Consider the following 57,671-nt stretch of genomic DNA (forward strand, 5'->3'; position numbering starts at 1 on the left):
CTATACCCCAAAACTTGGAACAAAGGGTCGCTTTAGAACCGTACCCTCTGACACCGTGTTCAAATCGATTCGCCATGCGATTGAATTTCACATTGAGCACGGGGAACAGATCATCAAGGGCTTTTGCCGGATTGCATTGGAATGCCAAAAACGGGACGTTGCTCCATCCACCCTGTCAGAGAGTGAAGTGAAAAGCATTGTTGGGCCTTACTTGGTAAACTTGGGCGTTTCGCAGTTGTCTTTGAGCTCCCGAATCATCGACACCAAGACGCTACGCGAGTCCATCAAGGGAGATAAGGCCGAATACTTCACCAAGCTGCGCAACAATGTAGGCCTTTACGACCTGCTTGCAACTTATGTAGGCGGAATTCAGTTGACGGTCGGCGTACTTATGGCCAGGCGCGTTAGCGAGCTTTATACGCTCAAAGCCAACAACTGCTTAAGCGAATGTGGCGACTGGCTGTACTTCGGCAATGCCAAGAGCAGCAAGCACCTGTTCGGCCATCGTCGCTCCGAAGCAAGACCGATCGAACCGATCGCCGGGGACATGATCAAGAACCTTATCAAAATGCAAAAGATCCTTTTGCGCATTGGGTACATCAAGTCTTACAAAACCCTTTTCGCACTTCCCCACATGCGTGGTCAGCGGGGCCTGATTGACACGGGTAATACGGCATACAACCGTAACCTGGATATCTTTTGCGATTATTTCGAAACGCCGCTTAACGAACTTGGCCAGCGCTGGTACCTGCGTCAGCACCAGATGCGTCGCTTCTTCGCGATGCTGTTCTTCTATTGTGGAAGCTTTTCCAACATCGATACGCTCAGGTGGATGCTAGGGCATACCAATATCAAGCATGTCTACAACTACATAACCGAGAGTACGGACGGTGCAATTCTCGCATCGGCTGCTGCGCAGCATGCAGCTGAAAACATCCACATCGGCAATACTGAAAACTTCAAAGAACTTGTTGAGCTGATCAAAGAGCATTATCAGACTGAAAACTATACTCTTATTGCTGCCGCTGAACTCGAAGATTACATCAGTGATCTGATGAGTGAAGGGATGATTGAAATCGAACCCGAATTCTTCTCCGATGCCGACGGCACCCACATGAAGATCGTCTCTCGCCTTAAGCACAAGGAGGCAGCATGACCGACAAGAAGCCTTCTCGCTCTGAAAGCGCCAGAGCGGGAGCTGTGGCGCTACAGCGCCTGCTAAGCCAAATCATCACCACCCCTCATGCATTTGCCAACGACGAGGCGGTAATTGCGGCCCTCAATACCCAAGGTGGCCTCGCGAACCTGGATCGAGAGGTGAAGGCAGATGGCGGAGATACGCTCTATACCTTTCCCACGAGCCTTAACACCCTCAAAAAATACAGTGAGGAAGTATTGACCGGTGGGTTCAATACACTGAATGCGCTTCGTGTGAAAGCCATAGAGTCCATCGAGCGCCATGAGCGAAAGAAAACCAAAAGCAACAAGCGCACCAGAGATGGGCTCAAGCTGAGGGTAGCTGACCACGAGCAAGAGCTTGATATGCTTCGTCAGACCAATTTCTTACTCCTTCGAGCGCTTCAGGAGTCGATGGGGCAGATCAAAAACATCAGCGTTGCGAATGAACCTTTAACTCGGGAAAAATGGGCATCTGATGCTATTGCAACACTCTTGGCCATCACAAGTCTGTGTATCCCCCCTTTCAACCTCACCGACATCCCGGCACAGCAAAAAAATACAACCTCGACGGTGACCGACATCAATGACTACCGCAAGTGAGTACTCAGATCGTACTTCCCAAAAGCTTTATACGCTTTTAGGTGAGCACAAAACGTTCGGCAGCTTCTCGGTTGATCGAATCCTGATGCGCGACGCCACGAACATCCCGTTTATGAGTTGGCCTAATGGCTCGCCATGCATTATTGGGAATCTGTTTATGCTCACTCTGTTTAACAGAAAGGGGCGTGGCGGAGGACGCGGCTTGTCTCGCTCAGGCGAAGGCGGTGGGACAATGGGGGACTATGCCGCCAAGCTTAGTCAGTTACTTCGTCTCTGCCACCGAGATGGTCGCGACCCAGTGATGATGAACGATGGCAATTTCGCGGACTATATCGATGAATTGCGAAAAGAAATTTCTCCTAAAAACCCGTCAGTCAATAAGCGTACCGAGGATTCAATTACTGAGATAGGGCGGGTATGGCTGGATTTTCTGGGGTTTGTAGGCCGCATCAATGGTTATGACGACTTCGTATCTCCTGAAGGTCGAATTCGCGCCGAGATGAAAACCTTCGAATTTGTTGACAGTTCTGGAAACAAATCTCGACGCAGTTACCTTGTTCACCATTCCTTCGGGCCACCATCGCGTCGCAAATCAAGAAACCCCATTACCACCGAGCAGATCATACTGCTAAAAGAAACATCAAGAAAATCAAACGAAACGAATTTCGTCAAGGCCAGGCGCTCATTATTAATTGACCTGCTTACAGACACTGGCGCGCGTCGCTCAGAGATTGCCAATCTCACTATCGACGACGTAAAGAAAGCCAAGGCAATGGAGAAGCCGACCTTATCAATGACCACATTGAAGAGAGGCGAACCGGTAATCAGACAAATACCTGTCACTCCTACACTGCTTCACCTTCTGGATACGTTCATTGAAAAGCAACGTAGAAATCTCATGAAGAAGATCTATAAGGGCGGAAAGGATCATCGTTTCTTTTTTGTATCGGAAACCACCGGAAGACCGCTATCTAGCAAAACGCTTTACAATGAAATATTAAAACTTAAAAGCCTATCCGGCATTGAGTCGCAGATTTGTCCTCACATGTTTCGCCACCGTTTTATCACCGAATACTTTCTTGACTTTATCAGACAGCATCACATCGACAATGTTGATGATTTCCGTCGAAACCTTTTGAACACAGAGATTTTCAAGACGGAAGTTATTCAGTGGACAGGGCACCTCAATCCCACATCCATCAATACATACCTGCACTTAGCTTTGAAGGCACTCGGTGATTATTCGGCTACGGTGACATCCATTCACATGAAGCGCGCCGTGGATGGATATTTCATGCGTGAAAAGGAACTGCGTCAGCGCCTAAAGGAGGGTATGGCTATTGAGGAATATCTGGTTGAGCTCGACCTGCTGCAATCGCTGTACGAAGAGGATCTCGCCGTCGCCGAGTCCAGAGAGAGCCCCCCTACATCCGCGAGTGTCTAGTGCATGGTTGGGTTGTAGTCGCCATGATGCCGTGAGACTGCGACGAAGCTTTGGCTGATGCATCCGGCATCAACTCATTGGCCGCTTGCCCTAGACGACCTCACTGAAACCTTGGATAGCTGACAGCTCGCCCATGCCACGTACACGGCCCCCTAACCTTCGGGTGGATGCGGATCGTTGCCGTACGAGTCCCAAGCAGGATTCTATTATCCTTACCGTGAATCAGAACTTCATCTTCTGGTTTTGAGCGATGGCACGCGCAGCCTCTGCGTTCTCCTGTTGTGTTCGGTGGTGCGAGGTGTCTTTGGCGTTAGCTTCGCCACGCACCGCCAAACCGTCTTCTCGCTCTGCTACATGCTGATTTTTGCCTTTACTTGCCATGCGACAGCTCATCGTTGAGAATTTATGTTGAGACTAGCAGGTGAAGCAAAAACACAGCATATGGCGTTATTTTTGCCAAAAAAAAATACATCATGTAGTGCTGACACAAGAGGCACTGGCCATCTTCGGCTATATGTCGGTTCCAGCCATCGTCGCGCGCTTGCTCAGCCTGACAGCATCGCCAAATCACCATCCATAAGGGCAGTTTCTACTTTGGGCATATCCTCTGCCAAGGCCTCGTCCCAGGGGTCGTACACAACCCCACGGATCGAGTGATACACAAGGCTATTGCGCACGTACTCAATACGAGGCGCATCGGATGACTTGGCACCTCTGATACCCACTCCCCCCTTGAACCGCCACTTCATCGATTCTGCAGCACACGCCACGTGCGAGAACAGCACAATATTGGTTCCCGATTCCTTCTGCACCGATTTGAAGATCACACCATCAATCCTTGGATCGCGGTGAGTCGCCAAGTACTCGGCGATGACCTGTGTTGTCAGATAATCTCTCTCCAGACCGGGGAGAACGGGACGCGTGATCTCGCCGTGCAGGTACCTGAGGAATTCCCTTCGACCGGCTTTTGCAAAGTACTTGGGATCGAAGAAGCTTGGCTCAGGCCCCAGATCCGCCATCTCAAACCGCCCGAAGTCCAGCAGCCTAACCTCCCTGTTCAACCTGAATTCGCCGCTCACGACAGTGCCACCCACAGGAGGGCGCAACTCCGCTATGCAGGTCAGACGTTCGAAAGCCCCATAAAACGCAGGGACACCAGTTGGGTTCATTCTTCCCTCACCCGCCTTGTCCTTCGGGGGCGCCGCAAGGTTACGCGCGGGGTTGGCCGTGATTTCACCGACACTTTCGGGCGTAATGCAGATGCGGGCACGGTAAATCGGAGGTGAATTTTCAGGCTTCAGATTCCGCACAACGGCGTGTTCGTCCGATGAGGCGGAGTACTCATCCAGACCTTCGAATAGCCAGTCCAGGAAAGCCTTTGCACTTTCGTTGAAGAAACGATTCCCGTGCTTCATCCCCTCCTGGAATTCGCCCCATTGGTGGCCAATATCATTCGGTCTGAACGGCAACCTGGAGTAGTTCATGTCATCGCTGTAAGAAGACAGCTCCCTGCATACCGCCCCGACGACAGGTTCGATATCGTCACACCCAAATACTTCGCTGACCCAGATGTCGATGCTCTCACCTTTCTGGTACTGCTCGGCGCCGTTGCCGCTCCAGCGAAAATCGACTTCACCTTCGTAGATGTAAAGCTGAAGGATCTTCTCCACACGGGTGACGATCTCAGTAAGCGGTATGCACTTGCGCTTCGAGGCACAAAGGCTGCAGGAGGTGGAGGTTCCTTTACGCTGGATCTGCCCGCCCAAGAACGGATCAATCACGCACTTGAAGCACACGTTTTTTACAGCCATGGCGATCTCATTATCCTTTAGCATAATGCTGGCGAAGTACAGGCATGTGGAAGCTGGGCATGATCGCTGATGATCATTCATAGACCAACACCTTGTTCGCCGCTCAATTGCGTGACTGATTGATTATCACCGCAAAGCCGACGGCGGAGGCTGCCCCATGAACATCGAAGGACAGGAGATCAAATGAGCTCGATCAAGGAATATTTCTTTGAGGTACAGCAGGAAAACTGCATCGAATGGATTCGCCAGCAGTACGGGATTGAGATCGATCCCGACGAGGATGAAGAGCATTGGGCGGAACTGGCCGGCGAGTACTCGGCCATGCTTGAGGCCGGAGAAGCTGAGTTTGAATGGCTAAATCGGCATTCGCATAGCGAGTTCTTCCATGAGTTTTCTGCTGAGCTGGCGACAGCTTCTAGTATGTTGACGCTTGGTAGCAGCCAGCATGCCGACACCCTGAGTAAGCTCGTCTACGCGCATGTCGTCACCCTGATGGAGGCGTTGATCAGCTCAGTCGTACGCAAGCTTATTGTGAGCGAGCAGATACTTCTGATGAACCTGGTAGCCGGATACAAGAAATTGAGCGGTATAACAGTCACCCTCAAGCAGATTGCTGAGGAACCTAAGGTCGTAGAAGTCATCGTCCTGAAAGCTCTATCCGAGTTGAGCTTCCACAACGTAGCGACGATCAATCAAGTACTACACGCCATGTTCGGCGAGCACATGAAAGGCCTTGGACTGAATGAAATCGGTCGCATCTGCAGCAAGCGTCACGACATCGTTCACCGCAACGGCAAGACTGTCGAAGACCAGCCCATCGAGTTAACCTCGCAGGAAGTGCAACAAGCGATCCGCACCATTAGTGAGTTTGCTGAAGATCTCAAAAGCCGGATCTACAACGCGTTCACTGCGAAAGATGCCGCTGAGTTTTAGTAGACCGGAGCCGGCTCAGCGGCGCGCGAGCCGTGGTGTGAGTAACAGTTAGGAGCTTGCAAGGTGCGTAGAGAATCCGGGGCGATTCATAGTGACCTAAAAGTATATGCAAATCGGACATCACATTTGGCTCGGTTTGGTTGCACTGGGAGCCTTGAGAGAGTACAGAGAGGAATCGAAAAATTATGGCTCAGCAATAATTATTCCTGAGCCATAATTTCGAATAAAGCCAATCGTGTGTAAAACACAGCCCAGAACAGATCGATGCGCGTCGTGAGGCTTTGACTCATCATTTCCCTGTGTATTCCCAATTCGAATCGGTTGGGACATTTGCCTGGCGCATCCCCACCCTACCTCAATTCCGCACCCATCACTTTTTCGTTAGCTCTGGTGGAGCATCGAAAAAGGCCTTGGCTTACTCGCCCTGGCTAAGGGTCGGCATGTGTAGTTAACCCTTTGGTAGCTGACCGTTCAGGTTCATCGAACTCAAGGCACAGCGTGCTAGCCAACACACGAGTTGTCTCCCCAATACTGAAGTTTTTCGCGAAGCCTCCAAGCATCTGCTTTGGATGCGATACCAGGCGGAATTGATACCCACGTCTTCCAGGTAAGGAACATATTTTGTCCGACAAGAGCTCGTCGAAACTTTTATCATGATGCAATATTGCCAGCATGCGACGTGAAAGATACTCTTAACAGATCAGTGTTATGCACGCGCGGCTTACAGGGACATTAGATTCATGATTACAGTTACGGAAAAACTAATTGGGAACATCGAGTTCTCCATTCGTGCAAATGCTGCACCATTTATTACATATATAATAGGCAATAACGGAACCGGCAAAAGCCGTCTACTGTCAAGAATCTGCGAAATATACGAAAATGACGAAAGTACTCGTATAAAGTCAATTCTATGTGTGAGTAATGGAATCAGCGATCGTTTCAGATTTACAAATGGGAACAAACGGCGATACCTAGGGGCCCGAGGCGTTGGCAATGCTATTTTTAGAAGCTCCCTTGATCGAGAGATCGCAAAATTCCTAGTTCATGGTATTAGGCCAGGGAAAATGGCGTTCTTGAACAAACTCTCAAATGCGCTTGGATTTCAATTTAAGCTAACCTTCCCACGTAATAAAAAATCGCCTGTAACTGCTGCAACGCTCGCAGACATGATTGACCAAAGAAAAATAAAAAATGTACCTCTAAACAAACTGATTAGTACGGAAGGCAGAATTTGGCTCGCAAAAATAGCTCGAGAAGGGATCGCAATAGAAAAAATAACGATCGAACAAGCAAGGGAGCTGACCATATTCCTCGACCTAAACCCTGAAGTCAGAATTACAGTATCAAACCAAGACTACTCCATATCCTTCAGCGAATTAAGCTCAGGAGAGCAAAACAGAATAGCCACCGCCTTAAAAATTATTGCACACGCCGAAAACAACACGTTAGTATTGATTGACGAGCCTGAAATAAGCCTCCATCTAAAATGGCAAATGGAGTTTCATGATTTTATATCCGGCATTATGTCCGCATATGAAAACTATCATGTTCTGATTGCGACACACTCTCCTGTAATCGTATCTCAAGCAGCAAAAGACACAACATCCGATGCGATCGTTGTATTAGAGTCACTTGATAACAAAACAATGAACTCGGACGCGCAGCTTGACCAAATGGATTTCCGCTCAAGAAACTCAAACGAAATTAAAAGTTTCGACGGACTAACGCTAGACTTGTTCGACATAGCCACCTACAACACGCCCACAATAGATTTTCGAATAGCAGATGCGATTTTGGGTGCCTCCGAGCATGGAAAACCAATAAAACCTGAAGTTGATAACCTTTTGGCTTTGCTCACTAAAGAAGGAGTGACAGAGAGCAAGAAGGCGACCATTAGAGAAGCTATAACGCTCATCAAACAACACTTCGGAAATAATAAACAATGATGACTCTAGCGGATAACCGCGCCAAAGCTGTACTTACTAGACTACTGCAGTTAGTAACAGATAAAAAAATAAGTGCCGTTGAAGCATGGGATTGCTTTTCAAATCCAAAAGAATCTTACAAATTCAAAAAACTCACTATAAAGATTCAAGAAAAGCAAGTTTACAGCATCAATTCTTTACGAGAGAATATTCAAAAAACACTTAGATACCAAATAAATAAACGATGCGCTTATTGCAAGCGCGTGATGGGTCAGCACGGCATGTCTTGGCATATCGAGCACATTTACGGAAAAACCAAGTTCCCAGAACGCATGTTCTTACTCTCCAACCTAACTTATGCCTGCATAGACTGCAACATGGTGAAAAACAATACAGTCGATCGCAAAAACCCGTTTGTATTTGATATTATTAATCCTAACGCCAAAAACTTTAAATATGGCGATCACATGAAATTCTTACAGCTGTCAACCGAAAGCATACATTTACTTAAGTATGCCCCATGCTCTGCCGAGGGCACAAACACTTATAACAAACTTAAGCTTAGTACCATTGAGCACCTAGAGGTTCTGAGCAGTCTTAACGAATCCGTTCGGCATATGAACGATCGTATTGATGAGCGGCTTGGAGAGCTACTTTTTGAAGGAGCTCATCCTGAGGTTGCGGATTTTTTGCATTCGCTAAAATCAAATATTGCTAAAAATTGAATATCACCACGAGCCATGCAATTTTATACACAAGCACCCGTATTACCTTCCCGCCCGCCATGCTTCGGGGCGTTATTGGACGCCGTGTAAAAACTTATGGCACAAGGCTCTTAAAGCGTAAGTAAGATCTAAGTTTTTTCTGAAATTTACTCCCATTCATCCAGTGAAATCATTATCACGCTTGTACCATACCCATCGCTGAAAATCGGTCTACGAATCGTGATTACCTTCTCGAGCAACTCATCAAAATTGTTCGTTTCTCGAGTAGCCGCCCAGAGTTCTTCAGTTACCATGCGGTCATGTCTTCACAGACCTAGAGATCAAATATTCAATCTTGGGCAGAGCCGAGGCGCTCGCCAGACCGAAGCAACTCAAGAAAGCTACGTCGCCCGTCCCCACGTTTGAAGCTACCAATGAGGTAATTTCCTTCTTGCGTCTCAAGAAGCCAAAAACGTCCTTCTTTCCATACCCTCTGAATTTTCTCCGTCCGAATGATTCCGCCATTGGCTGTTCGGTACGCGTCGTATTGCTGAAGGTGATCGAAAAACACACCAAGACACCTGTTCTCAATGATCACCGCATCGCTGATAAAGGCCGTGATGGCTACTGTGTATTTTCGAAAACTCGCCTGTACAAGACGACTCAGTTGAAAGTCGCTGAGATACTTACTATGAAATTCGACTTCGATGAGTTCAGGCATCCGGCCAAAGCTCCAAAATGACTCAAAATGACTCAAAATGTATTTGCGGCACCAATTGCTTAACCTGCTCTCATGGAAAAAGCGGCACCCACACTGGCTTCTTTCCTTAGGCCTGTTCCCCAAAGGAGGTAGACCGTACTTTTAGTTTCAAACATGCAGCTTTCCGTGAATGATTTCCCGAAGTTGCTGCGCACCCACATAGTCGGCTGGAAACGGCCCTTGCTGTCCAGGACTATCTCATGAGCGAAAAGCGTCGCGGGAAGGAGGCCGAGCATCGTCAGCTTGGCTTTCTCAGTAGGTGTCACTGTGAGGTCGATCAGGATCCACTGCTTTACCACGCAGAATGCTTTTCCTGGGAATGTCTTTGCTGCCAATGCAATCAGCTCATCTTGGGTGCCTTGCCAGCCAGCCACCTCCTTCCCTGCGCCGTAAAGGAGCTGGGAAATCTCTTCTAACGTAACCATGTGAATTCTCAAAATCGATTTAGGTTTAGATCGCACAAATGAGGTTCATCCCAGCGCTAGAACGAAGGGAAAACTAAGATTGCTGAGGTTTATTGCTAAATCTCCACTCATCAAATCTTGAGCAAAAAATCCTGATCGAAACCAGTCTCTTCAGTTGGGTATCCGCGAGGATTCGACACAACTCGGCATCCTCGTTTAACGAAATCCGCAGCGATGTGGGTATGTCCATAGATCCAAAGATCGGCCTTCTCCAAAAGCTCAGGCCAATTGTTTGCGTACGCAGCAATGAGGTGAGCAGGGAAATCCTCACTCACGTGTTCCAACGCGGGGGCATGGTGTGTGACGACAATAGTTTTACCAGCGAAGGGCTTGTCCAATTCACCATTAAGCCAGGCGTACGCCGCCTGTGATTTAGTGATCAAGTCATCAGGACGCAAACGTCGGAAACTTACATCGGTTCTGATCACGGTGAAATCATTCATCCAGTCCCAAGCAATACGTTTTGCGGCAACGACATCACCCGTCGATGAGTAATCTGTCCACGCCGTTGTGACCAAAAACCGGGTTTGATTTAGGATCAGCGTTTCGTTCTCGAGTACGTGCACATGAGGCGCTGCCGCGTCCCTCATTTTTTGAAGTGTGTGATCAATGTGGCCGCCGTAAAACTCGTGATTGCCACACACGTAGATCACAGGGCACCTGAAAACCTCGTTCGCCCATTTCACGCCGCGCGTTTTGATATCAATGTCGCCGGCGAGGATGACAACGTCCGCGTCGGTTTTTGCGGGCTCGAACGGAGCGAAACCGAGGTGCAGATCTGAATAGATTTGGATCTTCATGGATTAACCTGCTACCGCTGTAGTGGCAGAGCGATTCGGGGTCTGACAGTTGGTGCAATGGAAATGCTTCCCAGCGGCAGTCATCGCGTCGTAGATCGTTCGGATGTTTCTGAGCAAGCCTGCGTCGATCTCGCCGGGTGAGCTGCTGTAAATTGCTCCGCTATCGACTTTATGAAGCAGTACGCACTCACCTTTTCTGTCACAGCCGACGATCACACTGATCAGCTTTTCCATCCGTTCTAAAGAGCTCCCATTAATGCAAGCGGGTGTCACAACCTGAACCGCCTCAATCGTTTGCTCCCGGCTACGCTGCGAGATTAAGTGGGCCAACATAGAGGGGTCTGTAGGCATCAATTTTTTGAATCGAACCCCTGCTCCTTCACAAATGCGAAAGCGAACGTGATACCAAAAATCTTCCGAGTTTCGCTCGACCATCCGCCAAGCCGTGCGGCCAGGCCCAGGGAAGCCTGGTAAGCCGACCATACAAGACTCATCTGAAATAAACATGGTGCAGGTTTCCTGGTTTTGCGATGCGCCGAATCGACCGACGTTGGCAGAGATCTAGCCCAAACATTTTGGCAATACATAGCTATTGTTTGTATGAGGAAGCGGCTCCGGCTGAGAGTCTACGAGTCGTGTCCAGATCCGTTTGCCTCGAAACATTGAGACAGGTCTACGTCCTGCAGCGGGATCGCGCTGCTGAAACCAAAACCCGTTAAGGCAAAGTCCCATCTAAGTGAATATATAGATTTGTATGGGCCCACGCAATCGCGGCATACCGTCCTGCTTTGAGGGGAGTCAGGATGTTGCTTCGCAACGCGTATGCGGCAGTATTACAGTTGGTGAGGACTCGGCTGGGTCTGACGCAGCACGACGTTGCTATGACAGTAGCGCCATCGCACGTAAGCCAGCTTGAGGCCGTCAAAACGTCACCGACCCTTGAGGTCAGCCAAGAGCTTGCACAAGCGCTGCATCTGCATCCTGTTTCTCTGCTAACACTCGTCCACGCCGCCAATGACCAGACAACCGCTAGAGATATTCTTCTATTAGCCATGGAGGAATTGGATGCTATCGAGCTGCTCGATGCCTCACTCCCTACTCAGCCCGAGAAGCTGCCTCATCCGCAGACCGTGGCAGCAGAGAAAAAATGGGAAGCAGTCCAGGAACTTAAAAAGGAGGGACGCAGCCAAGCTGAGGTGATAGCGATTTTGGGACTGCCAAAATCAACAGTTGGACGGCTTTGGCACAAGGATATTTCGTAGAGACAACTTACTAACAGAGATGCCGCTGCGAGAGTCGACATGCCACTGACTCAAGACTGGGCGTCTGATATACCAAATGACCTGCGCTAGGCATTCAGCTGCGTGAAGAAATCAATCGCGCATCGCTTTTTCGAACGTATAGGCGTGATACGAGCAGAGACCTCCATTTTCCTGATCATCCTGCCCTAACGCTTCGTCACACATCGAACACTCGGTGTAATCAAGCTCAGCTGCGCACCATAGGCATGCCTGCTCATAGATCACAAAGGTTCCATGATCACATTGATAGCAGTTTTCGACGCAGGGCTCCTCTCCATCGCGAGGATCGTAGTCATGGGCCTTGTTAAGCGCTTCGACCATCAACGGGCCAATTAGCCCCCCGTGGCCGCACGCAAGACACGCATATCGGAAACGATCGTCGTTGTGCTCTACCAGCTCTCCCAAATCCAATGAGTCTTGCGAAGGCATTAGCAATGAGGAGGCACACTCCTCGCACTGGCACTCATCAAGCCAAGGCTCCATCCCCTTTGGAACCCCTGCATCATTCCAAGCCAATTTGCATTGCCTGCTCGTATCCACAAAGAATTTGTGATGCAGCAACATGATTTGCCAGGCCTCGGCCAGAATTTCAGCGGGTGGCTCCTGCAACTGGGTTTGAATGAAGTCTCGAAGCACAGGGAACAGCTCAGCCACGAAATCCGCGACCTCACCCAATGTATTGGCAGGGTGCAGATGCTCCAAGTGATTACGACATTTCTGCAGCTTGTTGATGACGTCCCAGTCAACCTCGATATCAAACGCTTCAAAGCGTTTTTGGATCGTTGCTACATCAATGGTTGTGGGCTTGAACTTGCCCACAGGTAGCCATTCGACCCCGCGCGCTCCATCGCTTTGGGGCAGAACCTCAGGAGGCATGAAAATTAGGGTAGCAGCGTCAGCGGGATCATCGACGCAAGTGGCGATCTTGTACTTGAAAAGCAAAAGTACACCCGCGAATAGATTCCGTATCGCAGAGAGGGCTCGCGCGGGATCCCCCCCTTCGTCTGGTTGACGTAGACACCGTTCGAAATCCTCGACGCCCAATCGAATTGACGTCAAAGCATTTTCACGAAGTTTTTCTGCATCAAGTTCGGGGATTAAACGCTGTTGAGCCAATTGGTAATGCTCCTGATCTGATCTGCGCTATTGGCATAATTGGGCCAACGCTAGTTCAGCTATGCGAAGGTTATCCACTCTTAACCGGTGTAGCATTTCGCATCACCTGACGCTCTTTAATCTGAGCATTTATTCAATGCGCAGGTCAGGTACCTCTAGGTTTTGCCCGGGCTGTGGCCTCTGCTATTAAGGGATCATCAGGCCAATAATGCTTTGGATATCTCCCCTTAAGGTCTTTCTTCACTTCGCTATAGGTCGTACGCCAGAAACTTGCTAAATCCTGGGTGACCTGCACCGGTCGACGTGCCGGTGACAGTAAGTGCAGCTTGAGCACTTGCTTGCCGTTAGCTATATGCGGGGTATCGGACAGACCGAACAGCTCCTGCAGCCTGACCGCCAAAACTGGTGGCTGCTCGCTATAATCGATCCGGATGTTCGAGCCGGAAGGCACAGTGATCGCCTGCGGTGCTTGGGAGTCCAGTTGCTGTGGAAGCGGCCAAGGTAGGAGATTGCGCAAAATCACGGGCAAGTCGAGTTGCCCGAAATGGCTCAGGCGGGTGACCTTCGCAACGTAAGGAGTAAGCCACTCTTCTAAGGTCGCTATGAGCATCTGATCACTAAGATCAGGCCATTCACTCTCCCCCCCTCCATCGAGATCCAATCTTCGCAGAAGCCCAACACGCGCCTGCCACTGTCGTAGCTCCGTAGTCCAAGGCAATAGCTCCAGCCCTTTACGTCGAACGTAACTTACCAAAGCTCGGGCACGGCTTTCGTCATCGAAGTTAGACAAGGGTGACGTCGAGAGTACAAGTTCTCCTACCTTGAGCTGCCGCTCAGCCCGAAGCATTCCCTCACGCTCATCCCAATCAAGTTCATCCACCTGACTCACCTGCTCACGCAGAACAGTGTTGAACAAGCCAGGATCGAGCTCAACCGCCAGATAGATACGCTCTTCACGCTGTCCTTGACGACTCCCCAGATCAGCGATCACGAGCCAGTCATGCTTCATGAGCGCATCCGGCTCAGTGAACAGCGCAGCCCGGCCATTGGCGAGTCGGTAACCTGCACCAACAGCCTGCCGTCGCTGTGCAACACGGTCGGGATAGGCCAATGCTAGCAAGCACCCAACCCACTTTGGATGATCGCAATCCAGTACAGCTTCCGTAACAGTCCCACGTAGAAAGGAACGGTATTGTTTGGCGAGCTGCCGTGACCGTTGTGCACCACTTTGCTCACCTCGCTGTGCACGCTGCTCACCTGACAAAATCGCCAATCGGCTATGCAGGTCTGCCCCTCCTCCACGCTGAATATCGCGCTCCCCCAGCAATGCAGCGATGTCGCAGGCAAGATTTGCCAAGCCCAGCGCATAACCACGCAGGAGTAGATGAGCAATGCGAGGATGGGCGGGTAATTCCGCCATGGCCTGTCCGTGCTTTGTCAGTTGATCGTCTCGTTGCAGCGCACCCAGTCGACGCAACAAATCACACGCTTGAGAAAAAGCAGCAGAGGGTGGTACGTCGAGCCATTTAAGCTGAGTCGGCTGAACGCCCCAACGTGCAAGCTGAAGCGCCAAACCCGCAAGGTCAGCCTGCTGAATCTCTGGAGTGCTGAAGCCAGCCAGTTGTTCATGTTGAGCTTCAGACCATAATCGATAGCAGACACCAGGTTCCAGACGCCCTGCTCGACCTGCACGCTGAGTGGCACTGGCTTTTGAGATTCGCTGAGTGTCGAGCCTAGTCATGCCGCTACGGGGGTCAAAGCGAGGTACTCGCTCAAGGCCTGCATCGATTACCACGCACACGCCGTTTATAGTGATACTCGTTTCCGCGATGTTGGTGGCCAGCACCACCTTCCGCGCCCCAGGAGGTGCAGAATCAATAGCGGCGCGTTGTGCATTCAGATCAAGTTCGCCATGCAATGGACAAAGCAGGATGTCTTGGCGTTGTTGCAGATGGTCTTGCAGTCCCTGATAAACGCGACGGATCTCTGCTTGGCCTGGCAGGAAGATTAGGACACTCCCCTCTTGCTCGTCCAAAGCATCCAGGCAAGTCGCAATGACGCGAGGTTCGATAAAATCGCCCGGTTGCTGCGGCTTGCCCCAGATGGTTGTGACGGGGTACATCCGCCCCTCACTGGTCACGATGGGCGCATCATTCAGCAGTTGAGAAAGCCGCTCCCCTTCCAAGGTAGCGGACATCAGCAGTACCTTCAAAGGCAAATCATCACGAAAAAGCTCTCGGCCATTGAGCGCCAGTGCCAAGGCCAAATCGGCATCAAGATTACGAAGATGGAATTCGTCGAAAATGATGAGCCCCACACCTTCTAAGGACGGATCTTCTTGCAGCCTACGAGCAAGAATCCCTTCGGTTACGACCTCAATACGAGTTTTCGAACTTACCTTACTCTCAAGCCGAATACGGTAGCCAACCGTCTCCCCTACCCGCTCACCAAGCTCAGCAGCCATTCGCTCAGCAGCTGCTCGAGCCGCGAGTCGTCGAGGCTCGAGCATCACGATTATCTGACCTTTCAGCCACTCCTCACCGAGAAGAGCAAGCGGCACGCGCGTGGTTTTACCTGCTCCGGGCGGCGCTTGTAGAACGACCTCATCACGATCATTCAACGCGTTTAGAAGGGCCGGTAGGGCGGCATCGATTGGCAACGTGCTCATACTGACTCCGAACTGTAGGGCGCCAGTATAAGGTGGTCAGGGAGTACGATGCATGGGGTGCCAGTGATCATCATAACTTTCGCCGGAGAGTGCATCAGGCATGTGCTGACATGATGGGTGGATAATTTTCTAACTCTCCCTCCCTTTCCTGACCTGCGGTGCCAACCCGTCCCAAGCCAAAAATTAGCGAAACAGCAATTGTTATGAATTCGTCCCGTGAAAAGCTGTACATAAACACAGGCATAAAATATCAGTTTGCCAAATATGCGAGTTCCAGCTAGACCTGCTGATGGCCTTTTGCTAACTTCCAATTGGATCCAGACTACTGACTGAAAGCAGGCGACTGATGCCCTCGTATCAGGATACTTCGGAGGATAACGATACGCATCGCCTCCTGATAAGTTTTAAAAAGGCAGGCATGCATTGATTACTACACCACTCGGTAAGTACACAGGGATAACCTGGGAAGCAGAATGTCAGCTCGTGTTCAAATTCAAGCACGGAGCAGATGGGTATCAGCAAGTTCCCGCGTCCCCAGGTGATTATGGCATCGAAGGCTTTACGAAGCGCACTGGTTATGCCTTTCAATGTTACTGCCCTGAAAAGCAGTACCATCAGGATGAGCTATATGAAAACCAGAGAGATAAAATCAATAAAGACCTTGGCAAACTAAAGAAAAACACCGTAGAACTACAGAAAATTCTCGGCGACACCAAAATTTCAACTTGGTGTTTTGTCACACCTGAAATTAACAGAAACAAGCTGCTATCCTATGCTCAGACCAAACAAGTAGAAGTAAGGGCCTGGGGTCTACCGCATTTAGATAAAAACTTCACGATCCTACTGCACGATCATGAATTCTACGTGCAGGAATTCAACACACTGAGAATATCAGCAGGCTTACCTCCATGTCTGGGCTCGCCAACAGAATCGTTGCCTAAAGTGAACACGTCCCTTGAGCCATTTGATGAAAACCTGGCCAGAAAATGTAGTTTACGAATGCCTGGAAAACCTGCCAGGCAGGTGGAAAGCCTAGTAGCACTCACGACAAAATCTTTCCTAGATCATGATACTTACTTTCAGTCATTGTACGACCGATCTCCTCAGACTTATGTAAACGTCGCTCGCATCGTAAATGCCTTCGAGTTGGAGGTTCAAGAATGGGGACTCACGTCAGATGCAACACCTGAGCAGCTAACAGAACTGGTAAAAAACAGACTGATGGATTTCTTGGTCACCGACCGCAACCTCAACATTGACAAGTCTACGGCAAGCGAGGTGGTGCGAAGAACTATTGCTCGTTGGCTTGCGATCTGTGAACTGGACTTCAATGAGTAAACTATGGCTCAGCTTAAATTCACAAGGCGACCCATCCCAGTTCTTTCAGAACTCCGCCCACTATACAAAATCTCGCAGGCACTTCTTATTCTTCATCTATCGTGCCGTGGTGCAAAAGGCAGCCTTCCTAAAATCCACCTTTTAAACTGGGCGCTCAAGACTCCCGAGCGAATAAAAGGTCTTGTAGTAGGTGCCGAACACCGTCAACTACATCTCCCCATTTGGGGTTTTGACCCGGCCATGGCAATTGCTTTGAACCTCGCGTTCAAGGAGCACCTGATTACACCGACAACGAACGGCTTTGAGCTTAGCCCCAAAGGAAAAGCCTACGTAAACTTGATACTTGCTGACGAAAGTGTACTCAGCGAGGAGAGAGCAGCCCTAAATTCAATCGGGAAAAAAATTACGGAAGACATGGTAGATTCCGTATCCAAGGGATGGGAATAATCATGTACATCAAGGCTATAAAGATTGATATTCAAACAAGCAGTGGCCCGTTTGGATTCTTCACTACTTTTAATCGCAACCTGAACATTATCAGGGGTCGTAATTCTGCCGGCAAAAGTACAATCGTACATGCCATTATGTATGCTATCGGCATGGAAGAGTTGCTGGGTGCCCAAAATGAAAATGCTCTAACTTATGCCCTCAAAGACCACCTTGAACATGAGAACATTAAACACGCCATTCGCTCATCCAAAGTAACAATCGAAATTGAGAACAAAGGCAAAACAATTACTGCCACTAGAAGCGTCAAAGAAGAAGGGCTCAGTACAAAACTTATACAAATACAGGAATGCTCAGGTTTAACCGAAAGTCAGACCGCCCCCACTCTCTACAAGTTTCTTCATGACGGTGGCAGCGCAAAAATTGAAGAAGGTTTCTACACCTACTTTGAAAACTTTCTAGGTTTGACGCTGCCATTGGTACCAAAAACCAATGGCAAACCTGAAAAACTTTATTTGCAATACGTTTTTGCTGCAATGATGGTTGAGCAAAAACGTGGCTGGACTGACTACATTGCCAACCTACCTTATTTCGGGATACGGGATGCACGGATTAAAATTGTCGACTTCCTCGTTGGCACTGATGTCTTCGAAACTGAAGCAAAGCGTGACATCCTAGATCAGGAAGCGAAGTTGATCCACGAAGAGTGGCAAATTTCTTATCGAACACTTGTTACTGAAGCACTAAAGCAAGGTTTGCAATTCTCCAAGATTTCAAAAAACCCGACTCCCGACTTTAAGGCCGAACTTGTTGACTTCCACAAAACGACGGAAGGCATAACTGAAAGCATATCGGAGTATCGAGCACGCAAGATCAGCGAGCATGAAATCATCGGCCTGAGGTTGACCCAACAGGGTGAAGCTCCAACCCAGGAGTTAACACAATCCATAGACAAACACACCGGCGAACTCGAACGCCTCACGGTCGCTTACGAGACATGCTTGGGCAACCTTGCATTGCTGCGTGTGAACACTACCAGCAATAGGTTAAACACTAAGCAAGCCCGAGACGAACTGACTAAAAACCAGGCTGCGCAGAAGCTCATAAAATTCGGCGCTTCGCTCAATTTGTCCACCGCAGAAAACTCTTGCCCTGCATGCCATCAAGCCATCGGACACTCTCTTGTGGATCTGCATGAGAGCACACCTCACATGGACATCGGCACCAACATTGACTATCTGAGTGCCCAACTCAGAATGCTCGAGCGCGAGCGAGGCGGCATCGATCAGTCGATTAAGGAAGCAGAAGCACTTAGAGATCAGTTGGCTAAAAACATTGCTGCCACCAAGTCTGCACTGAGAGCTTTGCGGTCAGATCTGACCTCCAACTCTTCCGTATCTAAATCAGGCATCAGACTGCAATTGCAGATTGAGATGGAGCTCGAAGAGCTTTCCAAATTCGAAGCGTACTCCGATCAGGCACTGGACGCCTTCGCACAGCTAGCAAACCGTTTCCACAAGAACCAGAAAAGCCGGGCGCAGATGCCTCGCACCCAATACTCGGACGCCGACTTCGCCAAGTATCGGCTTTTCGAAAAGATGTTTCGCGCCAATATCAGTGCCTTCGATTACCACAGCGCGGCGATCGAGGACATTGAATTCAATAAGGAGAATCTACTACCGTACCTGGCCAAGATCGAGCTCAGAGAGATCAATGAGGGGAGTGTGGCGTCACCTGTATCTGCAGCCTTAACTACCTCGACAGTCGCCCGAAGTGATGACAGCCCCAAAGGAAAAGGCAATATCGCTCGGGAGTCCAGCGCTAGTGACTTTGTGCGACTCATCTGGAGCTATTTGCTATCCATCTATCAGACGTCCGCTCATCCAACGGTCAACGGTAACCACTTAGGGATACTGCTGCTGGACGAGCCAGGGCAGCATTCTATGGCCACCAAAAGCCAGCGGGCGCTGTTCCAATTGCTTTCATCGGAAATGGGGCTGCAGAGCATCGTAGCGGCCTCTTTTGATGACAGCGAAGCGACCTACAAAGAGGCAACTTCGAACGTCGAGTTCAAGCTCATACAGCTCGGAGACAAGTCTATTTCTCCGGTTACTGATGGTCGGGCTTAGGAGATGATCGTTTAGGCATGAGCCCAGGGAGACGAGGGAGACAGGTATCGTTTGAGCCTCTCCACTCCCCATGTGAAGGCCCAGCGGCGGCTAAAAATTGACAAGATTTCAGGTTATTTTGGGGCAAATGGCAATCATGGAATTCGTCGAAGATAATCATGCCAACACCGTCCAACGAAGGATCGTCCTGCATGCGGCGTGCGAGACTACATCGGTGACCACTTCGACGCGGGTACTGGCACCCACCCTGCTTTCCAGGCGGATCCGATAGCCGACGGTTTTACTACTTGCTCAACCAGCTCCTTTGCCATGCGTTTTGCAGCTACACGCGCAGACAGACGACGAGGTTCAAGCATGACGATTGTCTGACCGACCAGCAATTCTTCATCAAGCAGAGCAAGGGGTACGCGTGTGGTTTTGCCGGCACCTGGCGGGCTTGGAGCACAACTTCGTTGCGATCTCGAGGGCTGTTAAAAGCGCTGGCAGGGCATCGTTGATCTGCAACGAATTCATGTCCTCTCCGGCAAGGCTCTGGAGATTATAAAAGCTGCCGTTGGCTTAAGCTCGTACCCGTACTTGAAGCGTGTAGCGGCGGTCTACGGGGAGGGACTCATTCTTGAATGATTTTGCCACCACGCCTAGTGAGGTGTTTACCAATTTCCTTGTGAGCCTTACGTTTTCTCATCGTAATCGGTAAAGGGCGGAGGCAAAAGGGTGAACGTAAGCCAATCTGGCTTCGAGAATAGGAATTATCAGATAAATCAACTAACCGCACCATCAGCAAATACTGAAAACACCAACTCACAGATAAAACGTTATGATACTTACTGCCCTCCGAACCCTCTAAAAAAACAAACACAATGACCATCATGAAGAATACAATGTTTGAGAATGAAAAAGAAATGCAAGAAGCCATCGGAGTTCACCTGAGGAACTTTAGCGGCCTAGGGGACATTATTACCCCATACAATTACAATAAAAACGGCAACCCTAAGCGTGATCGCATCATTGAGTCATATGAGTATTGCTGGAATTGCGTACGTGAAACAGTACTAATCAGCGAAAACAAAAACATATCTCTATTTGAGTCAGAAATATTAAAGCCTGACTTTCTATTATTTGACCCCGGAATGGAAACTTTTGTAGTTGTCGAGCTGAAAAACTCATCAAACGCCACCAGAGAGTCAGGAACAGAACTAGGTGCATATACAAACGCAATAAAGGCACATTTTCCACTCATTTCAAACGGCGATGTAATTTGCGTAATAATATCAAACTACTGGCCAACGCTTTTAAAAAACTATTTATTCAGCGAAATATTCTGGCACAAACGAAACATATTGTGTCTTCAACCAAAATCTACCACACCACTAGAACTTGAACACCTGCCACCTGAAATACTTCTCGATGCTAACCCACCCCTGAAATTCAACAGAAACACTTTCTCTGGACTTCAGCACTGCATATATGCAAAAAACATATATAGCGGCGGTCAAATTGAGGATCTAGACGCACATCTCGAGCGAATCAAATCCGCGTTCGAACGAATCATCAGAAAATCCAATGAAATAAACTCACACGGCTTCGCTTTCTTATGGCTTGATCTCAGAGAGCATACTGTAGCTAGGTACAGTATTACATATCTTGATATCAATCCATGTGAAAAATTTCAACGTTACGAGATCAGCATTCCGAATAAAATATCTCAATCCCTCCACGAAACCATTACTGAATGGGAGACATCCGGAGTTACGTATTCGACAATCAACACACTTTCAAAAGGAGACTACTTCCTTGATGATATTGCAAACCCTTTTCCGGAAGCACCATCGCCATGGCGAACGCTAAAAAAATTCATGCTCTGCAACAGCAAACTTATTTCATTCAGGGCTTGGGGCTTTTTGGCAGAGCTCCATGAGGATGCACTTCTAGAAGAATACAAATCTAACAAACACACGACAAAGTATGACTGCCCTGAATTCGGTTTAAAATTTATAACAGATATTATTCCAAGCTAACTTCCAGCATCATTCAAAAAACACACACTATTACCTTCGCTTTCAGCATTATTAATGCTACGGGCAAAAAAATCACAGCTGACCAACCTACTTTCCGAACTGAATAAACCAATGAGAAACACCTTCAAACATACTAGCGTTAAGATTTCTGGGAAGTCAATCGGGCACTACATGTCCATCCACAACACCAACTCTCGGCGTCTTCGACGATATTGAAAAGGCCGAGAACATCCTAGCAATAGTTAGGCGGCAGAGGCTAAGGGTCATAAATTATGATTTTTGTTTGAGAACCATTACACAGGAGCGACACCTTAGTCGCCGAGGTAAGTTGATAAAGCTCATATAGTGAACCGTCCTTGTATTTTTGTTCTGGTCGGCGCTTTAGTCGACGCTCTTGTCCGTACCAGTAGAAACGTATGCTTTCTCGACCCCGGCCCTACGACACAGGCTGATCAAAGCATTTGCCCGCAAATGGTCGAATACGCGCATCGGTTGCAGTGATCTCCGCGACTAGCGGAACGCTCACCTGCACGCAGAGCCGAGATCGCCTTGAACACTTTCGTAGTGGTAGCTCTGGCAGAGGGAACAGAGCTTTTGGAACGTCCGGTGACGAGCGAATGAATGGCGATGGTGTCGCAGCGACTACCACCGAGGTTTTCCAGGATGGGGCGTATATTGTTGGAAATTTCGGATAGCCCAATACCTGTGCGAAGCCAAACCAAGTCACCGTTATCATCGCGAAGCATCCAAGGCATGGTGATGACCTGTCCATTCACGCTGGCCGTACTTTCAGGGACGTAGTGTGCGATACCTGGCTGCAATACGGTGCCACGATCAAAAGCGATCTTGGCATGCTCCAAAAGAGTCTTGTCCTCGGCCCGACTCGGTAATGGCCTCTCGCTCCATGCCTGCTCAAAGGCATCCTGAGACCTCACTCCATCACGATAGAAATACTCAAGCCCGGCCAGCACTGATCGACGAGCTCGGAACGCTACGTCCAGCTCCTGCTCAGCCGGTAGGTTGAGCTCATGCGCGTAGTGGTACTGGAGGGAGCAGGACGTGAAGCCGTCGAGCACGGAGAAACTGATCGTAGCGGGCGCAGTCATTGGAACACGAGCCGATGAAACCGCGCCTACCAACCTATTCGCGACTCCACTGATCGGAGTAAGGATTGATGGGGCGCAGAGGGGGCTGGGGATCTTAGACATATCCGTGCCGCAATATACGTTGAGCCGATTTTTGGCCCTCGAAACGCCCACGTACAGCAAGTTGTTACGCTCGATAGCTTCGCCCGCAGCCCGCAACTGGGCTGTGCTGTTGAGCGTCTCTGGAGGAAGCAAAAGGGCTTTGCGATCATCAAAGCGGGGCGGGGCATCGGCACCAAACCGGGAGTTCTCGACGTTGGCCATGTGCACAACGTCGAATTCGAGCCCCTTGCTGCCGTGAACCGTCATGAGCCTGACCGCGTCAATCACAGCGGCCTCCGGCGGTAACGAACGCATTGCCGACTTTTGTTCGAGATAGCGCCGGAAATCCTCCCTTACCAGAAACTTGGACAAAGTTGCCTCGCTACCGGCGCCATCACTATTGCGCACACCGTAGAGAAATTGCCACAGGGCCAGGCGCCGAATTTGAGCAGTCGCGGATTGGTCGCTCAAAGAGCCCAGTCCGAAACCCTTTTCGAACATCAGGTCGCACACGAAAGCCCAAGGACGGAAGTTGCGCGTCGACGTACCTAGCAACTCATTCAACGCATTCACGACCTGCTGTCCCTGAGGGGACAAGCCTGGCACTTGCTGCTTCAGCCAACGTCCGTGCTGATAATCGGGGCCTAGCTTGCACAGGTTCGTCAGCAGGGCTACGTCCGACGCTGGCATGCTCAGATCGCTGTACCGCAGCAAGCCCAGGAGCGCACCAGGCGAGCGCTGAGTCAGGAGTTGCATCAGGCACATGAATTCCTTCACTTCAGCCCGCTCGCTCAACTCGCCGATGTGAAGCACAGGGATTCCAGCGCGCTCAAGGTCATGGGCCAGCTTGTCCACCTGAGAGTTGGTAGAGCTGATGATGCCTTGGCTACCATAGGGATGACCGCCCACCCGACACTGTTCGATCTGACCGACGATGCTGCTACTTTGAGCGTCTTTCGCCGTCTGAATCAGGTTCGGCATGACCCCACTCGCAGGGCGAGAAGCTAAGACAGTATCGAGGGGCACGACAGGCTGCAGTACGTGATCTGTGCCAGCCCTTTCGACTACGCGGAGAATCTCAGGGGCACTACGGCGATTTATGTCCAGGCTGTACCGCGCGATCGAATCTGTCTGCCCGCGCGCGACGTAGGCTTCATCGAACTTGAGCAGACTTTGGATCGACGCCCCGCGCCAATGGTGGATAGCCTGGCGAATGTCACCGACGACCCACAGATGGCGCCTAGGCAGCCCAATTGTCTTAACAAATTCGATCATGACGTGGTTGACGTCCTGATATTCGTCCACCAACACATGGTCGTACTGGTCAAGAAAGGCGGCTATCGAGGGGCGGTCTTCGCGCGCTTTAATCGTCGGGCGCACCATCAGGTCTGGGTAATCGACCCAACCCTCCCGTCGCAGGACAGCCTCATACGCCCTATACAGGGTGGCGATATCTTCTCGCTCCAGCGCTACGTCCGGGTCGACGGCTGGCAATTTTTGAAGAATTGCTAAGTATTCGTATGGAAAGACCAGCTCTTCTTTCAGTCGGTGAATAGTTTTCAGGACGTCAGGCAGCCAATCATAGGGGTTGAGCAACCTGAAAAAATATTTGAGCTCCAGAGCCGGTAGCTCATCCACCATCATCCTGACCTGCTGCAGCAGATCCGCGACCTTGATCTGAGGGGTCAACCCGAAGAGCTGATAATGCTTGCGCAGCAGCTCCAATCCGAAGGAGTGGAAAGTGCCTGCCCAGATATGGGATGCATTCGGGACATTGGCCGCTGTGAGTCGCTCTACAAGCTCCTGCGCGGCACGGTTGGTGAACGTCATGACCAAAATTTTATCGGCAGGCACACCACTTGCGATTAAGTGGGCCACGCGGTGCACCAGGGTCGTTGTCTTGCCCGTACCAGGCCCCGCGACGACATTGACGTACTTCTCAGGTGCCTGAGCCGCTTGACGCTGAGCATCGCTGGGAGGGTGCGTCGGCGCGGGAAGCGCAGGGGGAACATCCGGGAGCAACAACGCATCAGCCAGTTGCTGCCGCACGACCTCTAGGGGCAGGAGAAAATGCGTGGCAATTAGCCGGGAACGCCAGCCGCTTGACCACAGCGCCCTTGCTGCCGACTTGGGGAATAACAATTCCCGTGCAAAGACGTTGGCCTGAAGCTCCTGGCGTTCCCACGCGCCATAGCCATCAACGACCGCAGATCCAGCCGATTGCCCCGCATCTTCGGCAAGGAACGATGACGAAGCTGAGCCCTGTGGCAGTTGAGGCGAATCGAGATACCAATGGCCGAGCTCATGAGCCAACAGATAGGCTTTTTCTTCCTGGCGAACATCGTTACGAACCAGGATTGTGAGCATGGATCGCTGTATGAGGGCATCCCCGCCACACAGCGCATAATCGTCCGGAGCCACCCATTCGATTGCAAGGCCCAGAGTATCTTCAACGACTGCGAGCAACTGCTCACTGCTTGGATAGGCCTCACCACACGCAGCGATGAGTTTCGCCCGCGCATCCATTGCCTGAATTCGTGCACGGTCGAAAGGATTCATCTCAGTCTCCCAAGGCCAACAGTTCAGCTTCCTCATCGTGAGGCAGATTGAGCGCCCTCACCGCCTCTTCCCACGAAACAGGCTCAGTCAAAATCTTCGGTTGACCATTGGGTGCCTTGAAGGATGGTGCTTGCAACTGACGGAAATTGAGACTGACAGCCTGGGCTATTGCTTGCTGGGAAACCTCGAAGAACTCAGCAGCACGATCCAATAGAACACTGGGGGCACGTACTATCCCGCAAACCAGTTCATTCACCAGCTTGCGCTTGCCCGGCAGCCCAAGAGCTATGGCCAGCTCGCTAGCCTTCGGGCCCACGAATCCGGCCATAGCGGCCTGTGCTTGCTGAACCTCCACGGCGGTGCAGAGGGTCACTGCTTGGGTCTGCAGACAGTAGGAGAGTTCCTCGGCTAAAAAACCTCCAACGATCTGAGACGCCGAGCGACCGTACTCCTTGGCGGTCAGCTTGATCTCCAAGCTAAGGGTACGGTCAAGCCTCGCCATCCACTGAGAATTTTCCCCACTGTAGGCCGCGACTTTTTGCTCATAACCGTCGAGAACTTTTCTACCACTACGCTGTTCGAGTGCTTCCTCAAATCGGTCATAGCCTCTTTCGACCAATTCTCGGATGAGCACTGAAAACTTCTTGCCTTGATTCCTGGCAACCGACTTCAGCGCCTCATGCATGGATTCAGGTACGTAAACACCAAACGTCTGCAAGACGTCCTTGGTGCTGGTTACCGGCCCCGTCCGGGTCGTTTCTGATGCACGAGGCAACGCTGGTTCGTAATGACTACGCATAGACACCTCCTTTGGCGACACATCCTTTTGTGACACAACCTGGACAGGCGATGAACTCAATGGTTCTGCTGAGCAGGAAACGTGTGGAGGAACTACTAAGTTGGAGGTCAGCTCTGCCATGACCTTTTTAGCGAGCAAATCTGCAGAGGGCGCCTCCACCTTGAGTAGATGGCCATCTGGCAGGGGTACCGTACACTGGTGGAAGCCTGCCACCTCCCGAAACTCACTCGCGCTGGACACCCACGCGAGATAATCTGCCCAAGCTCGGAGGGGCGTAGAAGTCAAATTGACATTACTTTTCATGGTAGACTTTGGCCATCGTGACGGTAGGAGCTACGTGATTACGGGCGCTCGTATATCATCTTTATATCACTTGCCATGTAGGGACACAATTGATCGACGCTCATTTTTCACGGGCTATCCACGGCGCAGTGAGCGGCTGGATGCTCGATAATTCTCTCGAATCATGCCTTTCAGCTCTTGATCATCCCTCGCAGCTTAGCTCCCTTCTGCTTCCCGCCGTGGAGGCATATCTGGCGAACGTGGGTATCGAGCTGTATGACGTCCAGGAGCATGCTTGGACGAACCCACTGATTCATCTGCGCGCAGTGTTTGATGTGCACCAAGATTTGCCAGAAACCCCTTCCGCTTTCATTCCGGTTCCGGACGTTGCTACCACCATTGCAGCAAGAGCCTGTGCCGTGGCCTGCTTGGCCGCGCTGAATTCGGATACCGTGTCTTACGGCTCGGAGAATGACGGCCATTTGTTCGTGAATCTGATCGTGCTGCCAGGCGAAGATGAATTCGCGGAAAAATCCAAAGGCGGCATGCGCGGGCATACCGACGGCGTCTCGTTCCCCCTCCGTGGACAACCTCATGAATTCGACCAGCGAGTAGCGCCTTCACCGGACTTCGTTTGCTTGAGCGGCCTTCGGAATCCGGACAGCACTTCTACGACCGTCATGCCGCTGGCGCTCGTTCTGCAGCAACTGTCGGATGAGGACATTGCCGAGCTGACAAAGCCTCAGTATGTGATCCGGCCCCAGAAAACCTTCAAGCTTGGCTTGGAAAGGATGTTCGGTAAGCGGCACCCACTTGCTAGTTCAATGGAAAACATCCAGTTGCTGTTCCAGGCCGGTACTGGATACTGGATCCGGTACAGTCACAGCGCCGGGGATGCGGGCTTCGATTCAGATCTGCCCAAACGCGCCCTGGATCGATTTGAGAAAGCATGCCTAGATTGTTCAAACTCGGTTGTCATTTCGCCTGGCGATCTTCTGGTTGTAAACAATCGCGTAGGCCTGCACGGTCGTAGCGAGGTCGGTGGCGAAGCAGGCGGCGAATCTCGATGGCTATTGCGTACCTACGGGCTGGATACCCGCGATCTGACTTCGGATCAACGCTATGCAGGAAGCTCGTTCAAGCTTTTTCCCTGAACACGCATCCCATTCTTGATAATGGCCAATCATCGCTGAAACGGCGACGGGGCACGTCCTAGCCGCCGAACAAGCAGGGAGTCTTTTGCATGGATGAAGCAGTATGAAGTGGAGCAAGTCTCGTATTGGCTGGACAAGCATCCTGGCGGGATTACTTTTCCTGGTTCCGTTTCTCAGAGACGTGTCGACCATCATAGGGCCATGGGCAGCCTACATCGTTCAACCCAGTACATCCGACGGCCTGAACCCCAACCTCTTGGGCTTGTGGCATGAAAAATATCAATATCCCCAACGCAATGGCGTTGTTAGCTTTGAGGGCACCACGGAGTTCTTCCGCAACAAGACATACCGAATCACCGGTCTGTTGAAGAGCACTACTTTCTTGCCTATACCACTCTCGCCATTCACCACAAGCTATAACTTCGACGGTAATGGAGAATGGCAAGCCACCGGCGATGAGCTGGTCATCAAACTGCTGAATGTGAAAACGCGCGTAACCGCCCTATCGCTAGCCGGCATGACCTTCAAAATCCGTGACACCTCGCATCCTCGGAATGCTGAAGAAACCGAATTGGAGCAAGGCTTGCTCTTGGCCCAGTCTCAGCGGTACGACATTCGCAGCACGAAAAAGAATGAAGTAATACTGGAGACCAATGGCCTATTCGCTGACAGCTACGTCATCAAGATGACTCGCACCAAACAGATGTCCATGAGATAGCTGGAGCGCACAGATTCCAGACCAAATTCGCGCAATGTCATCCTGTCACTCACCATCGTCTTGGAAGACCCCCTTGGTCACGCTCGCAATCGAAAAGAATGACTTTTTGAACTTCATCCCCGCAGAGAGGATTGCTAATTACTTGAACAAGATGATGGTGATGGTGATGGACATGATTGCGCGTTGAGAAGCGCTCGGGAGACATGCCCGCATCCTCTCTCGCATCTGGTTGGCCGACGTGATCAAAACTCGCGCAGGCCAACCATTCCATTGCAGCAGTAACGATTGAGGCACCTGCTATCTCTGTGCCTAAACAGACTGTTAGGACATGTATCAGGTCATAGCAACCAACTGACCTAGCGAGTTCTTCTCGTCATTATACGCCTTGCAAAGCGCATGCATGACTTCAGAGGTCTCATCCTCGCCCCAATCTTGATCAAGAGCCCACTTGGAATCGTACAGTCCCATTAAGGTATCCTCAGAACCAGTGCTTGCAACAATCACCGCTCCCGTAGGAAACGACACCTCCGGATCTGCCAGCAGCCCATATATGGGCATATAGCCTTCCAGTCCTGGCTTACCTTCAAAGTCGGGCATTCTATAAATCGGCCAGCCTTTCTGACCGAAGCAAACGTTCCAAAGTACACCAGACACGACTGCACCACCGCCCCGCTCATAATAGTGGGGTGCCACGCTGTGTTCGTTGCCCGGAATCACCAATCGGTCAGCCAGGATAAACGCAAAAGTGGGGCCTTGCTCGAACTGGGTGGACTTGAACGCAGAATTTGCCTTATTGATGAGCGTATTGGTTACCGCCAGCAGTGAGCGAGGATCGTACGAGTTATCGTTGAAGGCGCGCTTATAAGGAGCGATTTCTCTCTCCGCCATCGCAACTCGCCGCCCTTGTTTGAGCTGGTCTTCAAGTTCAATTTGCTGTTGCATGGCATCTTCGTGCATCTGATTCGGCCTATACGGCGCATCAACGATGTCGAGAGACTTGACCTCAACAAAGAACTCCTTCCCATTTGGTAGCAGGCAAGCAAAGTCCGGCATGGAGTTATTTCTCGCGTCTACCCTTCTCGTCTTGAAGCGCTTACTGAGCATCCCATAAACGAGTGCCTCACCGTAATACTCAAACGTCTGACGAAAGTTATTACTATCATTCACATGAGAAACAAGGCTGAAACCATGTTTCAGTTCATCAATGAGCCCCTTCAACTCAGGATCTGTATACGCATCCTCTTCGAGCTTCTTTAAATGGCTCCACGAAATTGAACTGAGGCTATGATCTGCCGACACACCATGCAACTCATGACACCAGTACAGGTATTTCTGGCTTACTGGAAAGGCCATCTCAAGACACCGGTTATACGCTTCTCGAAGTTCTACCCCCTGTTCCGCAGTGGGAGCAGAGTGAGTAGCAGCACTTAATAGTGTGCGGACTGTATCCAAGTCAGACTTGATGCCCGGAACGTGTTGTTCGACATGAGAGAGCCCTTCCAACCTGTCGAATTCCAAGCTGCCCATGTGAGTAATCCTTTCCTCCCGAGGCAAGGCGCGTTGGTACATGAGAGCGTCATACAGTGCGGCTGACAGCGGGTTTTCCGGGCGACTAGGTTTTGAAGGAGCTGTAGAGTTGTTCAGAGGTGATTCCATTCTTTATCGAGCCTCGCAATAACATGGTGGCAACACACCAACATCTTGGGTGCGCCCCCCCCCCTGAGAGATTGCATTCGGTTCAACCAGCAGGCACTCACTTGGCAATTCACTGGCTGCTTCTTTATGACTGCTGGGCGAGCCATGGTGCGTACACTAACCTGAACATTCAATAGGCTTTGACGCGGCTCAAGGAAGCTCGTTGAGCGGGCACATAGATGGGTATGGAATCAGGATTCTGAGGCTGGTTGGCTGGAAGGGGATCGTTTGGATTAAGGCGAATGGTGGGCTGACTGAGGAGGGAGTTGAGGGTGGGGGCTTGGAGGGGAGATATTGGACAGGAGGTGAGTCAGGGGGAGGTTTTGAGCTGAAGAGTTTTCGGTTCTAGGGCATATTTGACAAACAACAGCATTATTTCGGTGCAAGTGACAAAACATGGAATTCGTCGAAGATCAGCAGGCCCACGCCCTCCAGCGCCGGGTCGTCCTGCAGGCGGCGGGTGAGGATGCCTTCGGTGACCACTTCGATGCGCGTCGTGGGGCCGACCTTGCTGTCGAGGCGGATACGATAGCCGACGGTTTCGCCGACCTTTTCACCCAACTCACTGGCCAGGCGCTCGGCGGCCGCGCGCGCGGCGAGACGGCGAGGTTCGAGCATCAGGATGGTTTGCCCCGCCAGCCACGGCTCATTCAATAGCGCCAAGGGTACGCGGGTGGTTTTACCGGCGCCGGGCGGCGCTTCCAGCACGGCTTCATGGCGATTCGCCAAGGCGTCACGCAAGGCGGGTAAAACATCATCGATCGGCAACGAATTCATACTGGCTCCAAAGCAGAGCGGCGAGTATAACGGCGAACTGCCGGATGCCGGTGGTGGTCTCAAAGACACCACTGGCTTCGAAGATAAAAACGGTCAAAAGTGGGAGCGGGCTTGCTCGCGAAAGCAATCTGTCAGTCGACGAATATGTTTCTGAAAGACCGCATTCGCGAGCAAGCCCGCTCCCACATTGGATAGTCGTCGTCGCGTAGATCTGGCTTATAGTCACCTTTCAACCGTGTTCAGGAGAATTTTATGCGTATCGCTTCCCGTGTCATCGGCGGTGTCCTCGCCGTCACCCTGCTGAGTCAACTGACGGCCTGCGGTTCGATTTTCTACCCGGACCGCCGGGGCCAGATCGGCGGCAAGATCGACCCGGCGATTGCCGTGCTCGATGCCGTTGGCCTGCTGTTTTATGTCATCCCGGGGTTGATCGCATTCGGCGTCGACTTCGCCACCGGCGCTATTTATTTCGAGCCGGGCAAAACCGCACAAGTCGCGCCGGAGAAGTTGCACGAAGCCATCGGCGCCGACGGCAAAGTCGACAACGCCAAGCTGCAAACCATCATCCAGAAAGAAACCGGCCACACCCTGCCGCTGGATGACCCGCGCATGATCCAGTTCAAGGGCAGCGTGCAACAACTTGCGTCCCTGGGCCTGCAACCCGCCGCTTAAGGATTCGACCCGTTTATGACCAGCAGTCCCGAACACGCACGGCTCTTGCGCCTGGCCACCCGCGCTTCGGTGGGCGTGGCCTGTGCGCTGATTATCACCAAGGCCATCGCCTGGTGGCTCAGTGGCTCGGTGAGTATGCTCGCCGGGTTGACCGACTCGCTGCTGGACGGCGTGACCTCGCTGCTGAATCTGCTGGCGGTGCATTACGCGCTGCGCCCGGCCGATGATGATCACCGCTATGGGCATGGCAAGGCGGAATCGCTGTCAGGCATGGCCCAGGCGCTGTTTATCGCTGGCAGTGCGGTGTTGATCGCATACCAGGCGTACCAGCGCTTGCAGCACCCGGAACCGGTAGGCGCGCCGTGGTTGAGCATCGGGGTGATTGTGTTTTCACTGGTGATGACCGTGGCGCTGCTGATGTTGCAACACCGCGTGATCCGCGAAACCGGCTCCAACGCCGTGCGTGCCGACTCACTGCATTACCGCTCGGACTTGATGCTCAACGGCAGCATCCTGGTGGCGCTGGTGTTGGCCGGTTTTGGTTTCCATCAGGTTGACGCGTGGTTCGGCCTGGGGATTGCCGTCTACATCTTGTGGAGTGCGATCCAGATCGCCCGGGAAAGTTTTGCGGTGCTGATGGACGAGGAACTGCCGCCGGACGTCAGCCAGCACATGCTGGAACTGGCGCGTGGCATACCCGGCGTGCTGGGTGCCCATGATTTGCGCACGCGGATCTCCGGCAGCCATTGGTTTGTACAACTGCATCTGGAATTGCCCGGGGAATTGACGCTGTCAGTGGCCCATGGCATCAGCGACCAGGCCGCCGATGCCATTCACAAAGCCTACCCTCGGGCCGAAGTGCTGGTGCACGCCGACCCGCTGGAAGTCGTCACGGGCGCCAAGGCCTAATACTGCACCTGATACCCGCGACTGGTCAGGCAGTTGCCCTGGGCCTGGCGGTAGGTTTGTACCACTGCCGGGGCCGGGGCGTAGGAGACCGCCTGCGGATCGAAACCACTTTGCTGCACCGCCCAGCGATAGCAGTCATAGCCATCCTGCTGCACCTGGGCCGGTGATTGGCCGTTCGCCGGATAGGCAATCACGTCATAACCATTGCCTTGCGGCGCGGGTTGCGGCGCCGGCACTTCTGTCGGCGGTTGCACCACCACGTACTGCTGAGTGGCGCTTTCATAGGTGTAATAGGAACCTGCCGCGAGGAAGAACAACGCGCTGCCTACCCATACTTCCCGGGCGTAGTCCGGCAGGTATTGCACGCGGATGCCGTACGGCGGCGTGACCACTACGTAACGCGGGCCTTGCGGGCGATACCAGTAGCCGCCGGAGAAGAAGTAATCCTGGCCACGGTATGGCACGCGGTAATTGCGGTCGGGGAAGCGATCAACCATATAACCAGGGCGATATTGCGGCCCCGGGCCCCAGCCGTTGCCGTGCCCATCAGGGCGACCTGGCCAGCGGTTGTCATTGGGGTGGCCATTATTGAAGCCGCCACCTGGGCGTGCGCCATTCCCAGCCTGCCAATGCGGGTTGCCGTCGTTGCGGCGCGGGATGTCCTGATAGTTGCCCTGACGCGGCTCCTGGGTTTGTCGAACCGTGTCCGGGCGACCTTGAATCGGCAGATTATTCGCCGGTTGTGGCGCTGGCCGAGGCTGTTCGGCGCCTTGCGGGCGACCTTGCCACTGCCCGCCGCCGTGAGGCTGTTGCTCAGCGCGATCAAAATGCTGGTTTTGCGGGCGCGGCTGATTGTTCTCGACATGCGGGTTCTGTGGCCGCGGCTGGTTATTCTCCGGACGCGGTTGATTGTTCTGCGGGCGCGGCTGGTTATTTTGCGGGCGCGGCTGTTCGTTACCTTGCCGCCCGCCTTCCGGGCCTCTTTCATGCTGACCGCCCCCTTCGGAGCGCGGGTCGTCGGCCATCACTTGCGTGCCGACGGTAACCATCAGCAAACCTACACCTGCCATACGCCAGATGCGCTTCATGCTATTCCTCACTGCGGATTAGGGCCTCGAGTGTCCGGCCTCATAGTATGAGACTGGAAAAGCCTCACCCGGTTCTGAGACAGGTTATCAGTCACGAGAACTTTCTTTGCAGTTAAAAAGAGGCAGGTAAAACCCACGCAAAAGAAAAGGGGTGACCCGTCGGCCACCCCTTGAGAATTTCGTCCTGGCTCAACGCTTTTGACGTTGGCTCACCTCACGCCGTCTTGTGGACAGTGTGCAGCCTGGAGGCCGGCTCAACCCTGCTGGGGTGGCGGCCGCAGCGGGCCTGATTGGGCTCGCTGTAAGTGGACTGTTGTCCAGGCGGTGATTCTGTTGGTAATCATAGGCCCGACGCGCCGATAGATGATTGCGAAGATTGCGTCAATAAACAGTGCTTGCGCAATTTTTAACCCTTCATAGATAATTCGCCGCAATAGTTACGACAAAGGCTAACCCAATGAGCAAGCTTGACCGATACGACCTGAGTATTTTGGCGGAATTGCAGCGCGACGCGAGGATCTCCAACCAGGAGTTGGCCGAACGCATCGGCCTGTCGCCGTCGCCCTGCTCGCGCCGGGTCAAGCAGCTGGAAGATGACGGCTATATCGCGCGCCAGGTCGCCCTGCTCGACCGCAAGATGCTGGGCTTGAGCCTTACGGCCTATGTGCTGATCGGCATGGACCGCCACACACCCGAGCGTTTCGAGAATTTTGAAGCCGCGATCCGCACGCTGCCGCAAGTGCTGGAATGCAGTCTGGTGACCGGGATGGATGCTGACTATCAGTTGAAAGTGGTGGTGCCGGACATGGATCACTACCAAAAACTGCTGCTGGGCCATCTGACCCGCATTGAAGGCGTGACCAGCGTGCGCTCCAGCTTTGTGCTCAACCAGGTGCTCAACAGCACCGAGTTGCCGCTGACGCACCTGCGTACCTGATCTCAAACACATCGCCGATCAAATGTGGGAGCTGGCTTGCCTGCGATAGCATCAACTGGGGCTGGCTGATACACCGAGTTGCCTGCATCGCAGGCAAGCCAGCTCCCACATTGACCGCGTCAAGACTCAGGTCAATATTGCGTCTGTAACGCTGCCGTATACTTGCCCGCCTGCCCTGTCGGAAGAAGCCCATGAACAACATCGATCCCGCCGTTTTTGAAGAATGGATGATGACCGGCCTGGTCACCATTCTGATCATTTTCATGGGATTCATCGTCTGGGACCTGGCGAAGAAATCCAAAGCCGGGCGCTTTGGCTCGTTCATCCTGTTCTTCGTATTGGGCCTGGGCGTGGCCGCATTCATCATCAAAAGCGTGGTGATCGGCCTGATCGAGTCCGGCGCCCTATAACCGCGCCGGCACTTCCTTCCATTGGCCTTGATCCAGGCCATCAATCGACCAATCCCCGATACGCACGCGCACCAGGCGCAAGGTCGGCAAGCCCACCGCAGCGGTCATGCGCCGTACCTGGCGGTTACGCCCTTCGCGAATCACCAGCTCCAGCCAGTGCGTCGGCACGCTTTTGCGAAACCGTACCGGCGGGTTGCGCGGCCATAGCTCGGGCTCATCCAATTGCCGAGCTTCGGCGGGCAAGGTCATGCCGTCGTTAAGCTCCACGCCGTCACGCAGGCGTTGCAGTTGTTCTTCGGTGGGCTCGCCTTCGACTTGCACCCAGTAGGTTTTCGCCAGCTTGTGCTTGGGGTCGGCAATGCGCGCTTGCAGTTGGCCATCGTTGGTCAACAGCAACAGGCCTTCGCTGTCACGGTCCAGGCGGCCCGCCGGGTAGATGCCAGGGATGTCGATAAAATCCTTGAGGGTCGCACGCCCGCCTTCGTCGCTGAACTGGGTCAGCACGTCGAACGGTTTATTGAACAGGACCAACTTCGGCTCGGCCGGTGGCGCCTTGGCGACTCGACGCGCTGCGGAGTACGGAGGTTTCACGCCAGGGCGGCGCGAATCGGGACGGGTGGGACGGGACATGGCAAAGGAACATCTAACGGTCAGGACCGACAATGCTAGTGGCCTGACCGTTAAATGACCATCCCAACCGCTTAGCGGAACGGCGGTTCGTCGAAACTGCGCAGTTTGCGCGAGTGCAGCGAGTTGAGTTCGGTGCGCAACAGGTCCACCGCCTCGATGCCGATCTTCAAGTGCTGGCTGACCGCACGCTCATAGAACGCGTTGGCCGAACCCGGCAGCTTGATTTCGCTGTGCAGCGGTTTGTCCGAGACACACAGCAACGTGCCATACGGCACCCGCAAGCGGTAACCCTGGGCGGCGATGGTGCCGCTTTCCATGTCCACGGCCACGGCGCGGGACAGGTTGATCAACGGCCGTTCCTGGGCCCAACGCAGCTCCCAGTTGCGGTCGTCGTAGGTCAGCACGGTGCCGGTACGCAGGCGTTTTTTCAGCTCTTCGCCTTTTTCGCCCGTGACATTCGCCGCCGCTTGTTGCAAGGCCATCTGCACTTCGGCCAGGGCCGGGATCGGGATGTTCGGCGGCACCACGCGGTCGAGAATCCCGTCGCGGCGCATATAGGCGTGGGCCAATACGTAGTCGCCGATGGTCTGGGATTGGCGCAGGCCGCCGCAGTGGCCAATCATCAGCCAGCAATGTGGGCGCAGCACCGCGAGGTGGTCGGTGATGTTTTTCGCGTTGGACGGGCCGACGCCGATGTTCACCAGGGTCACGCCGTGGCCGTCAGTGGCCTGCAGGTGATAGGCCGGCATCTGGTAACGGTGCCAGACCACGCCGGCAGCAATCGCCGACGCTTCGCCGTGGTCCATGCTCTTGTCGATGATCACGTTGCCCGGCAGCACCATGCGGATAAACCGTGGGTCGCTGCGCAGTTGCTCCAGGCCATGCAGGATGAACTGGTCAACATAGCGGTGGTAGTTGGTCAGCAGGATCCACGGCTGCACATGGCGCCAGTCACTGCCGGTGTAGTGCACCAGGCGGCGCAGGGAAAAGTCCACACGGGCGGCATCAAACAGCGCCAGCGGCAGCGGGTCGGTGTTTTCCCAGTCATAGAGGCCGTCGGCAATACCATCGGTGGCGGCAGACAAATCGGTGCTGGGGAACACGCGCGCGAGGGTCGCGGCGGTCACGCCGGAGCCGGCCAATTCGTCGCCCTGCTCCACCACATACGGGTAAGGAATGTTCTGCTGGCTGACGCCGACTTCAACCGTCACGGTGAAGTCGTGCATCAGCGGCACCAGTTGCTCCAGCAGGTATTTACGGAAGGCGGCCGGATGAGTGACGGTAACGCTGTAGGTCCCGGGCAGCTGGACCTTGGCATACGCGCGAGTAGTCTGTGGGACTTCGCCGTGGCAGTGGTAAGTCAGGCGCAGTTCCGGATAGCGAAACTGTGCGCGCTGTTCGGCGTCGGGTTCGACGCGGTCCTTGAGGTATTGCTTGAGGGCCTGATTGAGCGCGCCGGTAGCACGCTCATGAAGAGCCGCCAGCCGATCCACGGCTTCTTCGGCGGTTTGAACGACAACAAAAGCTTCGGTCACGGTAAGCATCCTGTGTTCTGACTTGCAGACCTTTATCTTGCCTGTATCCCGGCCTCACTGAAACAGTGGAATTGGATTGCGATCAATGTGGGAGCGGGCTTGCTCGCGAATACGGTCTGTCAGTTGCTGAATATGCGACTGATACGGCGCATTCGCGAGCAAGCCCGCTCCCACATTTTGACCGAGTTTAGTCAGAGGTTTGGGGTCGAGCGGGCGACAATCGCCTCAACATTCACACCGCGCGGCAAAGTGCCGTAAACCCGACCGGACGACTCGCCCAAGCGGCTGGCGATAAAACCATCACTGACCGCCGCATTCCCGGCCTCCAGCAGCAGCTTGGCCTGCAACGCCACGGCAATGTCCTCAGTCAATTGACGCGCCCGGTACTGGATATCTTGAGTGTCCATAAACGCCGACTTCAGCTGCTCAATATGCTGCGCCAGTTGCGGGCTGCCATGCCCATTCCCCAGCTCGACAAACAGCGCCTCCAGCACACCCGGCTCCTTGGACAGCGCCCGCAGCACGTCCAGGCACTGAACATTGCCGGAACCTTCCCACGTCGAATTCACAGGTGCCTCACGGTACAGGCGCGGCAGGATACTGTCCTCGACATACCCGGCACCGCCCATGCACTCGGCGGCTTCGTTGATCATCGCCGGCGCGCGCTTGCAGATCCAATACTTGCCCACCGCCGTCACCAGCCGGGCGAATTTGGCTTCCTGCTCGTTATCGAGGTGATCCAGCGCGCGGCCCATGCGCATGCTCAGGGCCAGCGACGCTTCACTTTCCAGGGCCAGGTCGGCCAGTACGTTTTGCATCAGTGGCTGTTCACTAAGGACGCGACCGCCGACCAAACGATGGGCGCAATGATGGCTGGCCTGGGTCAGCGCCTGACGCATCAGCGCGCTGGAGCCCACCATGCAATCGAAACGGGTCATGGCGACCATTTCGATAATGGTCGGCACACCACGCCCCTCTTCGCCGATCATCCAGGCCAGGGCGCCCCGAAACTCCACTTCGCTGGAGGCGTTGGAGCAGTTGCCGAGTTTGTTTTTCAGGCGCTGGATGTAGAACTCGTTGCGTGTGTCATCCGGCCGGTGCCGGGGCAGCAGGAAACAGGTCAGGCCTTTGTCGGTCTGGGCCAGGGTCAGGAACCCATCGCACATCGGCGCCGAGCAGAACCACTTGTGCCCCACCAGTTCATAGGCTTGCCCCGGGCCACCCGCCCCCACAGGATAGGCGCGCGTGGTATTGGCGCGCACGTCGGTGCCGCCTTGTTTCTCGGTCATGGCCATGCCGATGGTGGCGCCGGCTTTGTGGGCGATGCCGACGTTGCGCGGGTCGTATTCGGTGTTGAGGATCTTCGGCAGCCAGATCTGCGCCAGATCCGGCTGCAGGCGCAGGGCCGGGACGCAGGCGAACGTCATGGTCAGCGGGCAACCGGTGCCGGCTTCGGCCTGGCTGTGCAGGTAAGTCATGGCGGCGCGGGCCACATGGGCGCCGGACTGCGGATGGGCCCATGGCAGTGACGGCAGGCCATGCTCGACGGCGGTGCGCATCAGTTCGTGATACGCCGGATGAAACTCCACCAGGTCAATGCGATGGCCATAACGGTCATGGCTGTTGAACACCGGTTTGTTCTGGTTCGCCAGGAACCCGGCCGCCATCAGTGGCCCACCGGCCAGCGCGCCATACGCGTCGATACGCGTCTCGGCCCAGCCGGCGCCAAAGCGGCGCGACCACTCTTGCAGCGGCAGGTCGATGCGGTACAGGTTAGTGCCGTCCAGGGACGGCGGCTGGTTGGTGACGTCGTGGGTTTCGGCGAACTGATGCAAGTTCATGACGGGCCTCCTGGAAAAAGGCCACGTGCGATGAGGCCTGAATTTCAGTTAAGCACCGTCATCCGGCTTAAAAAAGTGGCATACATGCCTAATGTCCGGCGCTTTCGCCCTCTAGAGGGCACAACAGACGGCGCTCCAGCACGGCCTGCAACGCCTCGAAACGCACCGGCTTGGTGAGACGATCCGTAATGCCTACGCCATGACAGCGCTCGCGATCCGGCGCCTGCAGCGAGGTACTCAGGGCGATCACCGGCAGCTCGCCGCAGCCGGGCAATGCACGAATCTGACAGCACAAAGAGAAGCCGCCTTCAGGCACATCCAGCAGTACCGCATCAAACGTTTCGGCCTGCAAAAGGGTCAGTGCGGCCGCACCGTTATCCACGGTTTTCACCCGGTAACCCAGCTTGAGCAGCATGCCGCGCACCGCCAGTTGGCCCACGCTATTGTCGTCCACCAACAGCACCGTGCAATCCTGCGCAGTGCGTTGCGTGAGGGGCGCCTGCCCCACCGGCTTTGGCTCCGCCGGCACCGGGCTGACGCTCACTTCCAATTGGAAACGACTGCCCTTGCGCGGTTCGGAATGATGGGTCAGGCGCCCACCGAGCAGTTCAATCAACTGCCGGCAAATCGCCAGGCCGATACCCATGCCGCCGTATTCGCGGGTGGTCGAGCCGTCGAGCTGGAAGAACCGCTGGTACAACGTGGCCTCGTCGAGGAAGGCAAAGCCGATACCGCTGTCGGTCACAATAAAGCTCAGGCGCAGCCCGCCATCACTTTGCGGCACACCCACCACGCGCAAGCGCACAGCGCCTTCGTGGGTGAACTTGAAGGCGTTGTCCAGCAGGCAGTCCAGGCAGTGGATCAGTTTGTCCGCATCACCGATCACCCGGTCCGGCAGCTCATCCGCCACGTCGATGGAAAATGCCAGGCCTTTGCTCTGGGCGCTGGCGCAGAATTGCTGGCGCAAGGTGTCGAGTGCACCGCGCAGGCTGAACACCTGCGGCTGGGCCGTGAGGCGTCCGGCTTGCAATTCGGTCAGGGTGAGGATGCCGTTGACCATGCGCATCATGTCCCGCGCAGAACCGGCGGCGGTTTGCTGGTACTGCGCCAGGTCTTCATCCAGCGGCACGGTTTGCATCAGCTCCAACGAGCCAATCACGCCGTTCATCGGTGTGCGCAGCTCGTGGGTCAGGGTGGCGAGGAATTCGTCTTTCAGCCGGTTACTGCGGGCCAATTGCTGGTTGAGCACTTCAAGCTTCTGGCTGGCGTCGAACAGGATCTGCGCCTGCTGCTCGCGCATGCCGTTGATGCGATCCGCCAAGGCCAGGGAAAGCAGTGCCACTTCGATGGCCGAGCCGAGTTGGCTGGCGTACATGGTGAGGAACATATTGGGCAGGTAACCCAACACCATCAGGGTGTTGACCACCCCACCCAGCAGAAACGCCGACCAGGCAATGATGAAATAGCGCGCCATGCGCTGGCCGCAACACCAGGCCTTGATTGCAGCAATAAAGATGGTCACGGTGAACACCAGCGCCAAGCCAGTGGCCAGGCGCAGGGCCACGGCGTAGCTGGTCAACAACGCCAATACCATCACCACGCCACCGCAAGCAGCCAGCGTCAGCAATATGCGATTGAGCCAGCGGCTGTGCTGCGCGGTGTGCAGGAAGCTGCGGGCAAACAAGCTGCCGAACAGCGCTGCCGACCCGATCAGGAATGGCACCGCAGCATTCGCCCACCACGGGTTGTTAGGCCAGAAGTACTCCACGGCCACGCCATTGACCGACAGTTGGTAGACGCCAAACGAGGCGATATAGAGGATGTAATACAGGTAGCTGGTGTCGCGCACGCTCAAGTAGATGAACAGGTTGTAGACCAGCATCCCCAACAAGACGCCATAGATTGCGCCCAACACATACAGGCGCAGGGGCTGTTCTTCCAGGTAGGCGGTGGCGGACCAGAGCGTCAATGGGGCCTGGATCGAGCCTTCGCTTTGCAGGCGCAGGTAGACGGTGTGTTGCTGGTTGGGCAAAAAGTTGAGCTTGAAGAGGTAGTTGCTCGCGCGCACTTCACGGCTTGAAAAAGGCAACGTGCTGCCGGTGCGGGTGGCCAGCCGGTAGTTGCCAGTGCCGTCGTTCTGGTACAGGTCCAGATGATTCAGCGGTGGGTACGCCAACTCCAGGAACCAGGTGCGTGGCGCACGGGGGTCAATGGCGGTGTAATGCAGGTCGACCTTGAGCCAGAACACCGAACGCGAATAGCCGGCGTTGAGGGTGGCTTTGTCATGGGGTTTGAATTGAGCAGCGTAAGCGAGGGAACTGACGTCGGCGACGGTGAGGGAACCGGTTGGGTCTTCAAGCACTTGCATGACCCGGCCCAGCGGCAGGCTTCGAGTGTCCTGGTTGAACTCGGCGGCGCCGGCGAGCATCGGCAGCCCGCAGAATAATAAGATCAGCAAATAGCGCATAGAGCCCCAGCGTGGCCTGTCCGGTTGTGTCAAAAGCCCCCCATTCCTTTTGAGTAGACGTACACCGGCGATACAGTAAGTTGTTTGGGTGCACTTTAGCATAGCCAGTAGAGGCCATTGGACACCATTGAAATAATTTTTTGAAAGGCTCTAAAACGCGCCTTTCAGCGCGTTTTTTCGACGTAAAAAGCAACCCATAAACAGCCATAAACACGCCTGTGCTGACACTGAAATTTCCCCTTCGCCCAACAGCCACGCAAAAAGCGTTTGGTGGTAAGCTCGCGCACCATGAATATCTACAGCTCTCGCCCCGTTGTCCTCTGTCTCTCCGGCCATGATCCCAGTGGTGGCGCCGGCTTGCAGGCAGATATCGAAGCCCTGCTCGCCCAAGGCTGTCATGCGGCACCGGCCGTCACCGCGTTGACCGTGCAAAACACCGTCAATGTCATCGACTTCCGCGTGCTCGACCGCGAGTGGGTAATGGCCCAGGCCAATGCCGTGCTCAGCGACTCCGAAGTGGCAGCCGTGAAGCTCGGCATGCTCGGTTCCACCGCGATGGTCGACACCGTGGTCGAACTGCTGCAGGCGCACCCGCACCTGCCGGTGGTGTGCGACCCGGTGCTGCGTGCCGGCGGCGGCGGCAGCCTGGGCAAGGACGAAGTGGGTTATGCCATGCGTGAGCGGCTGTTGCCGCTGTCGTTGATCGCCACGCCCAACTTGCCGGAAGCGCGCATTCTCGCCGAGTTGCCAAATGGCACGGCCGACGAATGCGCCGAGAAGCTGTTGCCGTTTATCAAGCATCTTCTTATTACCGGCGGGCACGGCGACGAGCACGAAGTGCACAACCGCCTCTACAGCCGCGACGGCACGCACCAGACCTTCACCTGCCAGCGCCTGCCCGGCAGCTATCACGGTTCAGGCTGCACGCTCGCCAGCGCCCTGGCCGGTCGGATCGCTCAAGGCGAAGGCCTGGTCAGCGCCGTGCAATCGGCGCTCAACTACACTTGGCGCACCCTGCGTGACGCTGAACAACTCGGCCAGGGCCAGTTTGTGCCGCGCCGGCTGCCGCTGGATTTCTGCTCGTAACTTTGTGCTTTTAACAGCAAGAGGCCTGCCCCATGAAACTACGTGGCCTTTACGCCATTACCGACAGCCAACTGTTGGCCGGCAAATTCCTCGCCTACGTCGAAGCGGCGCTGGACGGCGGTGTGACCCTGTTGCAGTACCGCGATAAAAGCAGCGACGAAGCCCGCCGCCTGCGTGAAGCCGAGAAGTTGCGAGAGCTGTGCTCGCGCTACAAGACCCATCTGATCATCAACGATGACGCCGAGTTGGCCGCGCGCCTGGGCGTCGGCGTGCACCTGGGCCAGACCGACGGCCCGCTGACCCCGGCCCGAGCATTACTGGGCCCCAAGGCGATCATCGGCGCCACCTGCCACAGCCAGATCGAACTGGCCGAACAAGCCGCTAAAGAAGGCGCCAGCTACGTCGCCTTCGGTCGCTTCTTTAACTCCAGCACCAAGCCCGGCGCACCCGCCGCCACCGTTGAAATGCTGGCCCAGGCCCGTACACGCTTGCAACTGCCGATCTGCGTGATCGGCGGCGTCACCCTGGAGAACGCCGAACCGCTGGTGGCCCACGGTGCCGACCTGCTCGCCGTGGTGCACGGCCTGTTCGGTGCCGACAGCACCCAGGAAGTCACGCGCCGTGCGCGCGCGTTCAACGATCTTCTTAAGTATTCAGTTTAGAGAGCCCGATCATGTCCCGTTCCGAAACCCTGTTTGCCAATGCCCAGAAACACATCCCCGGCGGTGTGAATTCCCCCGTGCGTGCGTTCAAGAGCGTGGGCGGCACGCCATTGTTCTTCAAGCATGCCGAAGGCGCGTACGTCACCGACGAAGATGACAAGCGCTACGTGGACTATGTGGGTTCCTGGGGCCCGATGATCCTCGGCCACAGCCATCCGGACGTGCTGGACGCAGTGCGCCAGCAACTGCAGCACGGTTTGTCCTATGGCGCCCCGACCGCCATGGAAACCGAGATGGCCGACCTGGTGTGCTCGATCGTGCCGTCGATGGAAATGGTGCGCATGGTCAGCTCCGGCACCGAAGCCACCATGAGCGCGATTCGCCTGGCCCGTGGTTTCACCGGCCGCGACAGCATCATCAAGTTCGAAGGCTGCTACCACGGCCACTCCGACAGCCTGCTGGTGAAAGCCGGTTCAGGCCTGCTGACCCAGGGCGTACCGAGCTCGGCCGGTGTGCCGGCAGCGTTTGCCAAACACACTCTGACGCTGCCGTTCAATGACATCGCCGCCGTCGAGCAGATGCTCAGCGAAGTCGGTCAAGAGGTCGCGTGCATCATCGTCGAGCCGGTCGCCGGTAACATGAACTGCGTGCCACCGGCGCCGGGCTTCCTTGAAGGCCTGCGCGAACAGTGCGACAAGCACGGCGTGGTGCTGATTTTCGACGAAGTGATGACCGGTTTCCGCGTTGCCCTCGGTGGTGCCCAGGCTTATTACGGCGTCACGCCGGACCTGAGCACCTTCGGCAAGATCATCGGTGGCGGCATGCCGGTGGGTTGCTTCGGCGGCAAACGCGAAATCATGCAGCACATCGCACCGCTGGGCCCGGTCTACCAGGCCGGCACCCTGTCGGGTAACCCACTGGCCATGGCCGCCGGCCTGACCTCCCTGCGCCTGATCAGCCGCCCGGGCTTCCACGCCGAGCTGACTGACTACACCACCCGACTGCTGGATGGCCTGCAACAGCGCGCCGATGCTGCCGGCATTCCGTTTGTCACCACTCAGGCGGGCGGCATGTTCGGCCTGTACTTCAGTGGCGCCGACGATATCGTCACTTTCGATGACGTGATGGGCAGCGATGCCGACCTGTTCAAGCGCTTCTTCCACTTGATGCTGGAAGGCGGGGTTTACCTGGCACCGAGCGCCTTCGAAGCCGGCTTCACGTCGATCGCCCATGGCGAAGCGGAGTTGAAACTGACCCTGGATGCTGCCGAGCGCGCCTTCGCGGCCCTGAAGTAAGGGGCAGATAAATCTGACGCTGCCCCTGGCGGCGTCAGATTTGCTACCTTGCCTACAGAGATTTCCTACTTTTTTCGAGAAATCACCTGCAATCCGGCAGATAACTTGCCTACGCAGCAGAAAAACGAGTAAAGACTTTGTAAGCAGGGGCCTGCTTATTTCATAATGCGCGCTTATTGGACTCCCCGAGGGTCCGCGTGCCCCGTCAGAGGTAAGTCGATTCCCATGAAACGCACCGGCCGCACCCTGGTTCTGGGCTGCCTGTTGCTCCTTCAGCCGCTGCTGGCACATGCACAAGCAGGCGGCAACTCGTTGTTAATCCCAGCGATGGGTCGTTGCACCCTCAATACCCAGCCAGACAGCCAGGCCGAAGCCCTGAGCGCGTGCCAGAAACAGGCTGAAGGCGGGGATGCGCAGGCGCAATACGAGTTGGGCCAGTACTACCACGACGAAAAAAACCCTGCCCGCGACCTCAACAAAGCCCTGAGCTACTTCGAGAAGGCTTCGTTGCAGGGCCACGCCCAGGCACAATTCCAACTGGGCAATATGTTCTTCAAAGGCGAAGGCGTGCCGGCCAATAACGTCCAGGCGTACATCGTGCTGAAAATGGCGGCGGTCAACGGTGCGGAAGACGCACTGGACACGGCCGACGAAGTTGCCGAGCACATGCAGCGCGATGAGTTGGAAGTGGCGACGCAGGTGCTGGGGCAGATCTTCCGCAATTACCTGCAGGAATTGCAGAGTGCCGATGGGCGTTCGCCCTTCTCGCCACTGCCCTGAATTATTCAGCGCTTCTACTACCGCTTTCGCGAGCAAGCCCGCTCCCACACTTAACCGAGTTCCAGCCTTGGAATGCGGTTAAGTGTGGGAGCGGGCTTGCTCGCGAAAGGGTCGACTCGGTCTAACGGCTTACTTCTCAGGCATCGGCATCGGAAACGGCATCACATTGCTGGTGCCACGTGCCTCGCTGATCTTCGGCGTGCCCAGGCGCTCCACTTCATCGATGCGCACAATCGAATGCATCGGCACAAAGCTGCGCACCACGCCTTCAAACTGCGCCTTGAGTTTTTCTTCGCCCGGGTCGACGACCAACTGGGTGCGCTCGCCAAAGACGAACTCTTCCACTTCCAGGAAACCCCACAGATCACTTTGATAGATCTGCTTGGCGTACATTTCGAACACCTGGCCCTGGTTAAGGAAAATCACCTTGTAGATTGGAGCTTCACGTTTCGTCATGGTGGGCGAATAACACATCGGGGATATAAAAGAGGGCGCGAACTATAGCATGGCACCCGATGCACAGCGCTAGGAACCAATGGACATGCCCCCTATAATGCGCGGTTCTTTACCACCAGTTGACGATTCCCATGGCCAAGAAGCTTTACATCGAAACCCACGGTTGCCAGATGAACGAGTACGACAGCTCGCGCATGGTCGATCTGCTGGGCGAACACCAGGCCCTGGAAGTCACTGCCCGCGCCGAAGATGCCGACGTCATCCTGCTCAACACCTGCTCGATTCGTGAGCGGGCCCAGGACCGTGTGTACTCGCAGCTGGGCCGCTGGCGCGAATTGAAACTGGCCAACCCGGAGATGGTGATCGCCGTCGGTGGTTGCGTAGCCAGCCAGGAAGGCGCTGCGATCCGCGACCGCGCGCCGTATGTCGATGTGGTATTCGGCCCGCAAACCCTGCACCGCCTGCCGGAAATGATCGACGCAGCACGCATCACCAAGCTGCCGCAGGTGGACGTGTCGTTCCCGGAAATCGAAAAATTCGACCACCTGCCCGAGCCGCGCATCGACGGGCCGAGTGCTTACGTGTCGGTAATGGAAGGCTGCAGCAAGTACTGCACCTTCTGCGTGGTGCCCTACACCCGTGGCGAAGAAGTCAGCCGGCCGTTTGACGACGTGATGTCGGAAATCATCCACCTGGCCGAAAACGGCGTGCGCGAAGTCACCCTGCTGGGCCAGAACGTCAACGGCTATCGCGGCCAGACCCACGACGGGCGCCTGGCAGACTTGGCGGAGTTGATCCGCGTGGTCGCCGCCGTCGATGGTATTGAGCGTATTCGCTACACCACCTCGCACCCGCTGGAGTTTTCCGACAGCCTGATCCAGGCCCACGCCGAGGTGCCGGAGCTGGTCAAACACCTGCACTTGCCGGTGCAGTCAGGCTCGGACCGCATCCTGTCTGCGATGAAGCGCAACCACACCGCGCTGGAGTACAAATCCAAACTGCGCAAATTGCGTGCGGCGGTGCCGGGTATCTGCATCAGCTCGGACTTTATCGTCGGTTTCCCTGGTGAGACCGAGAAGGACTTCCAGCAAACCATGAAGCTGATCGAAGACGTCGGCTTCGACTTCTCATACTCGTTCGTCTACAGCCAGCGCCCGGGCACCCCGGCCGCCGACCTGTTGGATGAGACGCCGGAAGCGCTGAAAAAAGAGCGTTTGAATGCGCTGCAGCACCGCCTGAACCAGCAAGGTTTCGAGATCAGCCGACAAATGGTCGGTTCGATCCAGCGCATCCTGGTCACCGATTATTCGAAAAAAGACCCCGGCGAGTTGCAAGGCCGTACCGAAAACAACCGAATCGTCAACTTCCGTTGCGACAACCCAACCCTGATCGGCCAGTTCGCCGATGTGCACATTGATGCGGCGCAACCGCACTCGTTGCGCGGCTCGCTGGTGCAGTAACCCACCCATATTTCTGACTGATTGAGATCAAAATGTGGGAGCGGGCTTGCTCGCGAAGGCGGTGGATCAGTTGATACATGTATTAGCTGACCCACCGCCTTCGCGAGCAAGCCCGCTCCCACATGGGAACCGTGCTGCACTTGGGCTAGATAAGTGCTTTCGTACCCGCGCCACTGGCGTTATCCTCTCTTTCATCTCAACAGCCAAAGGGCGGCTAAAAGCGACCTTGAACGCACCCATAGAACCCCATCGTTTTCTCCTCGAGCCTTTTGAGGCTCGCCGTTTCGCCAACCTGTGCGGACAGTTCGACGAGCACCTGCGCCTGATCGAACAACGCCTGAGTATCGAGATCCGCAACCGCGGTAATCAGTTCGAGCTTATTGGTGAACCCCAGCACACCACGTCTGCAGAACACCTGCTCCGCCGCCTCTACCGCGAAACCAAGGGCAGTGAGCTGTCGCCGGAGACCGTGCACCTGTACCTGCAGGAATCTGCCGTGGAAGACCTGGCCAACAACCCGGTGGCCGAAGCCAGCGTGGCCCTGCGTACCAAAAAAGGCATGATTCGCCCACGCGGCTTGAATCAGCAGCGCTACGTCAAGGAAATCCTCGGCAACGACATCAACTTCGGCATCGGCCCCGCCGGTACCGGCAAGACCTACCTGGCCGTGGCCTGTGCGGTGGATGCCCTGGAGCGCGAGCAAGTGCGCCGCATCCTGCTGGTGCGCCCGGCGGTCGAGGCTGGCGAGAAGCTCGGCTTCCTGCCCGGCGACCTGGCCCAGAAGATCGACCCGTACCTGCGCCCGCTCTATGACGCGCTCTACGAGATGCTCGGCTTTGAATACGTGGCCAAGCTGATCGAGCGCCAGGTTATCGAGATCGCCCCGCTGGCTTACATGCGTGGCCGTACCTTGAACAACAGCTTCATCATTCTCGACGAAAGCCAGAACACCACCGTCGAACAGATGAAGATGTTCCTCACCCGTATCGGTTTCGGTTCCACGGCCGTTATCACCGGTGACGTGACCCAGGTCGACCTGCCCAAGGGCACCAAGTCGGGGCTGGCGCAGGTGATCGATGTACTCAAGGACGTGCCGGGCATCAGCTTCACGCATTTCATGCCTAAAGACGTGGTGCGTCACCCGTTGGTGCAGCGCATTGTCGAGGCTTACGAGCGTTTCGAGCACAAAGATGACGCCCCCGCCAAGGACATTCGCCGCGATGCTTGAGCTTGACCTGCAGCTGGCCACCGAAGCGCCCGCCCCCAGCGAAGCCCAGTTCCGCCAATGGTGCGCACTGGCCCTGCGCCAGCGCACCGCGGATTCCGAACTGACCATCCGCCTGGTGGACGAGCCCGAAGGCCGTGAACTGAATCACACCTGGCGCCAAAAGGATTACGCGACCAACGTGCTGTCCTTCCCCGCCGACGTACCGGATGAGTTACTGGATATCCCGTTGCTGGGCGATCTGGTGATCTGCGTCGAGGTGGTGGAACGCGAAGCAAAGGAACAAGGCAAGGAACTTGAGGCCCATTGGGCCCATCTAGTCATCCACGGCTGCTTGCATCTCTTGGGTTACGACCATATAGACGATGACGAAGCCTTGGAAATGGAAACACTGGAACAAACGTTGCTTGCAGAATTGGGTCACCGTGACCCTTACGCTGACGACGAAAACTGAAACGACACCTTACTGACACAACAAAGGATTTAGAGTAATCGCTATGAGCGAAGACCGATCGAGCAACGGGCAGAAGTCATGGCTGGGTAAACTGACCCAGGCTTTTGCCCACGAGCCGAAAAACCGCCAGGAGCTGCTGGAGCTGCTGCGCGAGGCCCATCAGAACAAGTTGCTGGACAGCGAAGCGCTGGCCATCGTCGAAGGCGCCATCCAGGTGGCTGACCTGCAAGTTCGGGACATCATGGTCCCGCGTTCGCAGATGATCAGCATCAAGGCGACCCAGACCCCGCGGGAATTCCTCCCGGCCGTGATCGATTCGGCGCACTCGCGCTACCCGGTTATCGGTGAAAGCCATGACGACGTCATGGGTGTCCTGCTGGCCAAGGACCTGCTGCCGTTGATCCTCAAGGAGAACGGCGACAACTTCAACATCAAGGACCTGCTGCGTCCGGCCACCTTCGTGCCTGAATCCAAGCGCCTGAATGTGCTGCTGCGCGAATTCCGCGCCAACCACAATCACATGGCCATTGTGATCGACGAATACGGCGGCGTAGCGGGCCTGGTGACCATCGAAGACGTGCTGGAACAGATCGTCGGCGACATCGAAGACGAGCACGACGTCGAAGAAGACAGCTACATCAAGCCACTGCCCAGCGGTGACTTCTTGGTCAAGGCTCTGACGCCGATCGAGAATTTCAACGAGTTCTTCGACAGCGAATTCTCCGACGATGAGTTCGACACCGTGGGTGGCCTGGTGATGAGTGCGTTCGGGCACTTGCCCAAGCGTAACGAAACCACCGAGATCGGCGCGTATCGCTTTCGCATCCTGAATGCCGACAGCCGCCGCATCCATCTGATTCGCCTGACACCTATTGCCCGCTAAGGACTGACATGCGCCGTATGATCGCACCCGGCTGGCCCGGTAATTTGCTGGCTGTGGTGGCCGGCGCCATCACTACCCTGGCGCTGGCGCCGTTCGACTTGTGGCCGTTTGCACTGGTGGCAGTCGGATTGTTCTATATCGGCCTGCGCGAACTGACACCGCGTCAGGCCCTGGGCCGTGGCTGGTGTTTCGGTTTCGGCCTGTTTGGCGCCGGCACCAGCTGGATCTACTACAGCATCCACCACTTCGGCGGTGCTTCGGTGTTGCTCGCTGGCTTTTTGATGCTGCTGTTTACCGCTGCCATTGCCTGGTTCTTCGCCCTGCCCGCCTGGTTATGGGCACGCTGGTTGCGTCGTAATGAAGCGCCGCTGGCCGATGCGCTGACGTTTGCTGCGTTGTGGGTTGGCCAGGAAGCATTTCGTGGCTGGTTCCTGACCGGTTTCCCATGGCTGTACTCCGGCTACAGCCAGCTGGACGGGCCACTCACCGGCCTCGCGCCGCTGGGCGGGATGTGGCTGATTTCCTTCGCCCTGGCACTGACCGCTGCCGTGCTGTGCAACCTGCCGCGCCTGCTGGCGAGCAAGCGCAACGGCTTTATCGGTGCGGGCCTGGTGCTGCTGGTTGCGCCGTGGGCCATCGGTTTGGCGCTCAAGCATCACGCCTGGACGACGCCTTCTGGCGCACCCCTGAGCGTGGCCGCCGTGCAGGGCAATGTCGAACAAAGCATGAAGTGGGACCCCGAGCAGCTCAATGCGCAGCTGGCGCTGTACCGCGACATGAGTTTCAGCTCCAAGCGAGTCGACCTGTTGGTGTGGCCGGAAACTGCCGTGCCGGTGCTCAAGGAATCCGTCGAAGGCTACCTGGGCATGATGGGCAAGTTCGCTGCCGACCGGCACACCGCGCTGATCACCGGCGTGCCGATCCGCCAGGAAGTGCACCACCAGAAGCGCTACTACAACGGCATCACGGTGGTCGGCGAAGGCGAAGGCACTTACTTGAAGCAGAAGCTGGTGCCCTTTGGCGAATATGTGCCGCTGCAAGACATGCTGCGTGGCGTGATTGCCTTCTTCGACTTGCCGATGTCGGACTTCGCCCGCGGCCCTGCCGATCAGGCGATGCTGCAAGCCAAGGGCTATCAGATTGCGCCGTTCATTTGTTATGAAGTGGTGTACCCGGAATTTGCCGCCGGCCTGTCGGCCCAGAGCGATCTGTTGCTGACGATCAGCAACGACACCTGGTTCGGCCGCTCCATCGGCCCGCTGCAACACCTGCAAATGGCGCAGATGCGCGCACTGGAGGCGGGACGCTGGATGATTCGCGCGACCAACAACGGCGTCACCGGGCTGATCAACCCGTTTGGGCAGATCACCGAGCAGATCCCGCAGTTCGAGCGCGGGATTCTCTACGGTGAAGTGGTGCCGATGCACAACCTGACGCCGTACCTGCAATGGCGCTCGTGGCCGCTGATCATCGTGTGCCTGGGCTTGTTTGGCTGGGCGCTGCTGGCGGGCCGGATGTCCAAAACGGTCTGACAGACAAGCCCAAAACCAATGTGGGAGCTGGCTTGCCTGCGATAGCGTCACCGCGGTGTCACTGACTTACCGAGGTACCTGCATCGCGGGCAAGCCCAGCTCCCACATTGGATCGGCAGTGTTTGGACTATCGATAAAACAACCGATACCCCACCTGCCCCACCGCCTCATTGATCAACTGCCCGCTGCGCCACACCGACACAAACTCAGGCATCCAGCCGCCCAACGGTCGAGTATTGTCCACGCCCAAAAAGCCCACCGGCCCCGGCACCACAGTGAAACCGGCCTTCTCAAAGTTCCAGACTGCGCGCGGCATATGCCAGGCCTGGGTCACCACCACCACTCGCTTGATGCCTTGCGGCAATAGAATCCCGGCGCTCATCTGCGCGTTTTCCCAGGTGGTACGGCTGCGCTCTTCCTTCCAGCGTACCGTAACGCCGAAATCATCCTGCATCGACACCGCCATAAGCTCGGCCTCACTCGGCGGCGTGCCGTAGTGCAAGCCGCCGCTGGTCAACACCGGCAAGCCGGACGCCTTGGCCAGCCGCGCGGCATAACGCTGGCGTTCAAGCCCGATCCCGGTGGGTTGGTCGGTGCCCCACGCGGGGTCTCCCCGCTCACGCCCGGATCCCAGCACCACAATCGCATCGGCGCGCTGGGCCAGCGTTGCCCACTCTTCACGGGCCAAGGGCGGTTCGGTCTCCAGGGCATGTGCACCCCATTGCACCGCCACCGGCAAGCTGATCAGCCACATCCCGCCCAATCCCACCGCAAAGCAGAAGCCCGCCAGGCGCGGGCGGCTTTTACGAAACCACCAGGCAAACGCCAGCAACAGCAAAAAAATACCGGGCGGCAAGAGCAATTGTTTAATGAAATAACGAAAAGGCATCGGGCATCTCCACAGATGCCCGAAGCCTAGATGCAACGGGGTTTAGCGACAATCTTTACCAGCCTATTTCGAGAAGGCTAACGGGTAACGCTGTGCTTCACTTGCACCGTACGGCCCGGTGTTTTTCGGGGCCGCGACCGGCAGCCACATCTTTCAGCCAGATCACCTTGGCCGAACGCGAGGGCCCTTGAACAGGCGGGGAAGCCTGCTCCTGAGAGGCACGGTGGTGATTCAATTCCAGGTAGACCTTGATCAATTCAAGCTCTGCCTGGCTCAAGCCTCGCAACTCCAGTTCCAGAGGCCGTTCATCACGTAAACGGCCTGCGGTTCTTGCAGCATCCAATGCCCGACCCAAACGGTCGATCAGTCCTTCGTACAACTGCGGTTTCGTTAAAGTTCGCTGCGATTCAACCATCCCTCACCTCATTGAAGATAAGACTCACTCCCCAATAAACAGCGTAGTCTCCATCGCTGCACCTGCCTGGCGCCGCGACAGACGGCCCTGCCTGCGCAATCAGGGTTTCCCTCGATAGAGTGGGGTCATGTATGCTACGGCGCTTCCTGTAACTCCACTTCCCGCAGGGTTTGGGCACGGACGCGCCGCTTTTTGGTGTCGATCAACCTGAACATTGCACCGAAGAGGATTAGGCCACCCCTATTCAGTTCAAAAGTAGCCATGCACGAACAATATCAGCCCCGTGAAATAGAAAATGCCGCCCAAACCTTCTGGGACGAGCAAAAGTCCTTTGAAGTCAGTGAACAGCCAGGCAAGGAGACTTACTACTGCCTATCGATGTTCCCTTACCCCAGCGGCAAGCTACACATGGGGCACGTGCGTAACTACACCATCGGCGACGTCATCTCGCGCTACCAGCGCATGCTCGGCAAGAACGTCCTGCAACCCATGGGTTGGGACGCCTTCGGCATGCCGGCGGAAAACGCCGCGATGAAAAACAACGTGGCGCCCGCCAAGTGGACCTACGAAAACATCGCCTACATGAAGACCCAGCTGCGCAGCCTGGGCCTGGCGGTGGACTGGTCCCGCGAAGTGACCACCTGCAAGCCGGATTACTACCGTTGGGAACAATGGCTGTTCACTCGCCTGTTCCAAAAAGGGGTGATCTACAAAAAGAGCGGCACCGTGAACTGGGACCCGGTCGACCAGACCGTACTGGCCAACGAACAGGTCATCGACGGTCGCGGCTGGCGTTCCGGCGCGCTGATCGAAAAGCGCGAAATCCCGATGTACTACTTCAAGATCACCGCCTATGCGGATGAACTCTTGTCGAGCCTCGACGATCTGCCGGGCTGGCCTGAACAGGTCAAGACCATGCAGCGCAACTGGATCGGCAAATCCAAGGGCATGGAAGTGCAATTCCCGTACAACGTCGATTCGATCGGCGAAGCGGGCGCACTCAAAGTCTTCACCACCCGTCCGGACACCCTGATGGGCGCGACCTATGTCGCCGTGGCCGCCGAACACCCGCTGGCCACCCAGGCCGCACAGAACAACCCTGAGCTGCAGGCGTTCATCGCCGAATGCAAAGGCGGCAGCGTGGCCGAAGCCGACGTCGCCACCCAGGAGAAAAAAGGCCTGCCAACCGGGCTCTTCGTCGAGCACCCACTGACCGGCGAGAAGCTGCCGGTATGGGTCGCCAACTACGTGCTGATGCACTACGGCGATGGCGCGGTAATGGCTGTGCCGGCCCACGACGAGCGCGATTTCGAATTCGCCACCAAGTACAACCTGCCGATCAAGTCGGTCGTGCGCACCAGCTCGGGTGATACCAACCCGGCCCCGTGGCAAGACGCCTACGGCGAGCACGGCGAACTGATCAACTCCGGCGAATTCGACGGCCTGGACTTCGCAGGCGCCTTCGACGCCATCGAAGTCGCACTGATCAAGAAAAACCTCGGTGCTTCGCGCACCCAGTTCCGCCTGCGCGACTGGGGCATCAGCCGCCAGCGCTACTGGGGCTGCCCGATCCCGATCATCCACTGCGAAACCTGCGGTGATGTGCCGGTGACGGAAGACCAGTTGCCGGTGGTACTGCCGGAAGACGTGGTGCCGGATGGCGCGGGTTCGCCATTGGCGCGCATGCCCGAGTTCTACGAATGCAGCTGCCCGAAATGCGGCGCACCGGCCAAGCGTGAAACCGACACCATGGACACCTTCGTCGAGTCCTCCTGGTACTACGCTCGCTACGCCTCGCCGCACTATGAAGGCGGCCTGGTGGAAAAATCCGCAGCCGACCATTGGTTGCCGGTGGACCAGTACATCGGTGGCATCGAGCACGCCATTCTCCACCTGCTCTACGCGCGCTTCTTCCACAAGCTGATGCGCGACGAAGGCCTGGTGAGCTCCGATGAGCCGTTCAAGAACCTGCTGACCCAGGGCATGGTGATCGCCGATACTTACTATCGCCGCGAAGCCAATGGCGCCTACACCTGGTTCAACCCGGCCGACGTCGAACTCGAGCGTGACAGCAAAGCCAAGGTCATCAGCGCCAAGCTGATCGCCGATGGCCTGCCGGTGGAAATCGGCGGCACCGAGAAGATGGCCAAGTCGAAGAACAACGGCGTCGACCCTCAGTCGATGATCGATCAGTTTGGCGCCGACACCTGCCGCCTGTTCATGATGTTCGCCTCGCCGCCTGACATGAGCGCCGAATGGTCCGACTCCGGCGTCGAGGGTTCGCACCGCTTCCTCAAGCGCGTCTGGCGCCTGGCGCACGCCCATGTCAGCCAGGGCCTTCCGGGCAAGCTGGACGTGGCGTCCTTGAACGATGAACAGAAAGCCATTCGTCGCAGCACGCACCTGGCCATTCGCCAAGCGAGCCAGGACGTCGGGCAGAACCACAAATTCAACACCGCCATCGCTCAGGTGATGACGCTGATGAACGTGCTGGAAAAAGCACCGCAAGCCACCGAACAGGACCGCGCGCTGGTGCATGAAGGCCTGGAAACGGTCGTGCTGCTGCTGGCGCCAATCACGCCGCACATCAGCCACGAACTGTGGAACCGTTTGGGCCACGACGGCGCGGTAATCGACGCCGAATGGCCGGTACAGGATGACAGCGCCCTGGTACAGGACACGTTGCAACTGGTGATTCAGGTCAACGGTAAACTGCGTGGCCAGATCGACATGCCGGCCAGCGCCAGCCGTGAAGACGTGGAAGCGGCTGCGCGTATCAACGAGAACGTGCTGCGCTTTACCGAAGGCCTGACGATCCGCAAAGTGATCGTAGTGCCTGGCAAACTGGTCAATATCGTCGCCAGCTAATCGGATCGGGCGCAGGGCTTGAGCCCTGCGCCGAACTAAACCTTTAAGGCCTCGATAAGGCCCACATGGTTTCAAGGGGAGCAACAAAATGATCAAACGCAATTTGCTGGTGATGGGCCTTGCTGTGCTGCTGAGCGCTTGCGGCTTTCAGCTGCGTGGCACCGGCACCAACGAACTGAGCATCAAAGAACTGGACGTCAGCGCCCGTAACGCCTACGGCGATACCGTGACGCAACTGCGCCAGACCCTGGAAAGTAGCGGTGTGCGTGTCGCTGCCGGCGCGACCTACAAACTGGTCCTGGTGGACGAGAAAGAAACCCAGCGTAACCTCAGCTACGCCAGTGCCGGCCGTGCGTCGGACATTGAGCTGAACAGCCTGGTGATCTACGAACTGCAAGGCCGCGACCACCTGCCATTGATGGGTGACAAGGTTGAAGTGCAGAAGGTCGTGAGCCACGACGGTAACAACCTGGTGGGTTCGGACTCGGAGATCATCCAGGTTCGCAAGGAAATGCGTCGTGAGCTGGTGCAGCGTCTGATGGTCCGCTTGCAGCAACTGACCCCGGACAAACTCGCAGCCTTGCAGCAAACTGCCGACAACAAGGCCAAGGCTGACGCCGATGCCCTGAAAGCCGCGAAAGAGTATGAAGACAACACGCCGAAACAATCGCCTGTTGAAGTCCCTGTCGAGTAAGCCAGACGGGGCGCCTTTGGCGCCCCGTTCGCCCCGCCTATGAAACTCGCCCCCGCCCAACTCGCCAAACACCTGCAAGGTGGCCTTGCGCCTGTCTATATCGTCAGCGGTGATGACCCGCTGTTGTGCCAGGAAGCCGCAGACGCCATTCGCACCGCCGCACGCCAGCAAGGCTTCGACGAACGCCAGGTGTTCAGTGCCGATGCCAGTTTCGACTGGGGGACGCTGCTGCAAGCGGGTGCGAGCATGTCGCTGTTCGCCGAAAAACGCCTGTTGGAACTGCGCCTGCCTTCAGGCAAGCCCGGAGACAAGGGTGCGGCGGCCTTGATGGAATACTGCTCGCGCCCCGCTGAAGACACGGTGTTGCTGATCAGCCTGCCCAAGCTGGATGGCAGCGCGCAGAAAACCAAGTGGGGCAAGGCGCTGGTAGAAGGCCCGCAAACCCAGTTTATCCAGATCTGGCCAGTGGACAGCAACCAGTTGCCGCAATGGATTCGTCAGCGCCTGTCCCAATCGGGGCTGTCGGCGACACAAGATGCGGTAGAGCTGATTGCCGCCCGGGTCGAAGGCAATTTGCTTGCCGCCGCCCAGGAAATCGAAAAGCTCAAGCTGATGGCCGACGATGGGCAGATCACGGTCGAAACCGTCCAAGGCGCAGTGGCCGATAGCGCTCGCTTTGACGTGTTCGGGCTGGTGGATGCGATCCTTAACGGCGAACCCGCCCACGCGTTGCGCATGCTTGAAGGGCTGCGTGGCGAAGGCGTGGAGCCACCGGTGATTCTGTGGGCCCTGGCCCGGGAACTGCGGGTACTGGCTAATATTTCCCTGCAATTCAGTCAGGGCACACCGTTGGACAAATGCTTCAGCCAGGCCAAACCTCCTGTGTGGGACAAACGGAAACCGCTGATGAGCAAAGCCCTGCAACGGTACTCGGCGCAACGCTGGGCGCAACTGTTGCTGGAAGCCCAGCGCATCGATGCGCAGATCAAAGGCCAGGCGGCGGGCTCGCCGTGGATGAGCCTGAGTCGTTTGTCACTGTTGATGTCTGGCCAGCGCCTGACATTGCCTGCTGAATAGCTGTTTCACCTGACAGCACAAATCTATGTGGGAGCGGGCTTGCTCGCGAATACGGTGGTTCAGTCAACCTGTATAGTGACTGACACACCCTATTCGCGAGCAAGCCCCACCTTTTAACGGTGCACACGTTCAGATCTTCTATATTTCCTACACAGCGCCGGGCTTTACAGCGGCGCCACTTCGGCAGATGATTTGCACCGCTTCATCCCATCTCAAGCCCACATAAAGAGAGCACCGACATGAGCAAAAAGCCATCCAAGCATGGCCCCAACAAGGCCAAATCCATCATCGCCCAGCCACTGTTCCGCAGCCGTCAGGAACGCGCCGGCAAGGGCAAAGGCAGCTACCGCCGCGAAGCCTTCCAGTCTAATAGCTGGGAGGCTTCTTACTTTCTGGCTGCCTGAAGGCAAGCGCCCCTCCGGCATGATAAGGTCTGTACCTGATTTGTAATCCCTGGACCTGTGCATGCCCTCTAGTCTTTCCCGTCGTTGGCACCTTCGCCAATTGATTGCTGCCTCCAGCCTCATTCTGCTTGTCGCCTGCGCGGAAAAACCTACCGCCGCGGACGCTCAACCCCTGCCAAGACTCCAGACCG

Annotated in this window: 50 protein-coding genes and 2 pseudogenes (2 of these 52 running past the window's edge); 31 read left to right on the forward strand and 21 right to left on the reverse strand. The window is 55.4% G+C overall.

Annotation, left to right across the window (positions count from 1 at the left end):
* The 3 genes in view from ACDZ94_RS04140 to ACDZ94_RS04150 are tightly spaced (each overlapping or abutting the next) and all read left to right on the forward strand, a layout consistent with a single transcriptional unit that may run on beyond the window.
* A protein-coding gene (locus tag ACDZ94_RS04140) for an integrase (protein ID WP_432751107.1) crosses the window boundary here: on the forward strand, positions 1-1,156 show its 3' portion. The gene continues 947 nt to the left of window position 1, outside the view; only the last 1,156 of its 2,103 coding nucleotides appear in the window; the start codon falls outside the window, past its left edge; its stop codon occupies positions 1,154-1,156.
* Positions 1,153-1,779 carry a hypothetical protein gene (locus tag ACDZ94_RS04145; protein WP_432751108.1) on the forward strand — a complete coding sequence of 209 codons (627 nt, stop codon included), beginning with the start codon at positions 1,153-1,155 and terminating at the stop codon, positions 1,777-1,779. Before ACDZ94_RS04140 ends, ACDZ94_RS04145 begins: the two co-directional genes overlap by 4 nt.
* Positions 1,763-3,223, forward strand: a complete 1,461-nt coding sequence (locus ACDZ94_RS04150; protein WP_432751109.1) for a tyrosine-type recombinase/integrase — start codon at positions 1,763-1,765, stop codon at positions 3,221-3,223. Before ACDZ94_RS04145 ends, ACDZ94_RS04150 begins: the two co-directional genes overlap by 17 nt.
* Before the next feature lie 222 nt (positions 3,224-3,445).
* On the opposite strand, the gene ACDZ94_RS04155 is transcribed toward ACDZ94_RS04150, so the two are convergent.
* Positions 3,446-3,604: a DUF2188 domain-containing protein gene (locus ACDZ94_RS04155; RefSeq protein ID WP_432751110.1), complete on the reverse strand. Its 159-nt coding sequence runs from the start codon at positions 3,602-3,604 to the stop codon at positions 3,446-3,448.
* 164 nt (positions 3,605-3,768) lie between these two features.
* Positions 3,769-5,058, reverse strand: a complete 1,290-nt coding sequence (locus tag ACDZ94_RS04160) for an RES family NAD+ phosphorylase (protein ID WP_432751482.1) — start codon at positions 5,056-5,058, stop codon at positions 3,769-3,771.
* Positions 5,059-5,217: 159 nt separating this feature from the next.
* Between ACDZ94_RS04160 and ACDZ94_RS04165 the strand changes: the two genes are divergently transcribed.
* The 3 genes from ACDZ94_RS04165 to ACDZ94_RS04175 all read left to right on the forward strand — a co-directional run bounded on the left by ACDZ94_RS04165 (position 5,218) and on the right by ACDZ94_RS04175 (position 8,620).
* Positions 5,218-5,967 (forward strand): hypothetical protein, encoded by a 750-nt coding sequence (locus ACDZ94_RS04165; protein ID WP_432751111.1) that lies wholly within the window; start codon positions 5,218-5,220, stop codon positions 5,965-5,967.
* 740 nt (positions 5,968-6,707) lie between these two features.
* The gene (locus ACDZ94_RS04170) at positions 6,708-7,916 is read left to right on the forward strand and encodes an AAA family ATPase (protein ID WP_432751112.1); all 1,209 of its coding nucleotides are present in this window, start codon (positions 6,708-6,710) and stop codon (positions 7,914-7,916) included.
* A complete protein-coding gene (locus ACDZ94_RS04175; protein ID WP_432751113.1) occupies positions 7,913-8,620 on the forward strand; it encodes a hypothetical protein in 708 nt (235 codons plus the stop codon). The genes ACDZ94_RS04170 and ACDZ94_RS04175 overlap by 4 nt, the downstream gene beginning before the upstream one ends.
* Positions 8,621-8,948: 328 nt before the next feature.
* On the opposite strand, the gene ACDZ94_RS04180 is transcribed toward ACDZ94_RS04175, so the two are convergent.
* From ACDZ94_RS04180 to ACDZ94_RS04195, 4 genes are all read right to left on the reverse strand, one after another.
* On the reverse strand, positions 8,949-9,320 hold the full coding sequence (locus ACDZ94_RS04180) for a hypothetical protein (protein ID WP_432751114.1): 372 nt from the start codon (positions 9,318-9,320) through the stop codon (positions 8,949-8,951).
* 59 nt (positions 9,321-9,379) lie between these two features.
* Complete coding sequence (locus tag ACDZ94_RS04185) at positions 9,380-9,784, reverse strand: DUF6957 family protein (RefSeq protein WP_432751115.1); 405 nt, start codon at positions 9,782-9,784, stop codon at positions 9,380-9,382.
* 110 nt (positions 9,785-9,894) lie between these two features.
* Entirely contained in the window at positions 9,895-10,623 is a 729-nt protein-coding gene (locus ACDZ94_RS04190) for a metallophosphoesterase family protein (RefSeq protein WP_432751116.1), read from the reverse strand.
* Between the two features lie 3 nt (positions 10,624-10,626).
* Positions 10,627-11,130, reverse strand: coding sequence for a hypothetical protein (locus ACDZ94_RS04195; protein WP_432751117.1), 504 nt, complete (start codon positions 11,128-11,130; stop codon positions 10,627-10,629).
* 296 nt (positions 11,131-11,426) lie between these two features.
* On the opposite strand from ACDZ94_RS04195, the gene ACDZ94_RS04200 reads away from it, so the two are divergent.
* The gene (locus ACDZ94_RS04200) at positions 11,427-11,885 is read left to right on the forward strand and encodes a helix-turn-helix domain-containing protein (RefSeq protein WP_432751118.1); all 459 of its coding nucleotides are present in this window, start codon (positions 11,427-11,429) and stop codon (positions 11,883-11,885) included.
* 111 nt (positions 11,886-11,996) lie between these two features.
* On the opposite strand, the gene ACDZ94_RS04205 is transcribed toward ACDZ94_RS04200, so the two are convergent.
* Together ACDZ94_RS04205 and hrpB are read right to left on the reverse strand one after the other, a co-directional pair.
* Positions 11,997-13,040 (reverse strand): hypothetical protein, encoded by a 1,044-nt coding sequence (locus ACDZ94_RS04205; RefSeq protein WP_432751119.1) that lies wholly within the window; start codon positions 13,038-13,040, stop codon positions 11,997-11,999.
* A gap of 145 nt (positions 13,041-13,185) precedes the next feature.
* Positions 13,186-15,708 (reverse strand): ATP-dependent helicase HrpB, encoded by a 2,523-nt coding sequence (gene hrpB / locus ACDZ94_RS04210; RefSeq protein WP_432751120.1) that lies wholly within the window; start codon positions 15,706-15,708, stop codon positions 13,186-13,188.
* Between the two features lie 483 nt (positions 15,709-16,191).
* On the opposite strand from hrpB, the gene ACDZ94_RS04215 reads away from it, so the two are divergent.
* From ACDZ94_RS04215 to ACDZ94_RS04225, 3 genes are read left to right on the forward strand one after another with little or no spacing between them, the layout of a single operon-like run.
* On the forward strand, positions 16,192-17,046 hold the full coding sequence (locus ACDZ94_RS04215; RefSeq protein ID WP_432751121.1) for a hypothetical protein: 855 nt from the start codon (positions 16,192-16,194) through the stop codon (positions 17,044-17,046).
* Positions 17,047-17,049: 3 nt separating this feature from the next.
* Positions 17,050-17,493, forward strand: coding sequence for a hypothetical protein (locus ACDZ94_RS04220; protein ID WP_432751122.1), 444 nt, complete (start codon positions 17,050-17,052; stop codon positions 17,491-17,493).
* Between the two features lie 2 nt (positions 17,494-17,495).
* Entirely contained in the window at positions 17,496-19,622 is a 2,127-nt protein-coding gene (locus tag ACDZ94_RS04225; RefSeq protein ID WP_432751123.1) for an AAA family ATPase, read from the forward strand.
* Between the two features lie 133 nt (positions 19,623-19,755).
* Here ACDZ94_RS04225 and ACDZ94_RS04230 read toward each other — a convergent pair.
* Positions 19,756-20,135 (reverse strand): annotated as a pseudogene (locus tag ACDZ94_RS04230) (ATP-dependent helicase HrpB); the annotation flags it as partial.
* Positions 20,136-20,503: 368 nt separating this feature from the next.
* Here ACDZ94_RS04230 and ACDZ94_RS04235 point away from each other — a divergent pair.
* Positions 20,504-21,640, forward strand: coding sequence for a hypothetical protein (locus ACDZ94_RS04235; protein ID WP_432751124.1), 1,137 nt, complete (start codon positions 20,504-20,506; stop codon positions 21,638-21,640).
* A gap of 452 nt (positions 21,641-22,092) precedes the next feature.
* On the opposite strand, the gene ACDZ94_RS04240 is transcribed toward ACDZ94_RS04235, so the two are convergent.
* A complete protein-coding gene (locus ACDZ94_RS04240) occupies positions 22,093-25,386 on the reverse strand; it encodes a UvrD-helicase domain-containing protein (protein WP_432751125.1) in 3,294 nt (1,097 codons plus the stop codon).
* A gap of 1 nt (position 25,387) precedes the next feature.
* Entirely contained in the window at positions 25,388-26,185 is a 798-nt protein-coding gene (locus ACDZ94_RS04245; protein ID WP_432751126.1) for a hypothetical protein, read from the reverse strand.
* A gap of 443 nt (positions 26,186-26,628) precedes the next feature.
* Between ACDZ94_RS04245 and ACDZ94_RS04250 the strand changes: the two genes are divergently transcribed.
* Positions 26,629-27,621 carry a TauD/TfdA family dioxygenase gene (locus ACDZ94_RS04250; protein WP_432751127.1) on the forward strand — a complete coding sequence of 331 codons (993 nt, stop codon included), beginning with the start codon at positions 26,629-26,631 and terminating at the stop codon, positions 27,619-27,621.
* 103 nt (positions 27,622-27,724) lie between these two features.
* Positions 27,725-28,339: a hypothetical protein gene (locus ACDZ94_RS04255; protein ID WP_432751128.1), complete on the forward strand. Its 615-nt coding sequence runs from the start codon at positions 27,725-27,727 to the stop codon at positions 28,337-28,339.
* A 333-nt stretch (positions 28,340-28,672) separates the two neighbouring features.
* Here the strand turns inward: ACDZ94_RS04255 and ACDZ94_RS04260 are convergent, their stop codons facing one another.
* Positions 28,673-29,866 (reverse strand): hypothetical protein, encoded by a 1,194-nt coding sequence (locus tag ACDZ94_RS04260; protein WP_432751129.1) that lies wholly within the window; start codon positions 29,864-29,866, stop codon positions 28,673-28,675.
* A gap of 552 nt (positions 29,867-30,418) precedes the next feature.
* Positions 30,419-30,811: pseudogene (locus ACDZ94_RS04265) on the reverse strand (DEAD/DEAH box helicase); the annotation flags it as partial.
* 252 nt (positions 30,812-31,063) lie between these two features.
* On the opposite strand from ACDZ94_RS04265, the gene ACDZ94_RS04270 reads away from it, so the two are divergent.
* The gene (locus tag ACDZ94_RS04270; RefSeq protein WP_128587755.1) at positions 31,064-31,483 is read left to right on the forward strand and encodes a polyribonucleotide nucleotidyltransferase; all 420 of its coding nucleotides are present in this window, start codon (positions 31,064-31,066) and stop codon (positions 31,481-31,483) included.
* 15 nt (positions 31,484-31,498) lie between these two features.
* Entirely contained in the window at positions 31,499-32,392 is an 894-nt protein-coding gene (locus tag ACDZ94_RS04275) for a cation diffusion facilitator family transporter (protein ID WP_064454258.1), read from the forward strand.
* Here ACDZ94_RS04275 and ACDZ94_RS04280 read toward each other — a convergent pair.
* Positions 32,389-33,480 carry a DUF6515 family protein gene (locus ACDZ94_RS04280; protein WP_064454259.1) on the reverse strand — a complete coding sequence of 364 codons (1,092 nt, stop codon included), beginning with the start codon at positions 33,478-33,480 and terminating at the stop codon, positions 32,389-32,391. The two genes, ACDZ94_RS04275 and ACDZ94_RS04280, sit on opposite strands and share 4 nt — an antisense overlap.
* 457 nt (positions 33,481-33,937) lie before the next feature.
* On the opposite strand from ACDZ94_RS04280, the gene ACDZ94_RS04285 reads away from it, so the two are divergent.
* A complete protein-coding gene (locus ACDZ94_RS04285; RefSeq protein ID WP_003194418.1) occupies positions 33,938-34,417 on the forward strand; it encodes an Lrp/AsnC family transcriptional regulator in 480 nt (159 codons plus the stop codon).
* A 200-nt stretch (positions 34,418-34,617) separates the two neighbouring features.
* Complete coding sequence (locus ACDZ94_RS04290; RefSeq protein WP_007975837.1) at positions 34,618-34,827, forward strand: DUF2788 domain-containing protein; 210 nt, start codon at positions 34,618-34,620, stop codon at positions 34,825-34,827.
* On the opposite strand, the gene ACDZ94_RS04295 is transcribed toward ACDZ94_RS04290, so the two are convergent.
* From ACDZ94_RS04295 to ACDZ94_RS04310, 4 genes are all read right to left on the reverse strand, one after another.
* The gene (locus tag ACDZ94_RS04295; RefSeq protein WP_262666326.1) at positions 34,822-35,457 is read right to left on the reverse strand and encodes a pseudouridine synthase; all 636 of its coding nucleotides are present in this window, start codon (positions 35,455-35,457) and stop codon (positions 34,822-34,824) included. The genes ACDZ94_RS04290 and ACDZ94_RS04295 overlap by 6 nt on opposite strands.
* A gap of 71 nt (positions 35,458-35,528) precedes the next feature.
* A complete protein-coding gene (amn, locus tag ACDZ94_RS04300) occupies positions 35,529-37,001 on the reverse strand; it encodes an AMP nucleosidase (protein WP_162238864.1) in 1,473 nt (490 codons plus the stop codon).
* 182 nt (positions 37,002-37,183) lie between these two features.
* Positions 37,184-38,833: an acyl-CoA dehydrogenase family protein gene (locus ACDZ94_RS04305; RefSeq protein ID WP_221295705.1), complete on the reverse strand. Its 1,650-nt coding sequence runs from the start codon at positions 38,831-38,833 to the stop codon at positions 37,184-37,186.
* An 88-nt stretch (positions 38,834-38,921) separates the two neighbouring features.
* Positions 38,922-41,300 carry a hybrid sensor histidine kinase/response regulator gene (locus ACDZ94_RS04310; RefSeq protein WP_432751130.1) on the reverse strand — a complete coding sequence of 793 codons (2,379 nt, stop codon included), beginning with the start codon at positions 41,298-41,300 and terminating at the stop codon, positions 38,922-38,924.
* 288 nt (positions 41,301-41,588) lie between these two features.
* Here ACDZ94_RS04310 and ACDZ94_RS04315 point away from each other — a divergent pair, with 288 nt between their 5' ends.
* From ACDZ94_RS04315 to ACDZ94_RS04330, 4 genes are all read left to right on the forward strand, one after another.
* A complete protein-coding gene (locus ACDZ94_RS04315; RefSeq protein WP_064454263.1) occupies positions 41,589-42,386 on the forward strand; it encodes a hydroxymethylpyrimidine/phosphomethylpyrimidine kinase in 798 nt (265 codons plus the stop codon).
* 32 nt (positions 42,387-42,418) lie between these two features.
* Positions 42,419-43,048: a thiamine phosphate synthase gene (gene thiE / locus ACDZ94_RS04320; RefSeq protein ID WP_064454264.1), complete on the forward strand. Its 630-nt coding sequence runs from the start codon at positions 42,419-42,421 to the stop codon at positions 43,046-43,048.
* A gap of 11 nt (positions 43,049-43,059) precedes the next feature.
* Positions 43,060-44,343, forward strand: a complete 1,284-nt coding sequence (gene hemL / locus ACDZ94_RS04325; protein WP_432751131.1) for a glutamate-1-semialdehyde 2,1-aminomutase — start codon at positions 43,060-43,062, stop codon at positions 44,341-44,343.
* 225 nt (positions 44,344-44,568) lie between these two features.
* Positions 44,569-45,123, forward strand: coding sequence for a tetratricopeptide repeat protein (locus tag ACDZ94_RS04330; RefSeq protein WP_064454266.1), 555 nt, complete (start codon positions 44,569-44,571; stop codon positions 45,121-45,123).
* Positions 45,124-45,252: 129 nt separating this feature from the next.
* Here ACDZ94_RS04330 and ACDZ94_RS04335 read toward each other — a convergent pair whose 3' ends face one another.
* Positions 45,253-45,579 (reverse strand): DUF1820 family protein, encoded by a 327-nt coding sequence (locus ACDZ94_RS04335; protein ID WP_003194436.1) that lies wholly within the window; start codon positions 45,577-45,579, stop codon positions 45,253-45,255.
* A 131-nt stretch (positions 45,580-45,710) separates the two neighbouring features.
* Between ACDZ94_RS04335 and miaB the strand changes: the two genes are divergently transcribed.
* The 5 genes from miaB (at position 45,711) to lnt (ending at position 51,133) form a co-directional block, all read left to right on the forward strand.
* On the forward strand, positions 45,711-47,039 hold the full coding sequence (gene miaB, locus ACDZ94_RS04340) for a tRNA (N6-isopentenyl adenosine(37)-C2)-methylthiotransferase MiaB (protein ID WP_053258162.1): 1,329 nt from the start codon (positions 45,711-45,713) through the stop codon (positions 47,037-47,039).
* A gap of 226 nt (positions 47,040-47,265) precedes the next feature.
* Positions 47,266-48,267: a PhoH family protein gene (locus ACDZ94_RS04345; RefSeq protein WP_262666328.1), complete on the forward strand. Its 1,002-nt coding sequence runs from the start codon at positions 47,266-47,268 to the stop codon at positions 48,265-48,267.
* Positions 48,260-48,718 (forward strand): rRNA maturation RNase YbeY, encoded by a 459-nt coding sequence (gene ybeY / locus ACDZ94_RS04350; protein WP_221295707.1) that lies wholly within the window; start codon positions 48,260-48,262, stop codon positions 48,716-48,718. The genes ACDZ94_RS04345 and ybeY overlap by 8 nt, the downstream gene beginning before the upstream one ends.
* Positions 48,719-48,761: 43 nt before the next feature.
* Positions 48,762-49,601 (forward strand): HlyC/CorC family transporter, encoded by an 840-nt coding sequence (locus ACDZ94_RS04355; protein ID WP_015373027.1) that lies wholly within the window; start codon positions 48,762-48,764, stop codon positions 49,599-49,601.
* Between the two features lie 8 nt (positions 49,602-49,609).
* Entirely contained in the window at positions 49,610-51,133 is a 1,524-nt protein-coding gene (gene lnt / locus ACDZ94_RS04360; protein WP_064454269.1) for an apolipoprotein N-acyltransferase, read from the forward strand.
* A gap of 127 nt (positions 51,134-51,260) precedes the next feature.
* Here the strand turns inward: lnt and ACDZ94_RS04365 are convergent, their stop codons facing one another.
* Both ACDZ94_RS04365 and ACDZ94_RS04370 read right to left on the reverse strand, forming a co-directional pair.
* A complete protein-coding gene (locus ACDZ94_RS04365) occupies positions 51,261-52,022 on the reverse strand; it encodes a YdcF family protein (RefSeq protein ID WP_432751132.1) in 762 nt (253 codons plus the stop codon).
* A 97-nt stretch (positions 52,023-52,119) separates the two neighbouring features.
* Positions 52,120-52,437 (reverse strand): hypothetical protein, encoded by a 318-nt coding sequence (locus ACDZ94_RS04370; RefSeq protein ID WP_064454271.1) that lies wholly within the window; start codon positions 52,435-52,437, stop codon positions 52,120-52,122.
* 261 nt (positions 52,438-52,698) lie between these two features.
* Between ACDZ94_RS04370 and leuS the strand changes: the two genes are divergently transcribed.
* The 5 genes from leuS to ACDZ94_RS04395 form a co-directional block, all read left to right on the forward strand.
* On the forward strand, positions 52,699-55,305 hold the full coding sequence (gene leuS / locus ACDZ94_RS04375) for a leucine--tRNA ligase (protein ID WP_432751133.1): 2,607 nt from the start codon (positions 52,699-52,701) through the stop codon (positions 55,303-55,305).
* 88 nt (positions 55,306-55,393) lie between these two features.
* Positions 55,394-55,999 (forward strand): LPS assembly lipoprotein LptE, encoded by a 606-nt coding sequence (gene lptE, locus ACDZ94_RS04380; RefSeq protein ID WP_064454273.1) that lies wholly within the window; start codon positions 55,394-55,396, stop codon positions 55,997-55,999.
* Positions 56,000-56,038: 39 nt separating this feature from the next.
* Positions 56,039-57,076 (forward strand): DNA polymerase III subunit delta, encoded by a 1,038-nt coding sequence (gene holA / locus ACDZ94_RS04385; RefSeq protein WP_221295711.1) that lies wholly within the window; start codon positions 56,039-56,041, stop codon positions 57,074-57,076.
* Positions 57,077-57,315: 239 nt separating this feature from the next.
* Positions 57,316-57,480, forward strand: coding sequence for an alternative ribosome rescue factor ArfA (arfA, locus tag ACDZ94_RS04390; RefSeq protein ID WP_003176285.1), 165 nt, complete (start codon positions 57,316-57,318; stop codon positions 57,478-57,480).
* Between the two features lie 61 nt (positions 57,481-57,541).
* A protein-coding gene (locus ACDZ94_RS04395; RefSeq protein WP_262666331.1) for a lytic murein transglycosylase crosses the window boundary here: on the forward strand, positions 57,542-57,671 show its 5' portion. It continues 1,196 nt past the right edge of the window; the window shows 130 of its 1,326 coding nt (coding positions 1-130); its start codon is at positions 57,542-57,544; the stop codon falls past the right edge of the window.

Source organism: Pseudomonas sp. UBT (genome assembly GCF_050915955.1).
Lineage (GTDB): Bacteria > Pseudomonadota > Gammaproteobacteria > Pseudomonadales > Pseudomonadaceae > Aquipseudomonas > Aquipseudomonas antarctica_A.

Coding starts and splice junctions, on each gene's coding strand:
- ybeY (WP_221295707.1), top strand. CDS start 48,260: ATGCTTGAGCTTGACCTGCAGCTGGCCACCGAAGCGCCCGCCCCCAGC.
- hemL (WP_432751131.1), top strand. CDS start 43,060: ATGTCCCGTTCCGAAACCCTGTTTGCCAATGCCCAGAAACACATCCCC.
- amn (WP_162238864.1), bottom strand. CDS start 37,001: ATGCTTACCGTGACCGAAGCTTTTGTTGTCGTTCAAACCGCCGAAGAA.
- ACDZ94_RS04315 (WP_064454263.1), top strand. CDS start 41,589: ATGAATATCTACAGCTCTCGCCCCGTTGTCCTCTGTCTCTCCGGCCAT.
- ACDZ94_RS04195 (WP_432751117.1), bottom strand. CDS start 11,130: ATGTTTATTTCAGATGAGTCTTGTATGGTCGGCTTACCAGGCTTCCCT.
- ACDZ94_RS04280 (WP_064454259.1), bottom strand. CDS start 33,480: ATGAAGCGCATCTGGCGTATGGCAGGTGTAGGTTTGCTGATGGTTACC.
- ACDZ94_RS04165 (WP_432751111.1), top strand. CDS start 5,218: ATGAGCTCGATCAAGGAATATTTCTTTGAGGTACAGCAGGAAAACTGC.
- ACDZ94_RS04175 (WP_432751113.1), top strand. CDS start 7,913: ATGATGACTCTAGCGGATAACCGCGCCAAAGCTGTACTTACTAGACTA.
- miaB (WP_053258162.1), top strand. CDS start 45,711: ATGGCCAAGAAGCTTTACATCGAAACCCACGGTTGCCAGATGAACGAG.
- ACDZ94_RS04285 (WP_003194418.1), top strand. CDS start 33,938: ATGAGCAAGCTTGACCGATACGACCTGAGTATTTTGGCGGAATTGCAG.
- ACDZ94_RS04330 (WP_064454266.1), top strand. CDS start 44,569: ATGAAACGCACCGGCCGCACCCTGGTTCTGGGCTGCCTGTTGCTCCTT.
- ACDZ94_RS04235 (WP_432751124.1), top strand. CDS start 20,504: ATGTTTGAGAATGAAAAAGAAATGCAAGAAGCCATCGGAGTTCACCTG.
- ACDZ94_RS04225 (WP_432751123.1), top strand. CDS start 17,496: ATGTACATCAAGGCTATAAAGATTGATATTCAAACAAGCAGTGGCCCG.
- ACDZ94_RS04145 (WP_432751108.1), top strand. CDS start 1,153: ATGACCGACAAGAAGCCTTCTCGCTCTGAAAGCGCCAGAGCGGGAGCT.
- ACDZ94_RS04250 (WP_432751127.1), top strand. CDS start 26,629: ATGCTCGATAATTCTCTCGAATCATGCCTTTCAGCTCTTGATCATCCC.
- ACDZ94_RS04355 (WP_015373027.1), top strand. CDS start 48,762: ATGAGCGAAGACCGATCGAGCAACGGGCAGAAGTCATGGCTGGGTAAA.
- ACDZ94_RS04245 (WP_432751126.1), bottom strand. CDS start 26,185: ATGCGTAGTCATTACGAACCAGCGTTGCCTCGTGCATCAGAAACGACC.
- lnt (WP_064454269.1), top strand. CDS start 49,610: ATGCGCCGTATGATCGCACCCGGCTGGCCCGGTAATTTGCTGGCTGTG.
- ACDZ94_RS04180 (WP_432751114.1), bottom strand. CDS start 9,320: ATGCCTGAACTCATCGAAGTCGAATTTCATAGTAAGTATCTCAGCGAC.
- arfA (WP_003176285.1), top strand. CDS start 57,316: ATGAGCAAAAAGCCATCCAAGCATGGCCCCAACAAGGCCAAATCCATC.
- holA (WP_221295711.1), top strand. CDS start 56,039: ATGAAACTCGCCCCCGCCCAACTCGCCAAACACCTGCAAGGTGGCCTT.
- ACDZ94_RS04200 (WP_432751118.1), top strand. CDS start 11,427: ATGTTGCTTCGCAACGCGTATGCGGCAGTATTACAGTTGGTGAGGACT.
- ACDZ94_RS04335 (WP_003194436.1), bottom strand. CDS start 45,579: ATGACGAAACGTGAAGCTCCAATCTACAAGGTGATTTTCCTTAACCAG.
- hrpB (WP_432751120.1), bottom strand. CDS start 15,708: ATGAGCACGTTGCCAATCGATGCCGCCCTACCGGCCCTTCTAAACGCG.
- lptE (WP_064454273.1), top strand. CDS start 55,394: ATGATCAAACGCAATTTGCTGGTGATGGGCCTTGCTGTGCTGCTGAGC.
- ACDZ94_RS04190 (WP_432751116.1), bottom strand. CDS start 10,623: ATGAAGATCCAAATCTATTCAGATCTGCACCTCGGTTTCGCTCCGTTC.
- ACDZ94_RS04220 (WP_432751122.1), top strand. CDS start 17,050: ATGGCTCAGCTTAAATTCACAAGGCGACCCATCCCAGTTCTTTCAGAA.
- ACDZ94_RS04185 (WP_432751115.1), bottom strand. CDS start 9,784: ATGGTTACGTTAGAAGAGATTTCCCAGCTCCTTTACGGCGCAGGGAAG.
- ACDZ94_RS04170 (WP_432751112.1), top strand. CDS start 6,708: ATGATTACAGTTACGGAAAAACTAATTGGGAACATCGAGTTCTCCATT.
- ACDZ94_RS04150 (WP_432751109.1), top strand. CDS start 1,763: ATGACTACCGCAAGTGAGTACTCAGATCGTACTTCCCAAAAGCTTTAT.
- ACDZ94_RS04370 (WP_064454271.1), bottom strand. CDS start 52,437: ATGGTTGAATCGCAGCGAACTTTAACGAAACCGCAGTTGTACGAAGGA.
- ACDZ94_RS04310 (WP_432751130.1), bottom strand. CDS start 41,300: ATGCGCTATTTGCTGATCTTATTATTCTGCGGGCTGCCGATGCTCGCC.
- ACDZ94_RS04160 (WP_432751482.1), bottom strand. CDS start 5,058: ATGCTAAAGGATAATGAGATCGCCATGGCTGTAAAAAACGTGTGCTTC.
- ACDZ94_RS04305 (WP_221295705.1), bottom strand. CDS start 38,833: ATGAACTTGCATCAGTTCGCCGAAACCCACGACGTCACCAACCAGCCG.
- thiE (WP_064454264.1), top strand. CDS start 42,419: ATGAAACTACGTGGCCTTTACGCCATTACCGACAGCCAACTGTTGGCC.
- ACDZ94_RS04270 (WP_128587755.1), top strand. CDS start 31,064: ATGCGTATCGCTTCCCGTGTCATCGGCGGTGTCCTCGCCGTCACCCTG.
- ACDZ94_RS04240 (WP_432751125.1), bottom strand. CDS start 25,386: ATGAATCCTTTCGACCGTGCACGAATTCAGGCAATGGATGCGCGGGCG.
- ACDZ94_RS04260 (WP_432751129.1), bottom strand. CDS start 29,866: ATGGGCAGCTTGGAATTCGACAGGTTGGAAGGGCTCTCTCATGTCGAA.
- ACDZ94_RS04275 (WP_064454258.1), top strand. CDS start 31,499: ATGACCAGCAGTCCCGAACACGCACGGCTCTTGCGCCTGGCCACCCGC.
- ACDZ94_RS04365 (WP_432751132.1), bottom strand. CDS start 52,022: ATGCCTTTTCGTTATTTCATTAAACAATTGCTCTTGCCGCCCGGTATT.
- ACDZ94_RS04255 (WP_432751128.1), top strand. CDS start 27,725: ATGAAGTGGAGCAAGTCTCGTATTGGCTGGACAAGCATCCTGGCGGGA.
- ACDZ94_RS04155 (WP_432751110.1), bottom strand. CDS start 3,604: ATGGCAAGTAAAGGCAAAAATCAGCATGTAGCAGAGCGAGAAGACGGT.
- ACDZ94_RS04295 (WP_262666326.1), bottom strand. CDS start 35,457: ATGTCCCGTCCCACCCGTCCCGATTCGCGCCGCCCTGGCGTGAAACCT.
- leuS (WP_432751133.1), top strand. CDS start 52,699: ATGCACGAACAATATCAGCCCCGTGAAATAGAAAATGCCGCCCAAACC.